39 protein-coding genes and 2 other annotated features (1 of these 41 running past the window's edge) are annotated in these 43,450 nt (G+C 28.3%); of the genes, 5 read left to right on the top strand and 34 right to left on the bottom strand.

Annotation, left to right across the window (positions count from 1 at the left end):
* Positions 1–16: 16 nt before the first annotated feature.
* The 21 genes from NG918_RS01750 to NG918_RS01650 form a co-directional block, all read right to left on the bottom strand.
* Entirely contained in the window at positions 17–205 is a 189-nt protein-coding gene (locus NG918_RS01750; RefSeq protein ID WP_252215669.1) for a ferredoxin, read from the bottom strand.
* Between the two features lie 66 nt (positions 206–271).
* The gene (locus NG918_RS01745; RefSeq protein WP_252215673.1) at positions 272–1,114 is read right to left on the bottom strand and encodes an Mrp/NBP35 family ATP-binding protein; all 843 of its coding nucleotides are present in this window, start codon (positions 1,112–1,114) and stop codon (positions 272–274) included.
* A 15-nt stretch (positions 1,115–1,129) separates the two neighbouring features.
* Complete coding sequence (locus NG918_RS01740) at positions 1,130–1,963, bottom strand: YhfM domain-containing protein (protein WP_252215674.1); 834 nt, start codon at positions 1,961–1,963, stop codon at positions 1,130–1,132.
* Between the two features lies 1 nt (position 1,964).
* A complete protein-coding gene (locus tag NG918_RS01735; RefSeq protein ID WP_252215677.1) occupies positions 1,965–2,723 on the bottom strand; it encodes a prolipoprotein diacylglyceryl transferase in 759 nt (252 codons plus the stop codon).
* Between the two features lie 97 nt (positions 2,724–2,820).
* Positions 2,821–3,390 carry a hypothetical protein gene (locus tag NG918_RS01730; RefSeq protein ID WP_252215679.1) on the bottom strand — a complete coding sequence of 190 codons (570 nt, stop codon included), beginning with the start codon at positions 3,388–3,390 and terminating at the stop codon, positions 2,821–2,823.
* A gap of 10 nt (positions 3,391–3,400) precedes the next feature.
* Entirely contained in the window at positions 3,401–4,912 is a 1,512-nt protein-coding gene (locus tag NG918_RS01725) for a DUF7922 domain-containing protein (protein WP_252215681.1), read from the bottom strand.
* Positions 4,913–5,070: 158 nt separating this feature from the next.
* Complete coding sequence (rsmA, locus tag NG918_RS01720; protein WP_252215683.1) at positions 5,071–5,922, bottom strand: 16S rRNA (adenine(1518)-N(6)/adenine(1519)-N(6))-dimethyltransferase RsmA; 852 nt, start codon at positions 5,920–5,922, stop codon at positions 5,071–5,073.
* Positions 5,923–6,480: a ribonuclease M5 gene (gene rnmV, locus NG918_RS01715; protein ID WP_252215878.1), complete on the bottom strand. Its 558-nt coding sequence runs from the start codon at positions 6,478–6,480 to the stop codon at positions 5,923–5,925.
* A 117-nt stretch (positions 6,481–6,597) separates the two neighbouring features.
* Positions 6,598–7,644 carry a resuscitation-promoting factor gene (locus tag NG918_RS01710; RefSeq protein WP_252215685.1) on the bottom strand — a complete coding sequence of 349 codons (1,047 nt, stop codon included), beginning with the start codon at positions 7,642–7,644 and terminating at the stop codon, positions 6,598–6,600.
* A 278-nt stretch (positions 7,645–7,922) separates the two neighbouring features.
* On the bottom strand, positions 7,923–8,708 hold the full coding sequence (locus tag NG918_RS01705) for a TatD family hydrolase (protein WP_252215687.1): 786 nt from the start codon (positions 8,706–8,708) through the stop codon (positions 7,923–7,925).
* Positions 8,709–8,936: 228 nt separating this feature from the next.
* Positions 8,937–10,874: a methionine--tRNA ligase gene (metG, locus tag NG918_RS01700; protein ID WP_252215690.1), complete on the bottom strand. Its 1,938-nt coding sequence runs from the start codon at positions 10,872–10,874 to the stop codon at positions 8,937–8,939.
* A 178-nt stretch (positions 10,875–11,052) separates the two neighbouring features.
* Positions 11,053–11,290, bottom strand: a binding site (T-box leader).
* Positions 11,291–11,385: 95 nt separating this feature from the next.
* Entirely contained in the window at positions 11,386–11,775 is a 390-nt protein-coding gene (gene dhaM, locus NG918_RS01695) for a dihydroxyacetone kinase phosphoryl donor subunit DhaM (protein ID WP_252215692.1), read from the bottom strand.
* A 2-nt stretch (positions 11,776–11,777) separates the two neighbouring features.
* Entirely contained in the window at positions 11,778–12,416 is a 639-nt protein-coding gene (gene dhaL, locus NG918_RS01690) for a dihydroxyacetone kinase subunit DhaL (RefSeq protein WP_252215694.1), read from the bottom strand.
* A 27-nt stretch (positions 12,417–12,443) separates the two neighbouring features.
* Positions 12,444–13,439 carry a dihydroxyacetone kinase subunit DhaK gene (dhaK, locus tag NG918_RS01685; protein ID WP_252215696.1) on the bottom strand — a complete coding sequence of 332 codons (996 nt, stop codon included), beginning with the start codon at positions 13,437–13,439 and terminating at the stop codon, positions 12,444–12,446.
* 97 nt (positions 13,440–13,536) lie between these two features.
* Entirely contained in the window at positions 13,537–14,241 is a 705-nt protein-coding gene (locus NG918_RS01680) for an MIP/aquaporin family protein (RefSeq protein ID WP_252215697.1), read from the bottom strand.
* A 400-nt stretch (positions 14,242–14,641) separates the two neighbouring features.
* A complete protein-coding gene (locus NG918_RS01675) occupies positions 14,642–16,048 on the bottom strand; it encodes a sigma-54 interaction domain-containing protein (RefSeq protein WP_252215699.1) in 1,407 nt (468 codons plus the stop codon).
* Positions 16,049–16,206: 158 nt separating this feature from the next.
* Positions 16,207–17,982 carry an aminopeptidase P family protein gene (locus tag NG918_RS01670; protein ID WP_252215879.1) on the bottom strand — a complete coding sequence of 592 codons (1,776 nt, stop codon included), beginning with the start codon at positions 17,980–17,982 and terminating at the stop codon, positions 16,207–16,209.
* Between the two features lie 121 nt (positions 17,983–18,103).
* A complete protein-coding gene (locus NG918_RS01665) occupies positions 18,104–19,714 on the bottom strand; it encodes an ABC1 kinase family protein (protein WP_252215700.1) in 1,611 nt (536 codons plus the stop codon).
* A gap of 48 nt (positions 19,715–19,762) precedes the next feature.
* Complete coding sequence (locus NG918_RS01660; RefSeq protein WP_252224217.1) at positions 19,763–20,104, bottom strand: phasin family protein; 342 nt, start codon at positions 20,102–20,104, stop codon at positions 19,763–19,765.
* 94 nt (positions 20,105–20,198) lie between these two features.
* Positions 20,199–20,726 (bottom strand): nucleoside recognition domain-containing protein, encoded by a 528-nt coding sequence (locus NG918_RS01655; protein ID WP_252215703.1) that lies wholly within the window; start codon positions 20,724–20,726, stop codon positions 20,199–20,201.
* 15 nt (positions 20,727–20,741) lie between these two features.
* Positions 20,742–21,317, bottom strand: coding sequence for a nucleoside recognition domain-containing protein (locus NG918_RS01650; protein ID WP_252215705.1), 576 nt, complete (start codon positions 21,315–21,317; stop codon positions 20,742–20,744).
* Positions 21,318–21,426: 109 nt separating this feature from the next.
* On the opposite strand from NG918_RS01650, the gene NG918_RS01645 reads away from it, so the two are divergent.
* Positions 21,427–21,612, top strand: coding sequence for a hypothetical protein (locus NG918_RS01645; protein WP_252215706.1), 186 nt, complete (start codon positions 21,427–21,429; stop codon positions 21,610–21,612).
* Positions 21,613–21,666: 54 nt separating this feature from the next.
* On the opposite strand, the gene NG918_RS01640 is transcribed toward NG918_RS01645, so the two are convergent.
* From NG918_RS01640 to NG918_RS01615, 6 genes are all read right to left on the bottom strand, one after another.
* Positions 21,667–23,046, bottom strand: a complete 1,380-nt coding sequence (locus NG918_RS01640) for an MATE family efflux transporter (RefSeq protein ID WP_252215708.1) — start codon at positions 23,044–23,046, stop codon at positions 21,667–21,669.
* A gap of 124 nt (positions 23,047–23,170) precedes the next feature.
* Complete coding sequence (locus tag NG918_RS01635) at positions 23,171–23,596, bottom strand: viral A-type inclusion protein (RefSeq protein WP_252224214.1); 426 nt, start codon at positions 23,594–23,596, stop codon at positions 23,171–23,173.
* Between the two features lie 120 nt (positions 23,597–23,716).
* A complete protein-coding gene (locus tag NG918_RS01630) occupies positions 23,717–24,715 on the bottom strand; it encodes a LacI family DNA-binding transcriptional regulator (RefSeq protein ID WP_252215713.1) in 999 nt (332 codons plus the stop codon).
* Positions 24,716–24,821: 106 nt separating this feature from the next.
* Positions 24,822–27,932, bottom strand: a complete 3,111-nt coding sequence (gene ileS, locus NG918_RS01625; protein ID WP_252215715.1) for an isoleucine--tRNA ligase — start codon at positions 27,930–27,932, stop codon at positions 24,822–24,824.
* A 73-nt stretch (positions 27,933–28,005) separates the two neighbouring features.
* Positions 28,006–28,243, bottom strand: a binding site (T-box leader).
* Between the two features lie 278 nt (positions 28,244–28,521).
* On the bottom strand, positions 28,522–29,697 hold the full coding sequence (locus NG918_RS01620; protein ID WP_252215719.1) for a YibE/F family protein: 1,176 nt from the start codon (positions 29,695–29,697) through the stop codon (positions 28,522–28,524).
* 158 nt (positions 29,698–29,855) lie between these two features.
* A complete protein-coding gene (locus NG918_RS01615; protein ID WP_252224207.1) occupies positions 29,856–31,916 on the bottom strand; it encodes a 5'-nucleotidase C-terminal domain-containing protein in 2,061 nt (686 codons plus the stop codon).
* A gap of 491 nt (positions 31,917–32,407) precedes the next feature.
* Here NG918_RS01615 and NG918_RS01610 point away from each other — a divergent pair, with 491 nt between their 5' ends.
* Together NG918_RS01610 and NG918_RS01605 are read left to right on the top strand one after the other, a co-directional pair.
* Positions 32,408–32,617, top strand: a complete 210-nt coding sequence (locus tag NG918_RS01610; protein ID WP_012451448.1) for a (2Fe-2S)-binding protein — start codon at positions 32,408–32,410, stop codon at positions 32,615–32,617.
* A 290-nt stretch (positions 32,618–32,907) separates the two neighbouring features.
* Positions 32,908–34,098: a class I SAM-dependent rRNA methyltransferase gene (locus NG918_RS01605; protein WP_252224204.1), complete on the top strand. Its 1,191-nt coding sequence runs from the start codon at positions 32,908–32,910 to the stop codon at positions 34,096–34,098.
* Positions 34,099–34,122: 24 nt separating this feature from the next.
* Here the strand turns inward: NG918_RS01605 and NG918_RS01600 are convergent, their stop codons facing one another.
* The 3 genes from NG918_RS01600 to NG918_RS01590 form a co-directional block, all read right to left on the bottom strand.
* Positions 34,123–34,839, bottom strand: coding sequence for a 2-phosphosulfolactate phosphatase family protein (locus NG918_RS01600; protein WP_252224202.1), 717 nt, complete (start codon positions 34,837–34,839; stop codon positions 34,123–34,125).
* Positions 34,840–35,778 (bottom strand): tRNA modification radical SAM protein MnmL/YtqA, encoded by a 939-nt coding sequence (mnmL, locus tag NG918_RS01595; protein WP_252215727.1) that lies wholly within the window; start codon positions 35,776–35,778, stop codon positions 34,840–34,842. It abuts the gene before it with no gap.
* Positions 35,779–35,898: 120 nt separating this feature from the next.
* A complete protein-coding gene (locus NG918_RS01590; RefSeq protein ID WP_252215728.1) occupies positions 35,899–36,969 on the bottom strand; it encodes a hypothetical protein in 1,071 nt (356 codons plus the stop codon).
* A gap of 134 nt (positions 36,970–37,103) precedes the next feature.
* Between NG918_RS01590 and NG918_RS01585 the strand changes: the two genes are divergently transcribed.
* Together NG918_RS01585 and NG918_RS01580 are read left to right on the top strand one after the other, a co-directional pair.
* On the top strand, positions 37,104–38,162 hold the full coding sequence (locus tag NG918_RS01585) for a YkvI family membrane protein (protein ID WP_252215730.1): 1,059 nt from the start codon (positions 37,104–37,106) through the stop codon (positions 38,160–38,162).
* A 178-nt stretch (positions 38,163–38,340) separates the two neighbouring features.
* Positions 38,341–39,246, top strand: coding sequence for a radical SAM protein (locus NG918_RS01580; protein ID WP_252215732.1), 906 nt, complete (start codon positions 38,341–38,343; stop codon positions 39,244–39,246).
* Between the two features lie 40 nt (positions 39,247–39,286).
* On the opposite strand, the gene NG918_RS01575 is transcribed toward NG918_RS01580, so the two are convergent.
* The 4 genes from NG918_RS01575 to NG918_RS01560 all read right to left on the bottom strand — a co-directional run.
* On the bottom strand, positions 39,287–40,618 hold the full coding sequence (locus NG918_RS01575) for a peptidoglycan-binding domain-containing protein (RefSeq protein WP_252215734.1): 1,332 nt from the start codon (positions 40,616–40,618) through the stop codon (positions 39,287–39,289).
* Between the two features lie 92 nt (positions 40,619–40,710).
* Positions 40,711–42,531: a S8 family peptidase gene (locus tag NG918_RS01570; protein ID WP_434062228.1), complete on the bottom strand. Its 1,821-nt coding sequence runs from the start codon at positions 42,529–42,531 to the stop codon at positions 40,711–40,713.
* A gap of 98 nt (positions 42,532–42,629) precedes the next feature.
* The gene (locus NG918_RS01565) at positions 42,630–43,298 is read right to left on the bottom strand and encodes a helix-turn-helix domain-containing protein (protein ID WP_252215737.1); all 669 of its coding nucleotides are present in this window, start codon (positions 43,296–43,298) and stop codon (positions 42,630–42,632) included.
* Between the two features lies 1 nt (position 43,299).
* A protein-coding gene (locus tag NG918_RS01560) for a DUF3783 domain-containing protein (protein ID WP_252224199.1) crosses the window boundary here: on the bottom strand, positions 43,300–43,450 show its 3' end. The gene runs 218 nt beyond the window's last position; only the last 151 of its 369 coding nucleotides appear in the window; its start codon lies off the right edge, out of view — the gene reads right to left on this strand; the stop codon is at positions 43,300–43,302.

Here is a 43,450-nt window from a genome sequence, read left to right as displayed (position 1 = left end):
TTAACACCACATTTTTTTATTCTACTGAGATTGCATTAACCGGACAACTTGTTTCTGCTTCTTTTGCAGAATCTTGGTATGCACTTGGTACCTCTTCAACTATAGAACCAGCTTTTCCATCGTCTTGCATATCAAAACATTCTGGACATATTGATGGGCATAAGCCACATCCTATACAAGTATCTTTATCTACTTTTGCTTTCAAAAAACTCACCCTTTCATTATAAAATTACATTTATAGTATTTCCATAAGAAAGATGAGTTATGTATATTAATATAAAGCTTCAAATATTAATGAATATAAATCATTATCTATAACGTAAGCTTCTGCTTTACCTTTTTCTAGAGCCTCTGTTAACTCTACATTTATAGGTAATTCACCTATTAAAGGTAATCCTAAATATTCTGCATGTTCATCAGAAGATTTTGTACTAAATACTCTTATCTTCTTATCGCAGTCTGGGCAAGTAATATATGCCATATTTTCAACTACGCCTCTAATTTTTATTCCTATCTTTTGAGCCATTATAACTAGCTTTTTAACAATCATTGATACCATGTCTTGTGGAGTTGATACTATTATTACCTCAGTAATAGGGAATTCTTGCATTACTGTAAGAGCTATATCACCAGTTCCTGGTGGCATATCTATAAGTAAATAATCTAATTCTTCCCAATTAGTTTCCATAAACATTTGCTTTAATACTCCTGTAATTACAGGTCCTCTCCATATAACTGGATCTTCTTCAACTGCTGTTAAAAGATTCATAGATATAACTTTTATTCCTGAATCAGTAATTACAGGTTCAAACTTTACCATATCATTTTCTAATGGAATTATCTTTCCTCTTTTTTCATTAATGCCAAAAAATCTAGGCATAGATGGTCCTGTTATATCTGCATCTAAAACTCCTACTTTATATCCTTTTTTAGCTAAAGTAGTTGCCATTATTCCTGTAACGGTAGACTTTCCTACTCCACCTTTTCCACTAATAACGCCTATTACATTTTTAATTTTTCCATATGTAGGTATGATTTTAGGTATAGAATTTTCACATCCTTGACCTTTTGATCCACATGAATCTTTACTTGGACAATTGTCACAGCTTCCCATTATTTGTTCCTCCTCTTACCACTCATTTGGCATTTTATTCACTTCTCCAATATCGATATCCCAATTTCTAAAATTATATTCTGCTGATATATAATAAGTATTGAAAACTTTATCCTTTTTATTATCAACGGTAATCATAGTTTTAAAAATGGTACTATTATATCCTCTGTTTTTAACTTTAATTATTGTATCAAATTCATTAGAATTGTTTTTAACAAGTTTAGCATTTGGAATGACTTTATCAATATTTTTTTCAAATTGTTTCAAATCTGTTGAAAGTATGTATTTTAAACAATCAATATCACCACTTATATCTATTCCTACTTTATTAGAAGCATCTATTTTAGATTTTTCAGATTCCAATACTGCTAAAATAGTTTGATAATATACATATTCAAAATTTCTTGGTTTTCTTACAAAAGATAAGTTTTGTATTATTGTATCATCTAAACGGTTTGAAATTGAAAAACATTCTTCATCATTAAAGAAATTTCCTTTTCCTCTTTCATCAGCACCAACTATATAGTCATACTTTTTAACCTCATCTCCCATGCAAATTTCAAAATAATAATCTGCATCTAATGAGCTTCGTTCAGATACTTTTTTACCATTTGACAATAATTTGTACATATCATTTATTGCATTAGGCTCAGTAATTATAAATCTAAATCCAGTATCTCTAGCACTTTGAATTACAATTTTATCCACTTTGCTTTGATTTACATATTCGAAATTATTGTTTTTAATCCCTAGTGTGATGGCTAATTTATCGTAAGTACTGCATCCAACCAAAATAGAAGTAATAGTAATTAGAGTTAGAAGCAATATAAAAATTTTTTTCTTAAACAACTTATTTCTTCGCTCCCTTAAAAAATTTATGAAAATTAAAAATAGCTAATCCAAGAATTAATGTAAATACAGCTATAAATTGAGATGTTGATAATAACCCAACATTCCCCCTTGGATCATTTCTAAAAAATTCTACCATAAATCTTCCTATACTATATATTATCAAGTACATAGAAACTACTTTACCTGATTTCTTTTCTTTTTTAGAATAATATAACAAGAAAAATCCTAGTAAAAAATCAAAAATTGATGAGTAAATTTGAGTTGGATGTACATGAATACCTGCTGGTGCAAGTGAATTTATTGGAAACTCTACCCCTATTGGAAGATTAGTTTCTTTTCCATAACAGCATCCAGCTAAAAAACATCCTATACGTCCAAATCCTTGTGCAATAGCTAACCCTGGTGCAACTAAATCTAAAATCTTAAGTACTTTCCAGTTCTTACTTTTACAATATAAATATATTGTTAATGCACCCAGTATTAATGCTCCATACACAACAAATCCATAACCAAAATTCAACAATATACTTGGATCTTCTAATATACTTTTAAATTCAGTTACAATAAAAAGTAGTTTACCCCCTACTACTCCTCCGATTACAGTTAAAATAATTAGATTTAATAAGGAATCTTCATCATATCCTTTTTCTCTTCCTTTTTTTAAAAGCAAAGATGCTGCCACAAGTATTCCTATAGCAATCATTAAACCGTAACTTTTTATTTCTAGACCAAACGCCTTAAATAAAATTATTTTCATGCGTATCTCCTTAAAATATTTAAGTATCATAGATGAATTCTTAATCCCTCCATGATACTTAAATTATAATACTTATACATATTAATATCAAATTTTATTAACTTTGTATGTTTATCCTAGATATTATAGTATTAAAAACAGTTTTTACATTTTCCTTATAATCGTCTTCTTTTACATTAAATAAAACTTTTATAATTTTACCATCATTACTATTTAAATAATAACAACTATTTTCAAATGTATAACCCTTTTTTACTTTAGTTTTATATTGAGATAAAACTCCTGATGTTTCTTCTAATTTAAAAGGCATTATTTGCTCATTTTTATATGATAAAGGTAAATTTTTCAAGTCACTTTCTGCAAAATTCCCAAGATCAATTTGAGTATTTATAACCTCTAAGTATCCAGTGATTTTATCATTTTTATCTTTAAAATTTGCCTTATAACTAATATACTGTCCTTGGCTTTCCTTTTCCGATACGCTCCATTCACTTGGTAATGAAAATATATATCTTCCCTCATCAAAATTATAATCCTTAAATTCGTTTATCCCATTTTCTACAAGAGCAACTTCTGTAAATGTTTCTTTAAAAAACGATTGTGTTACACCTAACACTATCATTAATGAAAGTAAAATGGACAATATTAGTATTTGCTTTTTATTCATATTGCCTCTTCTACTTCATAGGAACTACAACTGTTGAGTTTTGGAAATCATAGAACATAAGCCAATAGCCAGAGCTTCTAGTATCGTTATGTGCCCATGTAACATATCCTGTTTTGCCCTCATATGGTTGTTCTGAAAGATCTTTACTTCCTGGTATTGCATAAACAATATGAGTCAATTCTCCTACAGAATTACACTTATATCCTAATAGAAAATACTTAGTTTTACTTATATAAGGATAATAATTTAACATCGGATAATATACTAATGTATATTTGTTGTAATCTGATATATTAAATAAATCATCAATTCTATTTATAGGTACCTTATACCATTTACAATTTTTAATACCATCTAATCCTTCATGATATTCTTCAAATCCTTGTGCAATTTTTTCAAAGTATTCACCAATTTTGCCTTTTATATTAAAGCTATTTGATGACTCCATCTTTAACTTTTCAATATCTTTTTCATATTGTTCAAAATCAGCACCATCAATTCTAGTATTTTCTTCTATTCTTCTGTGATTTACTGTCTTTGTACAATAAGATTCGTCATTTAACTCATCAATAATTTTTTTGCATTTTTCAGTTTCGCTAAAATTATATTTATCTTTCTTTGTTTTCTCTTCTTCATTCTTCTTTTCTTTTTTATATTCTTTTTTATGTTCTTCTTTTACTACTTCACACTTATCCTTGCATTTTTCTTCACACTTTTCTTCACATTTCTTTTCACATTTTTCTTCACAGACATCTTCACATTTCTTTTCGCATTTTTCTTCACAGACATCTTCGCATTTCTTTTCGCATTTTTCTTTGTATTTCTTTTCGCACTTATCTTCACAGGCATCTTCACATTTTTCTTTGTACTTCTTATTTTTATTGCGATTATCATCTTCGTTGCATTCAAAATCCATATCTATATTTATCTTATCAGAATTGTTTATAGACTCTTTCTTTTCACTACCTTTATCTTTCATATTTGAGGTAGTATCTGATTTTATAGATACTTTACTTCCAGTATCTTCTGGTTTTATAATTGTTTTACTTCTAGTATCATTGGTAGTTATTTTCTCTGAAGCATCATCTTCTTTTGCAACTTTAAGCTTTTTCCAATTTTCTTTTGGTTCTTCTCCATTTATGAAGCCATACATCATAAATGCAACTTCTCCTGAATTTGCTTTACAAATAGCAGCGCCATTTATTTTTTCATAAGATATGCCTAAACCAGCTATGTTATTTATATAGTATTCTTTACTTGTATCTCCTTTTCCAACATCATTTATTTTTAGAGACCCCAAATCAATTAATTGTTTCATGTCCTTTTTACAACAGATAAGTACTACGGAATAATCTTCTTCTTGTTTCAGATTTTGAGCATAAAAAGATATTTTACACTTATCTCCCTTTGCTTCCACTTTAGCATATCCAGACAAAGCTTTTTCGGTAGACTCTGAGTTGATTTTTTCATCTTGCTGTAAAATTATAAAATTTCTATATAATTTATTATGTGCCACTACCATAATCCCTCCACATATATTTATTCAATAAAGTATATGCTTTTATTGATAGATTATGATTAAATACTATAATGCTAGATCGTCTTTTAATTAAATATTTATATTTATCTATGAGCTTTTATACTCAAAAATCAACACTAATTTTAAATTAAATATATAATTTAATTATTTTTTCTAAGATCATATATGCTATCTGCTAAAGCTGCAAATTCTTCAATAGTTAATGTTTCCGCTCTTCTTTTCGGATCTATATTGCAAGAATCAAAAGCTTTTTGTAAATTTTCTTTCGAAAGACCTATTAACTTAGTAGCATTCCACAAAGTTTTTCTTCTCATATTAAAACCTGATCTAACTATATCAAATAAAAGTTTTTTATCTTGTACGTTAACTCTTGGTTCATTTAATCTGTCTAATCTTATAACTATAGAATCAACCTTAGGTCTTGGCATAAAACTTTCTGGTGATACTTTTCTTATAATTTTAGTATTACAATAATACTGAACCAAAACAGATAATGCTCCGTATTCTTTACAATTAGGTTCCGCATTTATTCTTTCAGCCACTTCTTTTTGTATCATTATAGTTAAAGATTCAAACTTATGATTTTCCTTAAGTAACTTTACTATTATAGGTGTTGTAACATAATAAGGAAGGTTTGCAACTAGTTTAACATGTTCTTCATCTTTCATTATTTCATTAAAGTCTACTTTTAAAGCATCATTATGTATTAATTCAAATTTATCATATTCACCTAATTCTTGTTGTAAAATAGGAATCAAGTCATTATCTAATTCTATACAAGTTACTCTCTTAGCTTTTTGCAATAACTTAGCTGTTAAAGTACCTACTCCCGGACCTATTTCTATAACAAAATCATTTTCATTAACGTCTGCTCCATCTACTATATCTCTAAGAACAGAATCATCTAATAAAAAGTTTTGACCTAAACTTTTTGAAAACCTAAAATTATATTTTTTAACTAATTCTTTAGTTTTTATATCCATTAAATCCATCTATTTTATCCCTACTTCCAATTGTTTTTCTATTTTTTCTATAGCGTCTGCAAATTCCTCTTTTGTTATTCCATAATTATTTAATCTAGAAATCATTTGAGCTGTATTACAATATCCTATACCTAAAATTTTACCAAGCATACTTCTTCTTACTTTAGATGTTGAGTCATTTGTTAATTTAAAGTAAAACATATCTTGCATAGTAAAAAAGTTTCTTTTTTCCTCAACAGTTATTTTAGCTGTTTCGAGTGCTTTTAATATTACTTCAGGACAAGCATTTTCCACCCCTATATCTCCATCTTTAAGACCATCTTCTTTAGAAATATACGCATGCTTTATTCCTTCTACTCTTTTAGAAATAATTCTTCTTATCTTTTCACCAGCAAAATCTGGATCAGTAAGAACTATTACACCTTTTCTCTTTTGAGCTTCTTTTATTCTCTCTATAACCTTAGCATTTATTCCAAATCCACCTACTGCTATTATTTCAGCATCTAATGCTTTTTTAACAGCATCAACATCGTCTCTTCCTTCAACCACAATTACTTCTTTAATCAATCTTATACTTCCTTTCATTACTGCATGATTAATATACCTACTAATAATAGTATATCAAACTTCAAATTATTTAAATAAAAAAAAGAGATAACTAACATGTTATCTCCTAAAAATCAACTACCATTCTCCTGGATAAGCTACTATGAATAAATTGACGGGTCTTCTTCCCCATTTTATACATTCATTTGATGAATCTAAGTATAAATCAATTATATTTCCTTTTATTGCACCACCAGTATCAGCTGCAATGGCGTATCCATATCCTTCAACATAAACTTTACTTCCTAAAGGAATAACTGATGGGTCAACAGCGATTGTACTTAATCCATTAGAATTTCTAACAGGTCTTCTGCCTGTAGCTGTAGTACTATGTCCACTATATGCAGTTGCAACAACAGATAATTTTTTCTTATATGCTATATTACCTGCTCCCCTACTTGCATATACATTGCCTGTCCCTTTTACAACAATCTTATTTACAGGTTCAGCAATAACTTTAGTACTTTTTACTTCTTTAGAAATCTCTTGACCATCTTTAATAATAACTTTATATGTTATTTGTTTTTCTCCATTAGTTCCTTCACTCTTAACTTGTTGAACGCTACTATCAAGACTTGAATCTTTTTGTACCACTGTATCGAAGTTTATTTTTTCCTTTTCTACAATGTCTTTAGTCTCTACCTTAACAATCTTAACGTCTAAGTTTTGTTCTATTCCTGTATCTAAAGAAGGTAATACTTCATCTGTTCCTTCTTCAAATTCTACACCTTGCTCTTTTAGTACGTCTGATTCTGTTTGTAGCATATCTCCAATAGTATCTTCTGCTGTTTCTAATGTTACAACTTTATCACTAAAAGTAATATTTACTGGAATAGCTTTCTTAATTGTAATTAATTCTTTTTCAGATACTCTAGAATCCAATGATGGTTCTACCTTATCTTTTTCTGCCAATTCTATTCCATTATCTTGTAACACATCTTTCACAGTCCATTTATACGTGACAAAATTTTCTTCTTTTCCGTCTATACTTATAGTAAGTGTTTTCCTTACACTCATTAATGTCGCTGTAATAACAATCGCCACAGCAATTGTTGTTATTATGATTTTTGCCTTCGGACCGTTAGAAAAACTTTTCTTAAAATAATCTTTTAATTTTTCTACCATTGATTTCCCTCCTTTGGCAAGAGCGTATACTGAATTATATCCTAAAGACTTAATCTTGTCAAATTTGATAATCTCTTGCACCTTATAAACCCCTGTAATAATGCACTTTTGCATAATTTTTTTAAAATAATTAAATATAATAATTATAATAGCGATATTTATGGGTTTTTTATATCAATGTTATTGAATCAAAAAATTATAAATTGTTTATGAATTATTTTAGAAATTAAGTGAAAAACAAAATTATTTTTCTAAAATATTACAATTAATATTTTACCTTATTTTTCCTTTTTAATCAAGCTATAAAAATTCTCATTAAATCTCATATTCAATTCATATGGATCGATTTCTCTTATATGAGCTATTTTTTTTATTATATATTCTATATAGTCTGATTTGTTTCTTTTTCCTCTATTAGGCTCCGGCGCCATATACGGACAATCAGTTTCTACCAACATTTTATTTAACGGTATTTCCTTTGCAACCTCAACAACTTTTTTTGCATTTTTAAATGTTACAACACCTGTAAATCCTATATAATACCCTAACTTAATACATTCCTTTGCAAATTCAACACTTCCAGAAAAGCAATGTACAACACCTGTTACATCTGGAAATTCTTTTATTATTTCTAATGTATCTTGATGCGCATCTCTGTCATGAATTATTACTGGCAAATTAAGTTCTTTAGCTAAATTCATTTGCTTTCTAAATACTTCCTTTTGAATTTCTTTTGATGGGTTTTCATCCCAATAATAATCTAATCCAATTTCTCCTATAGCTACTATTTTGTCATTAGATTTTATATATTCTTTAATTTCATCTAACGTATTATCTTTAAATTCATTGGCATTTTCAGGATGTATTCCTAATGCTCCATATATAAAATCATACTCCTTAGTCAATTCATAAGTAGTTTTTAAGCTATTATAAGATGCTGCACAATTTAAGACTCTAACCACACCATTTTTTTGAATTTCCTCTAATACTTCTTTACGATCATTTTCAAAAGATTCATCATCATAGTGAGCATGACTATCTATTATTTTAAATATTTTTTCCATAACAGCATATCCTTTCAAATATTGAATATATCTCTTCCTTAATTTACTTTCAAATATTCAATGTTAAATTTTAAATTAATTTTAAATTGTCACAGATTTGACATATTCAAATAGTATATTTAAATTGTAAAGTAGTTAAAGCATTATTATTTACCCCTTTTAACCATTATATATTAATGGTTACGGAACACCTCACCCCCTAAATGAGGTGTTCCTTTTATTTTATATTTATCTAACTATACTTCCGCTTAAAATTTCACCTGGATCTACAATCTTTAATTCACTATCATCATCAGGTGCTGCACATAAAATCATACCTTGCGACAATTCTCCTCTAAGTTTTACAGGTTTTAAATTTGCAACTAAAACTACATTTTTACCTATTAATTCTTCTGGTTTGTAGTATTTAGCAATTCCTGACACCACTTGTCTTTCTTCGCCACCTAAATCAACCTTTAATTTTAAAAGTTTTTTAGCACCCTTTATTGGTTCACATGCTAATACCTTAACAACTCTTAAATCCACTTTTTCAAAATCATCAATTGTGATTTCTTCTTTTATAGGAGTTATTTCTCTTTTAGCTGGTGCTTGTGCTGCCTTTAATGCTTCTAACTCTTCAAGTTTCTTTTCTACATCTATTCTTGGGAATAAGTTTTCGCCTTTAACTACCTTAGTTCCAGCTTTTATTCCATCAAATGACTTTAAAGATTCCCATGATATTTCAGAAGTATTAATTTGTTCATTAATCTTCTTAGCTGTATCTGGTAAGAATGATGAAATCATTACTGAAGCAAATCTTAAACTTTCAATTAAGTTGTAAAGTACTGTTCCTAATCTAGACTTCTTACTTTCATCTTTAGCTAAAATCCAAGGAGTTGTTTCATCTATATACTTATTAGCTCTGCCTATTAATTCAAATATATGCTCTAGTGCTAAAGGAATGTTTAATTCATCAATAGCTTCTTGAACTTTGTTTGGAGCAGCTAATGCTAAGTTTATTAATTCTTCATCAAATTCTCCACTTTCAGCTTGTGGTTGAATTTCTCCTCCGAAGTATTTTTCAATCATTGCGACACTTCTTGATAAAAGGTTACCTAAATCGTTACAAAGATCTGAATTTATCTTTTTTATGAATATTTCATTGTTAAATAGACCATCTGCGCCAAATGGAATTTCTCTTAATAAGTAATATCTTACTGGATCTACTCCAAATTCGTTAACTAATACAACTGGATCTACAACATTACCTTTAGATTTTGACATCTTTCCACCATCAACAAGTAACCATCCATGACCAAATACTTGTTTTGGAAGTGGTAAATCTAATGCCATTAACATTATTGGCCAATATATTGTATGGAATCTTAATATATCTTTTCCTATTAAATGTACATCTGCTGGCCAGAATTTATCATATAATTCTTTATTATCTTGACCATATCCAAGTGCAGTAATATAGTTTGATAATGCATCTATCCATACATAAACAACATGGTTTTCATCAAATGTTACTGGAACACCCCAATCAAAGCTAGTTCTTGAAACACATAAGTCTTGAAGACCTGGTCTTAAGAAATTGTTTAACATTTCATTTTTTCTTGATTCTGGTTGAATGAAGTTTGGATTTTCTTCTATATACTTAATTAATCTATCAGCATATTTGCTCATCTTAAAGAAGTAAGCTTCTTCTTTTGATTTTTCAACTGGTCTGCCACAATCAGGACAATTTCCATTTACTAATTGAGTATCTGTCCAGAATGATTCACATGGAGTACAATACCAACCTTCATAAGAACTCTTATAAATATCCCCTTGATCATGTAATTTTTTAAATATATCTTGAACTGCTTTTACATGATAATCATCTGTAGTTCTAATAAATTTATCATAGCTTACATTCATCATGCTCCAAAGATCTTTAATACCTGCTACAATCTCATCTACATGTTCTATTGGAGTAATTCCTTTTTCTTCTGCTATTCTTTGGATTTTTTGACCATGCTCATCAGTACCTGTTAAGAACATTACATCATATCCTGTTAATCTTTTAAATCTTGCTAACGCATCAGCAGCTACTGTAGTATAAGTATTTCCTATATGTAGCTTCGTTGATGGGTAATAAATTGGTGTAGTTATATAATATGGTTTTTTACAATCTTTGCACATTTTAAATAATCCTCCTTATTTTAAACAATACTCTAGGTATTGTTTTTAGCATTTTTAATATAGTGTTGATATTTTAATAAAGTAGCTGAACCATGCTTTAATGTACAATACAATTAGCAGCTTATAATAGACAATTGTTATAAATCAAAAAAGTCTCTATATAGGTATATTAAACCTATATAGAGACGTATATACGTGTTACCACTCTACTTTTTATTTATTTCACAATAAATAACTCAATAGGTGACTATCATCACCTTGCATTATAACGGATGCTGCCGTAAATTCCTTAACAAATATTGCTCGGGAAATATGCTCCGAGGCCATCTTCATGAAAATTTCTTCTGCTAACTTTCACCATACATTAGCTCTCTTTAAAAATTCCTTTTCATTACTCTTCTCTTCATAGCATTTATATACTTATTATAATAGAATAAATATATTTTCCTGTCAAATAAAAAGCTGCATTATATTAAGTTTTTAACTTAATACAATACAGCTACTTTATATATTAAGAAATCTTATTCAAAGACATAGGTTTAAGTACTTCTTTAATTTCTGATAAAGATTTATCCATACTAGCTTCAACAGCTGCAGTAATTGCACCTTCTACTAAAGGAGCATCTATAATTTCTACATTTTCTCTAATGTTATCATCTAAAAATTCTATAGCCATTTCCGTGTTCATAAATGCACTACCTAAGTCAAATAATACAAGTACACCATTATCACTATAAACAGACTCTATTGCACTAGTTATCTTAGAAATATCTGTGCCTATTCTTCCATCACTAGTTCCACCTGCATCTACAATTGAAACTTCTGGCGCCATTTGAAGTGCAACTTCTCTAACACCTTTTGCTATAAAATTACTATGTGAAACAATTACTATACCAACCATAATTAATTCTCCTCTTTAGTTAATTCTTCTACTATAGTATTTAAGATTAAATACATTGAAGTAGCTCCTGCATCGATATGTCCTATACTTCTTTCTCCTACATAACTCGCTCTACCTTTAGTTGCAACTATATCTTTAGTATGTTCCATACCATTTTTAGCTGCCTCTTTAATTTCAAGTAATACTTCTTTAACAGATTTATTTTCTCCAATAGACTTTTTAGCTGCTTCAATTGATGGTGATAAAGTATCAATCATTGTTTTTTCCCCTTCTTGACCTTTACCTCTCATCTTTATTCCACCTAAAGCCTCTTCTAAAACTTTGATAAAATCATTTATGTCCATTTCACTTTTTTTATTGACTACCATAGCAGCTTTCATAAAAGCAGTTCCATATAACGGACCCGAAGCTCCTCCTACATTAGACACTAAAGCCATACCAGAGTTTTTAAATATATTTCCCAAATCATCTTCAGGTAAATCTTTTATTTTTTCAATAACAGCTTTAAAACCTTTGTTCATATTTAGACCATGATCACCATCGCCTATTGCTGCATCTAATTCACTTAAATATAATTTATTTTCTTCTATAACTTTTTCTACTTTTATTAGAATGTCTTTTACTTCCTTTACTGTTACCATAATTAACCCTCCTCTAATATGATGATACTAAATAACCTTAAATCCTGGAGTATCAGCTTTTGCATCAAGTAATTCTTTAAGTTCACTATCAAGTTTTAGTACTGAAACAGAACATCCTGCCATTTCTAGTGAAGTCATAAATTCTCCAACAAAAGTTTTATGAATACTTATTCCTTTATCTTTCAATAATTGATTTATTTTTTTATTTACAATATATAATTCCATATAAGGTGTTGATCCTAATCCATTTATCATAACAGCTACTTCATCACCACTTGAAATTTCTATATCTTCTAGAATTTTACCTAATAAATGTTCTGCAACCTGATCTGCAGTTGATATTTTTTCTCTATGAGTTCCTGGTTCTCCATGAATACCCATACCAATTTCTATTTCATCTTCTCCTAAAGTGAAGTTAGCTTTACCTGCTGCTGGTACTATACAAGATGATAAAGACATTCCCATACTTCTAACGTTTTCAATTACCTTTTCAGCAACACTTTTTACTTCTTCTAAATTTCCACCAGCTTCAGCCTTAGCTCCAGATAATTTATGAACAAATACTGTTCCTGCAATACCTCTTCTTCCAGCTGTATATAAACTGTTTTCAACTGCTACATCATCATTAACTATAACTTGTTCTACCTTTATACCTTCCATTTCAGCCATTTCCTTTGCCATTTCAAAGTTCATAACATCTCCAGTATAATTTTTTATAACAAGAAGAACTCCATTTCCATTGTCAGTTGCTTTAATTGCTTCATACACTTGATCAGGAGTAGGTGATGTAAATACTTCTCCACAAACTGCGCCATCTAACATTCCGAAGCCAACATATCCTCCATGTGCTGGCTCATGTCCACTACCGCCACCACTAACTATTGCGACTTTATTTTCTGTTTTTTCACTTCTTACTAATACATTAGCATTATCCAATTTTTTTAAATACTCTGGATGTGCTGCCACAATACCTTCTAACATATCTGATAAAACATTATCTGGATTATTTATTAACTTCTTCATTATTAAACGCCTCCTAAATATATAATTTTAGGCCTTGCTAGAATTTATCCAGCAAGACCTTTGATTTTATTTTAACTTTATAATAATAGCTATTTAATTAAACAATTGCTTGCCATAAGAAAGCACCGATTAAACCACCAACTATTGGAGCTACTACTGGAATCCAAGAATATCCCCAGTCTGAATCTCTTTTGTCTGGTATAGGTAAAATAGCATGTGCTATTCTTGGTGATAAATCTCTACAAGGGTTAATTGCATATCCTGTAGGACCACCTAAACTTAAACCTATTACAAAGATTAATCCACCAACACATAATGTGTTAAGTCCTGGTGCCATTTGAACAGCGCCTAATCCTAATATACCAAATACTAACATGAATGTTCCAATAAGCTCACCCATGAAGTTTATTCCAGTATTTCTTATTACTGGAGCTGTACAAAATACTGCTAATTTGCCATCTTTGTCATCAGTTGCTTTAAATTGATCATAGTACATAATAAATACTAATATAGCTCCTAGGAAAGCTCCTAAGAATTCACCTGCAAAATATTCTGGAACCACTGACCATGGAATAGTTCCGATTGCAGCAAGTGCTACTGTTAATGCTGGATTAAAGTGAGCTCCACTGTATCCTCCAAACATTAATGCTGGAATAGCAACAGCTAGTGCCCAACCAGTTGTAATAACTATCCAACCTGCTCCTGTACCCTTTGAATCCTTTAAAACAACGTTTGCAACAACGCCATCTCCTAGAAGGATAAGTAACATTGACCCGATTAATTCAGCCATAAAAATTGACATAAATAATACCTCCCATTTTATAAATTATTTATTTACACTTATATTAGTAGCAATAATCATGCCAAAATATTCTAATTGTTACATTTAGGACAAACAGTACCTTTACACAATATTTCATCATTATATACATTGGTGTTTTTTCATAATATTGGTCAAAATTCCCAAGTGAAAACGTTTATATTGCGCTTTTTTACCAATAAATTATATTTTTTGCACTTATATTTATTCCAATAATCTGTATTTAAAATCTATTAATCGCACTTATTTCATATCATTAAAACTTTTTCTAACTAATACACTGCTAATATTATAACCTATCAATACTTTTATAGAAGATTTATTCTGAAATTGTTACAATATCTTTACAATTTTAATACATTTATGGTTCACAGATATAAATTTATTTTCTTCTCCAATTAACTGTTTTTTCTATTCCAAATTCCTTAGCCTTTGCTGCTATTGTCTTATGATTTAACCCTAATATTTTACCTGCTGCATTAAAACTACCATACTTTCTCAATGCTTTTTCTATTATCATCTTTTCATATGTTTTCATTGGCAATACTTCATCTAATTCTTGAATCGTATTTAAAATTTCATTTTTAGAAGATCCTCTAAAATCGTTCTCAGTAAATATTTTAATATTATTTTTACTTTCTTTTTGTGTTGCTTCATTTATATACAAAGGTATATCTTTTATAGTAATAATTTCACTTTCATTTAAAGCTAATATTCTTTCTATTACATTTTCTAACTCTCTGACATTACCATTCCATGAATAATTCATAAATATATTAATTACATCTTTTGAAAATTGCTTATGTTCTCCTGTTTTTTGAAATTTATTAATAAAATGATTAACTAACATAGGAATATCCTCTGATCTATCCTTTAAGCAAGGAATTAATACTGGAATAACATTTAATCTATAATATAAATCTTCTCTAAATTCACCTGACTTAACCATTTCTTCTAAATTTCTGTGTGTTGCTGCTATAACTCTAACATCCACCTTTATAGTTTCTTCCCCACCAACTCTTTGAAATTCTTTATATTGCAATACTCTTAAAATTTTAGCTTGAGTATTTTTATCCATTTCACCTATTTCATCAAGAAATATAGTTCCATTGTTCGCTAATTCAAATTTCCCTAATTTTCTTTTTATAGCACCAGTAAATGAACCTTTTTCATGTCCAAATAATTCACTTTCTATTAAATTTTCTGGTATAGCTGCACAATTAACGCGTACAAATGGGCCTTTTTTGCGATTACTTGCATTATGAATTCCTTCTGCAATCAATTCTTTACCAGTACCACTTTCCCCTCTGATAAGTACTGTTGCAGAACTTTTAGCTGATTTAGTCGCTAAATTTAATATATCTAAAATTTTATTACTTTTTCCTATAAATTTATTAAATGCCTTATCAGGTTTATTGGAAATACTAACCTCATTATCATTTAATTTATTGTTAATTACTAAACCATAAGTATTGTATATATTAATATCCTCTAAAAGATTATCTTCATTAATATAACTTTCTAATAACACTTCTATATTTTTAAATACTAATTCTAAGTCATTACTTCCATCTATTATTAAAGTTAATTCCTTCGCTTCTGATATGTTTAAAAGTATATAACCTAATATTATTGTAGCTGGAATTTCTCCTCTCTCTTTAATATCGAGAATTATTTTAACATTATATGTTTCTTCTAAATCAAAAATTTTTTTTATAATAAATACTACTACTTCAAAATCTAAATACTTTTTGTTATTGTCAATTTTTATTTTCCTAACAATTCTCATGCATACACCTCTAATCTATAAGTAATCTTTAAATATATTCTTTTGAAAATAAAAATACTATAACTCCTATTGTTACTGGAATTGAAATAATATCTAATTATATAAAGAAACTATTAAGTTAAAATTCACTTAATAGTTTCTTTTTTAACTATTTAAATTTATATTTCTCTAGTTGCATTCTTAAGAAAGTTCTTTTCTTCATCATTTAAATAATGACTTAACTTAGCATAAGTTTCTGCATGGTAATTATTTAACCATTTTTTTTCTGCTTCTGTTAATAATGATTCATCTATACCTTCTAAATCTATTGGACAATATGACATTACTTCGAATTTGTAAAATTCTCCACCATCATTGGTCTCTATGTCATTAGCTACTAACATTACATTTTCAGTACGTATTCCATGCTTTCCTTCTTTATATACTCCTGGTTCATTTGTTAATATCATTCCGGGTTCTAAAACTACAGTGTTAGGGACTGGTCTTATTGATTGTGGTCCTTCATGAACACTTAGGAAAAATCCTACTCCATGTCCTGTTCCACATTTATAATCCATACCTTCATCCCATAAAATAGTTCTTGCTAATACATCCAAGTTTGAACCTGTTGTTCCTTTTAAGAATTTTGCTTTCATAAGATTTATATGAGATTTTAAAACTAAAGTAAAATCTTTTTTTTCTTCATCTGTTAGTTTTCCTAAAATAAAGCTTCTAGTTATATCTGTAGTTCCATCTAAATATTGTCCACCAGAATCAACCAAAAGTATTCCTTCTGGTTTTAATTCATAAGCACTTTCCTTTGTAGCTGAATAATGCATCATAGCTGCATGTTCTTTATATCCTGCAATAGTTCCAAAACTTTCTTCTACAAAAAGATCACCTTTGCTTCTTAATTCTAATAACTTCTCCGATACAGTAAGTTCTGTTATGTTTTCTTTTCCTACATTTTCTTTAAGCCATTTTAAAAATCTAACCATAGCTACACCATCTTTTATTTGGCATTTTCTAAGATTTTCTATTTCAACACTATTTTTTATAGCCTTTAATTTTGTTGTTATATTTTCTTCTTCTATTACTTTTACATCATCATTTATTAATGTATATATATAAGCACTTACTTTATTAGAATCTACTATAACGCTATCTTTTATTTCTTTAGCATTTTCAAATATTTTATTATATTCTTCTACCTTAATACCTTCATTGTTTAACTTTATTTCATCTTCATTTGATAGTTTATTTTTATCTATATATAATGTAGCTTTTTCTTCACTCACTATTGCATAAGCTAATGCAACTGGAGTATCTTTTACATCATTTCCTCTTATATTGTAAAGCCAAGCAATGTCATCTAATGAAGATATAATATATGAATCTCCACCAATTCTTTTCATTTCAGCTCTAACTTCTTGAATCTTTTCTTTTGCTGATTTACCACAATATTTTACATCATGTAAAAAAGCTTTTTCTTTAGGTAGTTGTGGTTTATCAGTCCATATTTCTTGAATCAAGTCTTTGTCCATCACTATATTTATATCTTTTTTATCTTTTATTTTCTTAAATTCTTTATATTCATTTATAGAAAATAGTCTTCCATCAAAACTCAAGGTTTCTCCTGATTTCATATTCTCCATTAACCATTCATTTAATGTTGGCCATCCTGGTATTCTCATTTTATATAATTCAATTCCTGAATCTTTTAATTGTTGCTCAGCTTGAATAAAATATCTACCATCCGTCCAAAGAATTCCTTTTTCTCTTCCTATTAAAGCTGTTCCTGCTGAGCCAGTAAATCCTGTTATGTATGCTCTTGATTTAAAATGTTCAGCTACGTATTCGCTTTGGTGAAAATCACCACTAGGAACTACATAGTAATCTATATTTTCATTTTTCATTATTTCTCTTAATTTTTGTATTTTTTCAAAAGTTCTCATATAATTCATTACCTTTCTCTAAATAATTTAACCCATATTTATAAAATAAAAATAAGATACCAACTATTCTTGATATCTTATTAATTATATCACAATTTAAATATATTCTTTATTATAAATATTATTGTTTCATATTAAAACGCCAATATTTTATCATATTTATTAAAAGTATTAATGCAAAAATAGTTGAAATGCTATAGCCAACAACACCAATTAATGATACTCCATTATACTTAGGTCCTACATTTTTAGTTATTACTAGAGATGAACCTATAATTAATGACGCTATCAATAATCCTGTTATCATCCTATTTACCATTTTATTTAGCTCCTGAAATATATAATTTTTATCTTGTACTATGAGTTGTAATTTAGCTTCTCCTAAAGACATTTTAGTTAATAACTCTGATACTTTAGAGGGTATCCTAATACCATCCCTTCCAAATGAATATAGTGATACTATTAGTTCTTCACTTGTAAGAATGTCAAATATTATATCCTTGTTTTTTGCTTTTATAAAAGATATTATAACATCTATAATTTCTAGCTCAGGATCTATTTCAGCTATAACCCCTTCTAATATTACTACTCCTCTTATTAGTGATACTAATTCTCTTGGCAACTGTAAATTGCTTTCCTTTGTTAAATAAAATATCTCCTGTAATAATACAGATATTTTTATATTCTTTATTGATGTAGTTAGATATGTATCAAACATATATGATACTCCATCATATAAATGCATTTTATTTACTTTTCCCTTTTTTATTGAAACCGCTAATATATATTCTATAAGTTTTTCCTTATCTCTAGTTGCTATAGCTAACATCATTGAATTTAAAGTTTTCTTCGTACTATCATTCAATTGCCCTACAATGCCAAAGTCAATAAAACAAATTTTACCGCAATTTATTAATAAATTTCCCGGATGAGGGTCTCCATGAAAAAAGCCATCTTTAAATACTTGCTTACAATAAGATAATGCTAATTTTTTTGCAATATCTTTATTATCATATCCTTCATCTTTAATTCTTTGTAAATCATTTATTTTAAATCCCTCTATTTTTTCTAATACTAGTACTTTGCTGCTTAATAATTCCTTTACTATATAAGGTGCATAAATAGGTACAATATTTTTATTGTTAAGCCTAAATTTTTCAATATTTTTTCCTTCTAAAATAAAATTTAATTCTTCTTCTGCAGTCATTTTCAATTCTCTCAAAGCCTCTATAGGATCAATGGGTAAAGTAATTTTTGTTTTAGTAAATTTAAATATTCTCATTAAGATAGCTATATCCAAATGTATTTTTTCATAGATGTCTGGTCTTTGTATTTTTATAACTACCTTTCTTCCATCTTTTAATACACCATCATAAACTTGAGCTATAGATGCAGATGCTATTGGAATCACATTAATATTTTCAAAATATTCTTCTAAGGAGATATTTAATGAGCTTTCTAGAACAGATTTCATTACCTCAAAATCTTCTTGTGGAGCAGAATCTTGTAATTTTACTAATTCATCTATATACTCCTTAGGAAGTATATCTGGTCTTGTACTCATTATTTGACCTAGTTTAATGAATGTTGGTCCAAGTTCCTCAAATGCATTTCTTAAATTCGTAGGAGATTTCTTATATTCAACTTGTTTGCTGTCAAATATATATCCAAAACCATAACTTGCAAAAACCTTTATTATTTTTTTAAATCTCTCTGAAGATTGATTAGCCACAGATTCTCTCCTCCTTAGAAGAATAATTTCTTATTTAAAATAGAACCTTTATTTATCTTTTAATTTTTCTTCTATATTGCTGATTCTATCTTTTAGTTCATTAAATTCTTCTTTCGTAATAAAATCAAATTCTTGAAGTATGTCATAAATATCATCTTTAGTTAATGGTTTAATTTCATTAATTTTTTCATTAGCCTTAGATTTTACATTATCTTTTTTTTCTTTTATCTCCCTTTTTAATTCTTCTGAAAGTTCTTTGCCTTCTTCTATTGTTACTTTGCCTTTTTCAACTAATGTATTTATAACTTCATTAGCTTTTTCATAAGTCATAGTTGTTGCTCCAACCATAGCGACAAACAAATTTCTTGCTTCTTTAATCAACAAAATCATCTCCTAAAATATATGTTTAATATATACTATTAAATTAAGTTATGAATGGGAATTAATATTAATTAAATCTTATTATATGTTTAATTTATAAATTTTATTTAATTAGGAATAAATTAACCATTAAAACTGCCATTATTATAGCTGTTAAATCAGCAAAAATAGCTGCCCATAATGTATGTCTTATTTTCTTTACTTTTACAGCGCCAAAGTAAACTGTAATGGTATAAAAAATAGTTTCTGTTGTGCCCATTACAACTGAAGAAATTAATCCTATTTTAGTGTCAGCTCCAAAACTTTTTATGATATCTGTAAACACTCCTATAGCTCCACTGCCTGAAAGTGGCTTTATAATTATTAATGGTATTATTTCTTTAGGTAATCCTATTAAATTTCCTATTGGTGCAATTAAATTATTTAAAACATCTAATAAATTAGATTCTTTAAAAATTTGCACTGCTATAATCATAGCTAATAAAGCTGGAAATATTCTTAGGCATACATTTAAGCCTTCTTTAGCACCCTCTATAAACCATTCATAAACCTTACGCCCCTCTATCATCCCATAACTTATAATTAATAAAAAAATTATAGGAATTATACTTTTACTCAAATAATTAAGCATATATCATCAGCTCCCTTAAAAATATTTCTGTAATATCTTTGCACATATTATTCCTACTGTCGCTGCTGTAGCTGTAGATATTAAAGCAGGAATTATAATAACTCCCGGATTAACAGAATTGCAAGCTGCTCTTATAGATATAATTGTTGAAGGTATTATTTGAATACATGCTGCATTTAAAACTAAAAAAAGCACCATGTCATTAGATGCCCTCTCCTTCTTACCATTTAACCTATCCATTTCTTCCATAGCTTTAATTCCAAAAGGTGTTGCTGCATTAGAAAGTCCCATCATATTTGCTGTAAGATTCATAACTATAGCACCTAAAGCTTTTTCATCCTTGGCTGCATCTTTAAAAATAAGTTTTAAAAAGGGCTTCAATACTCTGGATATTTTTTCTGTCAAACCACTTTTTTCTGCCACCTTCATAACGCCACACCAAAAACACATTATTCCAGTAAGCTCAATTATAAAAGTGACTGTTGACCCTGATGCATTAACTATTGATTTAGAAATTATATCTCCATTACCACTTATTAAGCCAACTAAAATTCCAAAAAAAATCATAGCAAACCAAATATAATTAATCATATTCTCCTCCAAAATGTAATTATTCTTTACATATATATGCCTTGCACTTATTTTTTAGTAGTGATAGGATATATGTATTCAATATAAATTGACTTAAAGGAGAAACTTTATGAAGGAAGAAAACTTAAAAATAGCACAACAAGATATAGAAAATGCACTAAAGACTGTACAAGATATGGAAAAATCTCTTAGTGAAAATGCTGATTCAAAAGAACAAATAAAAGAAAAGTTTATATTGTTGTCTGAAACAGTTCAAAATTTAGAAAACCTTTTAAAAAACGAAGGAATATTATAAAAATAAAATCCCACATCTTAATTTTTTAAGATGTGGGATTATTTTATATAAAACTTAAGCTTCTAATACTTGAGTACTGCTCTTCTTAATTGAATCTTTTTTTAAATTATTATTATATCTTAAGAATACTATTAATGTTATTAATGATGAAATCAAATCAGAAGCTGCTCCAGCAACCCATACTCCTGTTAATCCAATGAATTTTGGAATTATTATTAAAAATGGTATTAAGATTATAACTTGTCTTAATAAACTTAAAAACATTGAAACTTTGACTTTACCTATTGATTGGAAATAATTTGTTGTTACTATTTGAGCTCCTATTAATGGTAGCATAACCAAGAAGATTCTCATTCCTGATGTACCAATTCTTAAAAGCTCTGGATCTCTATTAAATATTGAAATTAATAATTCAGGTATTGTTTCTACAACTATAAATCCTATTGTTACTATTACAGTAGCTACTATTGCTGTATATTTTAATGTCTTTTTAGTTCTATCATATTTTTTAGCTCCAAAATTATAACCTACAATTGGTTGCATACCTTGATTCAATCCAAAAATAGGCATTAAAAATATCATAACTAAACTATTTATTATTGTCATAGCTCCAATTGCAGCATCTCCTCCATACATTTGAAGAGAATTATTTGAAATTACTTGTACTGCACATTGAGCAACTTGCATACTAAATGGACTCATACCAATTAAAAATATGCTAACAACAACTTTTTTATTTAATTTTAGATATTTTCTTCTTATTTTAAGTATACCCTTACCTTTAGTAAAGTAGTATAAAATCCATATAGCTGATACTATTTGAGAAATTACAGTGGCAATTGCTCCGCCTGCTACTCCAAGATCTAGTACAAATATAAATATTGGATCTAATATTATATTTATAATTGCTCCTATTAGCATTGAAAGCATGGCAACTTTAGGACTTCCATCACTTCTTATAGAGTGATTTAAACCAAAACCAATCATATTAAATATAGTTCCAATAAATATTATTCTAATATAATCAACTGCATAACCTATAGTGTTTACACTTGCTCCAAACATAATTAAAAGTGGACGCATAAAAATTAATCCTACTACAGTTAATAATATACTTATTATTATTATTAATGTAAATGCATTTCCTAAATGATGTTCTGCACTTTCTTTATCATGTTCACCTAATTTAATTGATATTCTTGTAGCTGTCCCTATTCCAACTAACATACCAAATGCCATAACAATTGTCATAATAGGCAATGTTATCCCAACTCCAGTTATCGCTAAATTCCCTATTTCAGGAATATTGCCTATATAAATTCTATCAATTATATTATATAAAGTAATTACTAACATTCCAACAATAGCTGGTATTGAAAATTCTAATAATAATTTTCCTATTCCGATTTCTCCTAATCTCTTTTGATCGTTCAATAAAATTCCTCCTCTTTTTGTATAATTCTTATAATTACAATACTAATCATTCTAACATTTAGTAAAAAATTTTACAATTCAATATTTCACGCTAATTACATTGATTTAAACTAAATGTAAACTTTTAAATTAAACCTTTAACTAATTCTTTAAGTTTTTCGTATGTAATATGATTATAAGTTGCTATGTCAATTTGATGCTTATCTTGTACGACTATAGTAGGAACTTCAGTAATATTATATTTATCTATAAGATTTTGTTGTTCTTCGTTAGTTACATAATCTAAGCTTATATGGACTAAGTTAAAATTAATCTCATCTTTCAAATCCTTTAACATTATCTCAGACTCTAAGCTTTCTTCTTTATTTATTAATCCTTTAAAAAATATAACTGTTGGTAATGACTTGTCTATATCATTAAGTGATTTAACATATTCTAATTTATAACTAAATTCTTCTTCTGTGACTTTTGAATTTTTCTTATTAACAAGAAATCCTGCTAACAAAATAACTATTATTATTAAAAAGCACACAAGTACCCTTTTTTTCATTAATTCACGTCCTCCTTAAATATATTTTATCTATAAAAACCGTATTTATTATATAAAAATAAGGTGCAATAAAATAACTTAATACTTTTATTGCATCTTACTTATAATAATACCTTTTATTTAAATTGTACTATCTCTTTCTACTAATTCATGTTCTAAAACATAATGAGCTGTTTCTAGCTCTTTATCATTTAAGATTTTTATTAACATTCTCATTGCAACTGATCCCATATCATATGTTGGTTGAGAAATAGTTGTTATCTTTGGATAGAAAATTGAAGCTGCATAGTTATCATTAAATCCTATAACACTAACATCTTTAGGAATTTCATATCCTTTTTCTCTTAATCTATTTATTGCTCCCATAGCAATTTCATCTGATGCACATACAATTCCATCAAATTTTTTATTTTTACTTATGAATTCATCAATAGCATCATATCCTGTTTTTACTTTTACTGTATCTAAGTATACTAATTCTTGATCTAATTCAATGCCGTCTTCTTTAAGAGCTTTTTCGTATCCTATGTATCTATCTCCCCAAGCATTCATATGATTCTTTTCAGTTCCTATAAAAGCAATATTTCTAAGACCTTTTCCTATTAAATACTTTGTGCTATCATAACTTCCTTTTATATTGTCTATTGTAACACTTGGTAATCTGCTTTCTTTATCTTTAGTTTCAACAAGAACAGTTTTTAAATTTAATTCATTAATCAATTCTAAAATTTCTTCTTGAAGTGAACTACTCATATAAAGCACTCCATCTACCATTTTTTCTTTAAGAACTCTTAAATATTCTTTTTCTTTTTCTATATCTAAATCTGAATTACATAAGATTACATTGTAATCATATATATTAGAAACATCTTCGGCTCCTCTTACTATTTCTGGGTAAAGTTGATTTGATACATCAGGTAATAGTATACCTATAGTTTTTGTTTTTTGTGTTTTTAAACTTCTAGCTATTATATTAGGTCTATATCCTAATAATTTTATTGCATCCAATACTTTCTTTTTAGTATCTTCATTAACCACATCAATATCGTTTAACACTCTAGAAACTGTTGCTATCGAAACTCCCGCTTCTCTTGCAACGTCCTTAATAGAAGCTGCCATAACCATTCCTCCTTTATATTTTAAAGTAATTATATAAACTACTATTTATTGATAAAAGGCTAGAGTCAAAAGTAGTAACTTAGATTCTAGCCTATTAAATGTATTATTACTTAACAACCTCAACTGTCATATCTAAGTTTTCACCATTTATAATAGTTTGTGTATAATCACAAGTTTCATTATAAATAATATCGGAAGTTAAAGTTTCTTTCTTTATTGTTTCTGAGAATTTTTTAATTATATCTAATAATAACTCGTTGTTAGCTACATAAAGTTTTATCTTATCAGCTACTTCAAAGCCTTTATCTTTTCTCATGTTTTGTATTTTAGAAATAACTTCTCTTACATGGCCTTCTTCTCTTAACTCATCAGTAATATGAGTATCAAGAACAACACCAATTTCACCTTCACCAGCAAAAGCATATCCTTCTAAACCTTGCATAGTTACAAGAATACTTTCTGAATTTAACTCAATTTCAGTTCCATCAACGTTTATAACTTCAACGTCTCCGCCCTTAATCTTTTGAGCTAATTCCATTTGGTTTCTAGCAGCTATTTCTTTTCTGATTCCAGGTATTAACTTACCATAAGTTCTACCAAGTACAGGTAAATTTGGCTTAAGTTCAAAGTTAACATGTTCTGAAAGATCTGCACCAAATTGAATTTCTTTAATATTTAACTCATTAGTTATAATATCACCATAATATTCAGGAAGTGATGCTATAGAAACTAAAATTTCTGAAAGTGGCTGTCTGTTCTTAATATTAGCACCATTTCTAGCACTTCTACCAAGCTTAACTATTGTGTAAGCTAAATCCATTTCTTTTTCTAATTCCTTGTTTATAGCACTTTCATCAACTTGTGGCCATCTAGTTAAGTGAATACTTTCTTCTGCTGCATTATCTAAATTAACTACTAAGTTTTGATAAATTTCTTCTGTTACAAATGGTACAAATGGTGCTGCAACCTTTGATAAAGTAACAAGAACTCTATATAAAGTTACATATGCTCCTATTTTGTCATCATTAACAGTTTCTGTCCAGTATCTAGATCTATTTCTCCTTACATACCAGTTAGATAATTCATCAGTAAATTCTTCAATACTTAATGCTGCTGCAGTTATATCATAAGAATTTAACTTCTCATCAACAGTTTTAATTAATGTATTTAACTTAGACATTATCCACTTATCCATTACATTTTCAGACTTAAAGTCAGCATATTCTAATGGATTGAATGAATCTATATCTGCATATAACACATAGAATGAATATACATTCCATAAAGTACTTAAAAACTTTCTTTGAGATTCTCCTACATCATCAGTTGAGAATCTAGTTGGAAGCCATGGAGCACTTGCAGTATAGAAATGCCATCTTGTAGCATCTGCACCTTGAGAAGATAAAACTTCAAAAGGATCTACAACATTACCCTTAGATTTTGACATCTTTAAGCCCTTCTTATCAAGAACATGACCTAAAACAATACAATTTTCAAATGGATTTCTATCAAATACAGCAGTTGAAATTGCTAGTAATGTATAGAACCAACCTCTTGTTTGGTCAACAGCTTCTGATATAAATTGAGCTGGATAGTTTTGTTCAAATAATTCTTTATTTTCAAACGGATAGTGCAATTGAGCAAATGGCATTGATCCTGAATCAAACCAACAGTCAATAACTTCCTTAGTTCTCTTCATTTCCTTACCACAATGAGCACATTTTAAATGTACATTGTCTATATAAGGTTTATGAAGTTCTATATCTTCTGGTACATTAATTCCTTTTTCCTTAAGTTCTGCAATACTTCCTATACATTCTTTGTGTCCGCATTCACATTCCCAAATCGGAAGTGGAGTTCCCCAATATCTATCTCTTGAAATACCCCAGTCAATAACATTTTCTAAGAACTTACCAAATCTACCTGTTCTAATGTTATCAGGGCACCAATTAATCTTGTTATTATTCTCTAAAAGTTTATCTCTTAGAGATGTCATTCTTACAAACCAACTTTCTTTTGGATAGTAAAGAAGTGGTGTGTCACATCTCCAACAATGTGGATATGAGTGAAGATGTCTTGCAGTTTTAAATAACTTATTATTTTCTTCAAGCCATTTGCAAATACTATCATCACACTTCTTAACAAATTTACCTGCCCATGGAGTAACTTCTTCTACGAATTTACCTTCTTTATCAACTAAATTGATAAAAGCTATTCCATTTGCTTTAGCAACTAAACTATCGTCTTCACCATAAGCTGGTGCTATATGAACTATACCAGTACCATCTGTTAATGTTACATAATCGCCATGAATTACTTCAAAAGCTTTTCCTTCAACTTTACCAAAAGGCATTAATTGTTCATATTTAGTTCCAAGAAGTTCTGTTCCTTTGAATTCTCTTATTATTTCGTAATCTTCTCCAAGAACTTTATCAGCTAAATCTTTAGCTAATACATAAACTTCTTCTTCCACTTTTGCTTCTATATATGTGTAAGCTTTATTTATACAAAGAGCTAAATTTGATGGTAATGTCCATGGAGTTGTTGTCCAAGCTAATATAAACTTGTTTTCTTCTCCTACTACTTTGAACTTAGCAATAGCAGTTAAGTCCTTAACATCTTTATATCCTTGAGCAACTTCATGAGATGAAAGAGCTGTTCCACATCTTGGGCAGTAAGGCATTACCTTATGTCCTTCATATAAAAGTTCCTTATCCCACATTTGTTTTAAAGCCCACCATACTGATTCAATATATGGATTGTGGTAAGTTACGTATGGATGCTCCATATCAACCCAATAACCAATTTGTTCAGTCATCTTTTCCCACATGCTAACATATGTAAATACGCTTTCTTTACATTCCTTAACGAATTTCTCTACACCATATTCTTCGATTTGTCCTTTTCCTGAAATACCAAGTTTCTTTTCTATTTCAAGTTCAACTGGAAGACCATGAGTATCCCAACCTGCTTTTCTTATTACTTTATAACCCTTCATAACTTTATATCTTGGGATTATATCTTTCATAACTCTTGTTAATATATGACCAACATGTGGCTTTCCGTTTGCTGTTGGAGGGCCATCATAAAAAGTAAAATATTCACCATCTTGATTTGAGTCAAAACTCTTTTTTATAATGTTTTTTTCATTCCATAGTTTTGCTACATCTTGTTCCATATTTACAAAACTTTTTGAAGAATCAACTTTTTTATACATTTTATTTTCCCCTTTCATAATTAGTACTTTTTCATTATTACTTTTTAAAATTTAATATAAAAAAAACTCCATCCCACAGGACGAAGTTAAAATCGCAAACCACCTAAGGCTAACACTTTATTAATAGTGTTTAGTTCAAGTACTTACATACTCTATCCTTTAACGCAGGCCACGTGACAACTTAATAAACATAAATGCCTTTCAGTTTCCAACTCCTAGGTGATCTTCTCTTAGCTTCCCTATAGCTTTGCACCAACCAGCTATTCTCTAAAAGTTAAGTCTAAGTTACTTTTCCTAATCAAAGTCTTTTCTTTTTATTGTAACATTATATATTAACAATTTTTAAATGTCAATTCATGGTCTTAAAACTATTGTAAATATTTAAATTAATTATTGATATTTTTACAATTTTATACTCTATTTCTTTTAAATTTATTTACAAGAACTAAAAATATTCTATTTAACTTCACTAATCCACATATTAATAGCTAATCACCTTTATTATGTAAATCATTAATTACATATTGAGAATTCTGTTTATGCATATTATTATTATTTACATTATTACTCTCACTATTCACATTTTTTTCTATTTCATAGGTTTAATTTTATTTTGTTTATTATTTCTAAAAACTAAAGTAGCCATTGCAAATACCGTAATTGGCACAGTCCAAACAAGACCAAGACTTCCTGCAAAAGCTGTTATTATTTCTGTAGATATTATTTCCATATTAATAATATTAGTATATGTCATTTTTTGAGCAGCAAGTAAAAATATTAAGCTGAAGGCTCCGCCTGCATAAGCTAGAATTAAAGTATTAGACATAGCCCCTATAATATCTTTACCAATATTCATACCACTTTTTATAAAATCTTTTTTACTTATATTGTTTTTTATTTGTAATACTTCATCCATGGCAGAAGTAATTGAAACACTAACATCCATAACAGCGCCTAAAGAACCAATTATAATTGCTGAAAACATTATATGTTTAAAATTAAGACCTAAACTAGAATTAGAATATGCAATCATTTGTGATTCAGTTTCTGCAAGGCCTGTTATTTTACACATATTTCCTATAATAATCGCCATAATAGTTGCAATTACAATTCCACCAATTGTTCCAATTATTGAGATTATTGTTTTTTTATTTATTCCATTTATAAAAAATAAAGAGGATGCCACCGTTAAAATACAAACTACTAGGGTTGCTATTAGTGGATTAAATCCACTTATTAATATTGGAAGTAAAACTTTTATTATCATGAAACTTGTAAAAATCAAAGTTAATATAGATTTAGCACCCTTCTTACCACAAATTAAAATTACAGAAAACATAAATATTCCTATTAGAAGATATAAGTAATTTTCTCTAACCATCTCATATAAATGTATTGAATTTATTTGACCTTCATTTGAAACAGTATAGTTTATTACTATTTCATCATCTTCACTAACAATTATTCGATGCATATCTATAGATTCTATTGTATTTCTTATTTTATATTTTTCTCCTACATGTTCACCATCAAGTATTGTAATTTCAAATTCTTGCTTAGTTTCTAATACATTTTTGCTTTCATCATCTAATTCATATATATTATCATAAGTTATTTTATCCACTCTTGCTTTTGCAAAGGAATAATTTTTATTAATATTAAGTTCTTGTTTATTAGCTTGTATAGTTGAAAATGTGAATAATCCTAATACCATTATTGCTAATATAATTATGCATGCATATTTGTTTCTATCTATTTTTTTCATAATTACTCCTACTGTAAAAAATATTATGTTTAAAATCAAGTAAAGTCATAGGGAGTAACTTACAGTATCTCTATGACTTTACAATGTTTTTATTTTAGCTCTATCTTAAGTATGTGTTTAAAAATTCTACTGAAATTTTACTTAAAATAAATTCTATTTTATTTGCCTTTTACGTCATCCCAAGTTACAGATTTTGCATTAGAAGATGTTTGTTCTTCTGCAACGCCAGATAAAGTTACGCTTCCATTATTAATACATTTAACTGCTGCTTTTCTTTGTTCTTTATCCCAATTGTTACCTATAATACTCCAGTTATTATCACATCTAGGAGTTATAGTTCCACCTTTAACATCTTTAATATATTCTCCAATTAACTCTCTTATTCTTCCTTCACCTAAACCTGCTGTTTCTTCTGATTTTCCTACAAGTGTTGGAAGTTGTTCACCTTCTTTAAAGATAACACCAGGAGTTAATAATTGAGTTGCTCCTCTATAGTTATTAACTGTTAAATAAAGTTCATCTGAATCATTTATTTTGCTTCCATCCATTCTAGTTAAATTAACTATTCTATTTCCAGCATCTTTTGATATATCTACATTATATTTTACGCCAGCAAACATATCAAAATTATATCCTGGTGTATTTGGATTAAATGAAACTGTTAAATCTCCAGGATTGTACTTATTGTAATAAGAAAAAGACCATTCCATATATTTCTTAAGTTGACTTCCTGTTATCTTAAGGGCATATAATGTATTGTCAAATTTATATATATTAGCAGTATCACACTTCTTTATTGGTCCTTCTAATATATTTTGTCCATCTTTAAATACTGCAGCAGATGAAACATCTATTTTATGATTTGCTACCTTTTCTCCATAATACATTTGAACTTCATTTATTAAACTAAGCATTGGAGTAGGTTGAATTTTAGCTTGATCTATTCCCTTAACTTCATTTGCAGGTGTTAAATTACCACCTTTTAAAGTACCAATAGGTGTATTAGCATCATCAATTGCTCTTTTATTATAACTTTCTAATGACTTTGCGATTTCATTATCAACTTGTACAGCTGTTCCATTCTTAGGTGCCATGTCATAAAGAGCTGTAGTGATATCTTTTGATTTATCTGCAACTACATATTCACCTTTAGAATTTTTAGTTAAGTTAATATTAATTTGACCAAGAGTTTTAGCCCATTTATAAGCTTCAACTATTACTGTTCCATTAGTTTTTGCTTTATTATAATCAGCTATAGTTGCTTCAGTGATAGTTCCGTCTTTTGTTATTGCTTTAACCTTATTATCACTAGGATTTAAAGAGTATATTTTATGATCATAATAATAATCACCAGCTATTTTTACATGGAAATGTGCTGCTACAAAAGCTGTTATTTCTGGACATTGTTCTAATATTTCAATAGCACTTGATCCGTCTGTGCCATATTCTTGAGTTTCTCCAATATGATCAACAGCAATTATTGTATTTACATTTTTCTTTTTAAGTTCTGCAATTGCAGCCTTAGTTTCGTCTACTGGATTAGTAACTTTATAACCCTTTAAATTAGCAGAATCCCATTTAGTAATATTAGGTGTTACCATACCTATTATTCCAACCTTAACTCCACTTCTTTCAACTATTGCATATGGTGCTGCAATTCTTGTTTTACCATCTGTATCATATACATTTCCACCTAGTACAGTACCATTAAATTGTTTCATTATATTTTTTAATGCTGGTATTCCATAATTAAATTCATGATTTCCTAAAGTAAAAGTATCATAGCCTATTTTATTCATTACAGCTATCATTGGATTACTTGACTCATTTATAAATAATGATTCTGAGTTATCTTGGATAATGTCTCCTGCATCAACAACAATTGTGTTATTAGGATTTTTAGCTTTTAATTCATTAACTGCTGTTGATATTTGTGCAAGGCTTCCTGAGTTGTCCGCAACATTTACAGCATAATCATACGGTAAGAATCTACCATGAGTATCTGTAGTTGTTAAAATTTGCAAGTTAACGTTACCATCTTTGGCTAAAAGAGCTTCTTTACTAGAACTAGTTGTCTTGTTTTCAGTTAAGTCAACTACTTCATTATTAGTATCAGTTTTAGTATCTGCTTTTACTGTCATTGGTGTAAATAAAGTAAATACCATCATTGACGCTACTATTGACGATAAGAATTTTTTGTTTTTAAAACGTCTAAACATTAAATTTTTGCCTCCTAAATTTTTAATTTTTTTGATATGTTTGATTAATTTTATATATATAGAAAATTATAACATATAGGTTTTTATAAAAAAAGACATGCTACTGTAATCATTATCATTAATTATGATAAATTTTATAGTTTTATATAAACTATTCATATCTTTTAATATTTTATAGCTTATTTACTTAATAAACATATAATTTAAATTGCAAAAAATTAAATAAAAAGAGATGCATTAACATCCCTTTAACTAATTAGATCCATATTTATAATAGTTTTACAACTAAAATTTATATACTATTTTATTTTAATTATACAGTAGTTTTCTTAATACTTACTTAACTAGATATTTTTATAAATCATAGTAAAATATCTACTTAGTATTTATTAATGTAATGGATAATTATTATTATTTAACATTGACTCATTTTAATTAAGATGTTTTAATTTAATAAATAAGAATTTAAAGCATATAAGGAGAAAATATATATGGATAACAATTTAAATAAAGATATTTTAGATAAAATAACAAAGACTTGCACTTGTAAAAGTATAACTAGAGCAAAAATTAAAGAAGCTATAGTAAATGGTGCATCAACTTACGAAGAAGTTCAAAAAGCAACCGGTGCAGGATCAGGATGTTGCAAAGGAAGAAAGTGTTCAGAAAAAATAAATGATTTAATAAAGGAACTAAACTAATTTACTATGTTTAAATATCTGTTGATATATGCAATAGGTAAAATGGCATTGTAATTGGATTTTGAGAATTCTTAATGAGTATTGTCATATTTATTGCTTGTCACAATTTTACATTGGGAACAAGCTGAAATAGGACTATACTCATTTTAGTATTCCTAAGTTCAATTACTTAGTCCACTTTACTTATGCATATATCAACACTATACTAAAGCATCTTAAAATAATTAAATACTAATTAGACTATTATGTTATAATCATATAATAATTATTTTGGAAGGGGTCTTTTTAATATGGCAAGTAAATTTTATTTACATAAGGGACGTAGCGGTAAAGCTGAACAAGGTCGTCCTTGGGTTTATACTGATGAAATAAATGAATATGATGGCGAATATGAAAATGGTGATATCGTAGAGGTATACAATCATAAAGGTTACTTTATCGGTAAAGGTTACATAAATGATAAAAGTAAAATAACTATCAGAATAATGTCAAGAGATATAAATGAAAATATAGATGAGGAATTCTTCAAAAGCAGATTTAAAACAGCTTTTGAATATAGAAGAAGTATAATTGATGATTCATCTTGTAGAATGATATTTGGAGAAGCTGATTTTCTTCCTGGATTAACTGTTGATAAATTTGAAGATTATTATGTAATTCAAATTTCTACACTTGGAATGGATCAATATAAAGATTTAATTGTTAAAGTATTAGTTAATGAATATAATGCTAAAGGTGTCTATGAAAGAAGTGACATAGCAACTAGAGAAATAGAAGGTTTAGAACAAACTAGGGGATTTTTAACTGAACCTTTTGACACTAATGTTGAAATTGTTGAAAATGGAGTTAAGTACATAGTTGATCTAGCAAATGGTCAAAAAACTGGATTCTTCTTAGATCAAAAAGAAAATAGAGCTGCTATTCATAGAATATGTAAAGATAAAGACGTATTAGATTGCTTTACTCATACTGGTTCTTTTGCTTTAAATGCTGGTATTGCTGGTGCAAAATCAGTTCTTGGAATAGATGTTTCTCAGCATGCCATAGACTGTGCTAATAAAAATGCTGAATTAAACAATCTTCAAGATACAGTTAAATTTGAATGTCATAATGCTTTCGATGTTCTTCCTGCATGGTCAAGAGAAGAGAAGAAATTTGACGTTGTAATACTTGATCCTCCTGCATTTACAAAGTCTAGAAATACTATTAATTCAGCAAAAAGAGGATATAAGGAAATTAACTTAAGAGGTTTAAAATTAGTTAAACATGGTGGTTATTTCATAACTTGCTCTTGTTCTCATTACATGAATGAAGAACTTTTAAAGAAAACTATTGTAGAAGCTTGCCAAGATGCTAATAAACTTATAAGACAAGTAGAATTTAGAACTCAATCTTGTGATCATCCAATACTTTGGAATTCAGATGAAAGTTACTATTTAAAATTCTTCATATTCCAAGTATTTGATAAAACAAAATTATAAAAAAAGTGGCTTATGCCACTTTTTTTATAGTTTAATTATCTTATCTCCATCATAAATCGGAACCACATCTATTATGCTTTTCTTTATACAATATTCTATATCATTATCTAATTTTAAAGATCTCATAACTGAATAATGTCTAGCTTCTTTAACGTAATTTATAATGTCTTTGTTGCTTTCATAAATCATATTTGAAGTCTTAGCTATGTCTGTAAGTTCTATATTGCTTTTTTCTTTTAACATAGTATTAATTATATATCCTCCACAAATATAATCATCCATAGAAAATTCTCCATTAGTTCCTGCATTAACTATGACAATATCATCATTAAGTTCTAATAATTTTTTAGCTACAGCTTCTGCATTTATCATTGCTGCTATAATAATCTTTTTGCCTAGTAAACATTTAGTTAATGCTCTAGTTCCATTGGTAGTGGTCATTAAAACTGTTTTATTTTTAACTACTTCTTCTGTATATTCTAATGGTGAATTACTTAAATCAAAGCCTTCTATTTTAACGGCTCTTCTTTCTCCACCTAATATAACTTCACTCTTATCATATTTCTTGGCTTCTTCAAGTGTTTCTTCTACAGTTAAATATGGTATGACTTTTTGGCATCCATTATTAATTGCAGTTGTTATAACTGAAGTTGCTCTAAACATATCTATTACAACAACAACCTTATCTTTTACAATATCATCAGTTATGTAATCTGCTGAAATTACAACATCTACTTTCATTTAAATATCCCCCATATGAAAATTCTTGCCCTGATATATATCATTATCTTCTAATGTTTTATCTATTGCATTTAATACTTCCCACTTTTTTAAACTCCACATAGGACCTATAAGTAAATCCCTAGGCGCATCACCAGTTAATCTGTGTACCACCATTTCTTTAGGTAACATAGAAACTGCCCTGCAAATTAATTTTATATAATCTTCTTGTGATAAGAATTGCAACTCACCATTTTCATATAACTCAACCATTTTAGTATCTTTCATTAAATGCAATAAATGAAGCTTAATTCCCTGAGCTCCAGAATGAGCAATATAATCTATAGTTTTTAACATATCATCTTGACTTTCACCAGGCAATCCTAATATAGAATGTACAACAACATCTATATTTCTTTCCTTAAGTCTAGCCATTGCATCATCAAATACTTTTAAATCATATCCTCTATTTATTTTCTTAGCTACATCATCATTTATAGTTTGTAGACCAAGTTCAACCCATACATATAATTTCTTACTTAGTTCTTCTATTAGATCTAATACTTCATCGTCTAAGCAATCTGGTCTAGTTGCTATTGATAATGCTACAACACCTTCTTGATTTATAGCTTCTTCATACTTTTTCCTTAGCTCATCTACTGGAGCATATGTATTTGTGTATGCTTGAAAGTATGCTATATACTTACCACTTTTCCATTTGTTAGCCATCATAGTTTTTACATTATTAAATTGATTAGTAATAGAAAAATTCCTACTTCCTGCATAATCTCCAGAGCCTCTGGCACTACAGAATACGCATCCACCTTTGCTTACTTTTCCGTCTCTATTAGGACATGAAAAGCCACCATCTAAAGATATTTTAAATACCTTTTCTCCAAATTTTTCTCTCAAAAAATAATTTAAACTATGATATCTCTTTCCATTCCAAGAATTATTCATTTTGCCTCCTAAATTTCATCTATACACATTTATAAGATATTTTTTAATGTATTTGTATTATAGTATAATGACGTGGTGGCATTATACTATAATATCAAATTATTCCTTAAAAAATATACTCTATTTTTTATCTATTGTAGACTTATTTATATTTATTACATACATTCCTGTTAAGTCTTCTTTTTTTTCAGAAACTCCTTCTAATAATGTGACTCTAACAGTAATCTCTTCTTCATTAACAAACATAACCCTTACATTATATTTGTCTGTTGGAAATTTACTTTTTATATCTAATGATGATTCTTTTCCACTTTCTACATTAAATATTTTTAGTCCTGTTCCCTCATTAGAATTCTTATAAGACACTACCAAATTATCTTCGGCTGCACTAAATACTATTCTTTCTATTTGACAATCATTTAATATCCCAAAGTTCATAACTTTATCAGTTTGAACTTTTTCTATTGCATTACTTTTATTATCAGATTTATTTTTAGTATCGTCTTGATTACTTCCTATTGTAGTAACTGACTTATCATCTTTTATGTATAATATTCCAATAAAACTATCTTTTCCATTAGTTGTTGAGTATGCTACCTTATTGCTAGAATAACTTAAACCACAACTAGAAAACTTATCACTTGGAATATCTACTCTTTCTAATGGATTATCTCCTTTATTATATACCTGTTTAGGAATATCTGAAAGTTTTAAAATAAGCTTACTTTCTCCTGCTCCTGAAGTTTGCAATCTTAGTTCACTTTCTCTTTCATACACTTCTGATTCTTCACTAGCGCTTAAATTATTTATTTTGTATTCATCATTTTCTTTTATAACGTCTATGTTGTATTTATCTAAATTATTATTAGGAGAATAGTCTTCGCCTCTAAGCACATCAAATATTATAGACATCTTATCTCCACCATCTACGCTCTTATTTGTTTTAAATACTTGTATTTTAGAATTTCCTAAATCATTTATCTTTGAAGCTGAAGCAAAATCTTTAGTACAAAATTTTTTTGCTTCCTCAAAATTTTCATTTTGTATCTCCATTAAGTATTTTTGAGCAGTTTCAATAGCTTTCTTGCTATCATATAAATCTATCTTTTCATTATTTGAAGTTTGATTGCTGCATCCTATGGATATAAAAATCATCATCATAGACATTATTATTAAAATTATCTTTTTCAAAATTAAATACCTCCTTTATTTAGCTCTTTATTTATTTTTCCTAAGAAATGTAGTGTTATACGAGTAATTTAAGAATAAAAGATAAGTTTACATTATATACTTATTAGTGAAAATATTGTTAAGGAGAATTTGAATTGAAGAAGAGTTTTGTTAATATATTTCAAGTTGCAGTAGTTTTCATAGGTACTATTGTTGGAGCTGGATTAGCTTCAGGAAAAGAAATCACTGAATTTTTTACATCTTTTGGACTAAAAAGTTTTTTTGGCATTATAGTCTGTGGAATATTTTATATTGTAATTGGATGTATAATTGCCAAAATAAGCATTCATTATGAGTTAAATTCTTATAGTGATTTGATTAATGTAATAAGCCCTAATTATTTGGGCAAATTTACAGGTTTTATAACTACTTTATATCTTATTTCAAGTGCCTCTATAATTTTAGCTGGTAGTGGTGCTCTTATAAATCAATTTTTTGGAATTCCTAAATTAGTTGGATCAATAATAATGATTTGTATAGCTGTATTTTTCTTATTAAGAGATACTGATGGATTAATTGCAGTAAATTCATTTATTGTTCCATCTTTAATTTGCACAATAACATTGATTACTATTTTATACTTTGTATTTTCTAGAGATGTCGTCTCTTTAGAGAGCATGAGACAATTTAGACCTGTTAAGAGCGGACTTGCTGTATCAACTATATTATATGCTGGTTATAATACACTTTGTTGTACTGGTGTACTAGTTCCTCTCAGCAATCAAATGAAAAAACCTAAAACTATGTTTATAGGAATTACTCTTGGAGCTATTGGATTAACTTTGCTTTGTTTAGCAATAAATCTTATGTTAACAGTAAATCAACCTTATATATACAAATTTGAAATTCCATTACTTCTTGTTGCAAATAGATTTGGTTGCATAATACAGGCTATATTATTAGTAATTATTTGGCTTGAAATGTTCTCTACTGAAGTTTCAGATGTTTATTCAATAAGTAAAACATTAGAACAAACATTCAGTATAGACTTTAAAAAAGGCATTTTTATAATTTTAGCAATAGCCCTACCAATATCTCAAATTGGATTTAGTAATTTAATAACAAAGTTATATCCGGCTTTTGGAGTATTGAGTTTAGTATTCATACTACAAAGTGTTATATTTTATTTTAAACATAGAAAAGAATTAAAGTAATGTTAATATGTATATAAGTAAAATGGACAGAGTAATTAAACTTAAGGATGCTAATTGCAATGCCACTTTACCCTATTGCATATATCAACATTCATTTAAACATAATTATTAAATAAAATCTCATGATATAATAAACAGTATTAGAATTGTGTTTATATTAAATATCGAGGAGATAATTATGAAATATTCAAGTATGTTAAAAGAATGTACTCTTTGCTATAGAGAGTGTAAAGTTAATAGATTAAATAATGAAATTGGATTTTGTAGAGCTTCTGAAAAGGTTAAAGTTGCAAGAGCTGCCTTACATCTTTGGGAAGAGCCACCTATTTCATCTGGAAAAGGTTCTGGTACTGTATTTTTTTCACATTGTAATTTAAACTGTGTTTTTTGCCAAAACCATGATATAAGTCAAGAATTTAAAGGAATGGATATATCAATAGAAAGACTTGCTGACATATTTTTAGAACTTCAAGAAAAAGGTGCTAATAACATAAATTTAGTTACTCCAACTCATTATGTACCACAGATCATTGAAGCTCTAGAACTTTCTAAATCTAAAGGATTAAAGATACCTATACTATATAATACAAACACTTATGATTCACTTGATACAATTAAAGCTTTAGATGGATATATTGATGTATATCTTCCTGATTTTAAATATTTCAATAATAAATATTCTACTAAATATTCTAAAGCTAGTGATTATAGTATAAATGCCATAAAAATTATAGATGAAATGGTAAGACAAACTGGTGAAGTTAAATTCGATTCAACATCTCATATTACTAAAGGTGTTATTGTTAGACACTTACTTCTTCCAGGCTTACTTTTTGATTCAAAGAAAATTGTAGATTTACTATTTAACAGATACAAAGATAATATCTATATTAGCCTAATGAATCAATATACACCTATGTTTAAAGCTTGTGATTATCCTGAAATAAATAAACCTCTAAATCCAAAGCATTATGATAGTTTAATTGATTATGCCGTAAATATTGGTTTGAAAAATGGCTTTATACAAGATCAAGGAACTAACACAACAGATTTTGTTCCATCTTTTAATGGTGAGGGAATATAAAAAAGTAATGCTTCAAATAATTTGAGGCATTACCTTTTTTCTATACAAAGTAATTAAAATTTGGAATTTCTCTATTTGCTTGCTCAATAGTCATTGGTGGAACAAATATCCTTTGATTAGAGCTATCACATCTAAGTTCAGCTATTCTTGTAACTCCTACATATACATCTGATATCTTATACCAAGTAGCATAATCAACTACCCCTGTTTGTGGTAAATTAAAGATTCCTTGAAATACTTTAACTGCTTCTTCAGTTTTAGGTCCAAATGCACCATCTTCTGCAACTTTAGGAATAAGAGGATAATTTCTAGATATTCTATTTAATTGATTTTGTATTGTTTTAACAGGTTCTCCAACTGATCCAATAGTCAAATCATAATCTGGATATGATTTTGGACTTCCTTCAACTTTTTCTGCTGTTACAAGCTCAATATCACTTCCATAGTAATACTTCAATATTTCATATGGTGGTTTTCCTTGAGAACCTAAACTTTGGCTTCCCCATTGACTTAGCCATTCTGGACAAGTCACACTTTTACCATCACAATATTGTGTTAAAAGTGGTTGTTTTTTCCCCATTCTTCTAATATAAGTAGAAAATATCTCATCAACTATTACACTTATGGTATCATAAATATTTCTTCCATAATTAAAAGCATGATCATAAGCAGTAGAGCTTGTAATATCGAAATTTTTTCCCTTTCCTCTATACCATTCTGTATATATTCTATTTAAAGTAAATGAAATTATACAAAATATATTTGCTCTTATTGCATTACCAGACCATGTAGAATATATTTCACAAGATGCAACATTTTTTATATACTCTTTAAATGGTACTTTATAATTAGGTGCAGAGGTATCATTAGGACCTCCTTGATGTACTATTATATATTCTGGCACTACCGGTTGTGCCAATACAACTCCTGAACTTGGAGGTGGTAATTTTTTTTCCTCTTCTTCAGGAATTTTAGGTGGAAAATTTCCATTAAGAGTATTGGGTTGAATATTAATAACCTCATTTTGTCTTGATGCACTTTTACGTTCAACTAAATTACATCTTTGATAAGCAACCTCTTCAGAAAATATTTGACATCCATTTATTATCAATGTCTCGAAACCATCTCTTTCAACTAAAATATCATAAACACTATAAGGAATTTTATTACTATTTTCATCTAAAGAATATTCGATAGGAGGAGCATCTAAATCTATTTGATCAGTTAATCCAATTGAATTTGTAACTAAATCTATAGTCGATGGATTATTTTCATTCAAAGAACCTTCTTTTACACTGATTTTAGCATTATCTACAGGGATATAATTATCCCCACTAAAACACTGAATTCTTAAACTACCTTTATCTGCCATAACTATAACTCCTTAATATTTTTTCCTACGAATACTATATGAAATAAAGCACCAATTAGTTCCTATATCTTATTATTTAAATAATTACATAATTAATTATTAGGAAGTCTAACAAATAAATTTCCTACATAAAATTCACCACTTATATCTCTGACTCTATAATTTCTAGATAATATTTGATTTATTGTATTTTCAATATCATAAAGGGTATCATAAGCACAAATTGTTCCATATCCCCAAAGTGGATTTGGATATTCTATATCAGTTCTTGCTCTATTAGAACCTCTTACCAAATAGTACTTTAATCTTTGTCCAAATAAGTACGGATCATTTCCCTTTACTATTCCCCATTCCATAATTAATGCACAAATTCCCGATACCTGAGGTGCTGCCATTGAGGTCCCTGTCTTAGAATCATAACTTCCATTTGGTACAGGACCTAATATTCCTACACCTGGGGCAACAAGATCAGGTCTTATCAAATTACTTTGAACTTGTGCTCCTCTTCCACTAAATGAGGATAATGTATTCGTAAGTGAATTATAACTTCCTACAGCTATAATATTTTCTACAGTTGCTGGTATTCCTAATGTATTATAATTTATAGGCTCTAAAAATTTAGTTTGAGGATTTAACCCTTCAGATATTGGAAGCCACATTGAAAATGATCCCTTATAGTTATTACTAGTAGTAATTTGTATTTTCCACACACCAGGAATTAAATAACCTGATGCTATAGAAGATATTATTATTTGAATTTCACTATTCAATTCAAATGGTTTTGGTCCAGATACGTATATATCATACCTATCACGTCCTATACCTCCATGAAAGTATCCTTCTTGCATATTTATATTTCCACTGCTTTGGCCAGTTGGTGATATTACATTTAAAGATATATCTGGAAGTATTGATTTATATAAATTTATGACTACAGTGCTTTCATCACTGGCAATATTGAAAGCTTTAGTTTGAATTTCTTCTAATTCACCACCTGTATGGTGTGCTGCATCACCTTCATTTCCTGCTGCTATAACTATAGTTACTCTTTCTAAATTAGATACTGTACTAATATATTGTTCTAATAAACTACTTCCATTATGTGCTCCATTATTAGTGCTCAAGCTAAGATTAATAACTAAAGGCATATTAGTTTCTTTACTTTTGTCTATTAAAAATTTTATTCCTTGCATTATTTGAGAACTTAATATCCAAGTGCCTCTTGCTGCTTTTACCATAGCTATAGATGATTCTGGTGCTGCACCTTTATATATATCGCTAATATTGCCACCACCACAAGCTATTCCTGCAACATGAGTTCCGTGACCTGTATTATCTAAAACCGGAACAATTGAATATGGATCAGTTGATTCTATAGCTTTGTTTATTAATTCTTTATCATAAATTTTTTTTTCAAAACTTAAATCATATATATATTCTATTCTAGTCTTACCATTAGAATCCATAAATGCTGGATGCATATAATCTATTCCTGAATCAACAAATCCTACTAATGTACCTTTTCCATATACTTCATAAGTTGATACAGCTTGAGGCACACAGGTTGCTCTATTTCCTTCACTGTCTGCTGCATATAAGTTCTTTGGTAACTCTATATACTGAATGCTATTACTTGTTGCCAATTTAACTAAATTTTTTAGTGGCAAATTAATTAGTCCAAAGTTAAATCCTAAATCTTGAAATTCACCCTCTAATTCTTTAGCTAATACTGCTACATTTTCAGCTGTATCTCTATATAAAATAACAAGCTCAATTACTTCACCCAATTCTCCCGAAAAAAACTTTGTATTTATTCTATTTAATATATCTTGTGGTACATTAGTTAACAATCCAATAGCAGCATCAAGTTTAGATGATATTCTGTTAGATTCTGTAATTTCTATTTTAATCAACCCCAACTATTTTTATATAATAAGTTTATGCCTATAAATTGATTAATTGACTAAAAAAAGTAGTTATATACTTTTACGTATATAACTACTTAATAAAACTACAGTTTTATTTCTATTCTTTCTAATTTTGCAATTATATTTATCTCTTTTATTTCAGTTGTTTCTGTAAGTAAACTACCACCATTGCTAATTAATAGAACTTTGGAATTTCCAAGACTTCTTATTTGTCTTATCTTTCTCTCACCTTTATAATCAATTAAGAAAATACCATTATTGCTAAATTCTTTAACCATATGTGCAAAAGCTAAATCTCCCTTTAAAATTCTAAATCCAGACATATCATCGTTTTCTATTTGAAGATAAAGTACCTTATCTTGTGGATATCCTTCAACTTTATTAGAATGAACAGTTAATTCTCTTGTACCTTTAGTATTAGATAATGAATAATTGTATATAGGTACATTTTTTATGACTGAAGCAAATGCATCAGTCCATACTTCTGATTTTTCTACCTTAGTATTAACTGATTTTTTTAAAGTTTCTTTTTCTTTCATCAATTCTTCATCAGTAACAACCATATTTATATCATTCAAATCAGTTTTTAAGAATTTAGATACTCTTTCTATAAATGCTTCATTAGCTACTTTTCTTCCTAATTCAATGTCATTTATATACTTTTCTGCTACACCGAGCTTTTTACCTAATACCTTCGCTGATAATCCATTCTTTTCTCTTGCTTGTTTTATTTTTTCTCCTACACGGCTCACGTTATTCTCTCCCCTTTTGTTCCGCTTTATGCCATTCTCTTTCTTCAATTAAGTGTTCCAATAAATATTTAAGTGACCAATTACAAGAAACTGGTGTAGTTACAGCTAGTACTCCATCACTTGTAAATCCTCTTATATATTTTATCGCGCCC

The organism is Clostridium sp. ZBS2 (assembly GCF_023845855.1).
Lineage (GTDB): Bacteria > Bacillota > Clostridia > Clostridiales > Clostridiaceae > Clostridium > Clostridium aquiflavi.
This window is presented reverse-complemented; position numbering and strand designations above follow the sequence as displayed.

What these genes read in the sequence shown, in the direction of transcription:
- NG918_RS01615 (WP_252224207.1), bottom strand. Translation starts at nt 31,916, where the DNA reads ATGTTTAGACGTTTTAAAAACAAAAAATTCTTATCGTCAATAGTAGCG.
- rsmA (WP_252215683.1), bottom strand. Translation starts at nt 5,922, where the DNA reads ATGGATTTAATGGATATAAAAACTAAAGAATTAGTTAAAAAATATAAT.
- NG918_RS01645 (WP_252215706.1), top strand. Translation starts at nt 21,427, where the DNA reads ATGAAGGAAGAAAACTTAAAAATAGCACAACAAGATATAGAAAATGCA.
- NG918_RS01745 (WP_252215673.1), bottom strand. Translation starts at nt 1,114, where the DNA reads ATGGGAAGCTGTGACAATTGTCCAAGTAAAGATTCATGTGGATCAAAA.
- NG918_RS01655 (WP_252215703.1), bottom strand. Translation starts at nt 20,726, where the DNA reads ATGCTTAATTATTTGAGTAAAAGTATAATTCCTATAATTTTTTTATTA.
- NG918_RS01580 (WP_252215732.1), top strand. Translation starts at nt 38,341, where the DNA reads ATGAAATATTCAAGTATGTTAAAAGAATGTACTCTTTGCTATAGAGAG.
- NG918_RS01575 (WP_252215734.1), bottom strand. Translation starts at nt 40,618, where the DNA reads ATGGCAGATAAAGGTAGTTTAAGAATTCAGTGTTTTAGTGGGGATAAT.
- NG918_RS01705 (WP_252215687.1), bottom strand. Translation starts at nt 8,708, where the DNA reads ATGGAAAAAATATTTAAAATAATAGATAGTCATGCTCACTATGATGAT.
- NG918_RS01660 (WP_252224217.1), bottom strand. Translation starts at nt 20,104, where the DNA reads ATGATTTTGTTGATTAAAGAAGCAAGAAATTTGTTTGTCGCTATGGTT.
- NG918_RS01605 (WP_252224204.1), top strand. Translation starts at nt 32,908, where the DNA reads ATGGCAAGTAAATTTTATTTACATAAGGGACGTAGCGGTAAAGCTGAA.
- NG918_RS01610 (WP_012451448.1), top strand. Translation starts at nt 32,408, where the DNA reads ATGGATAACAATTTAAATAAAGATATTTTAGATAAAATAACAAAGACT.
- NG918_RS01675 (WP_252215699.1), bottom strand. Translation starts at nt 16,048, where the DNA reads ATGAGAATTGTTAGGAAAATAAAAATTGACAATAACAAAAAGTATTTA.
- NG918_RS01725 (WP_252215681.1), bottom strand. Translation starts at nt 4,912, where the DNA reads ATGGTAGTGGCACATAATAAATTATATAGAAATTTTATAATTTTACAG.
- NG918_RS01620 (WP_252215719.1), bottom strand. Translation starts at nt 29,697, where the DNA reads ATGAAAAAAATAGATAGAAACAAATATGCATGCATAATTATATTAGCA.
- NG918_RS01650 (WP_252215705.1), bottom strand. Translation starts at nt 21,317, where the DNA reads ATGATTAATTATATTTGGTTTGCTATGATTTTTTTTGGAATTTTAGTT.
- NG918_RS01635 (WP_252224214.1), bottom strand. Translation starts at nt 23,596, where the DNA reads ATGAAAAAAAGGGTACTTGTGTGCTTTTTAATAATAATAGTTATTTTG.
- NG918_RS01630 (WP_252215713.1), bottom strand. Translation starts at nt 24,715, where the DNA reads ATGGCAGCTTCTATTAAGGACGTTGCAAGAGAAGCGGGAGTTTCGATA.
- NG918_RS01730 (WP_252215679.1), bottom strand. Translation starts at nt 3,390, where the DNA reads ATGAATAAAAAGCAAATACTAATATTGTCCATTTTACTTTCATTAATG.
- NG918_RS01680 (WP_252215697.1), bottom strand. Translation starts at nt 14,241, where the DNA reads ATGTCAATTTTTATGGCTGAATTAATCGGGTCAATGTTACTTATCCTT.
- NG918_RS01710 (WP_252215685.1), bottom strand. Translation starts at nt 7,644, where the DNA reads ATGGTAGAAAAATTAAAAGATTATTTTAAGAAAAGTTTTTCTAACGGT.
- NG918_RS01670 (WP_252215879.1), bottom strand. Translation starts at nt 17,982, where the DNA reads ATGAGAACTTTTGAAAAAATACAAAAATTAAGAGAAATAATGAAAAAT.
- NG918_RS01600 (WP_252224202.1), bottom strand. Translation starts at nt 34,839, where the DNA reads ATGAAAGTAGATGTTGTAATTTCAGCAGATTACATAACTGATGATATT.
- mnmL (WP_252215727.1), bottom strand. Translation starts at nt 35,778, where the DNA reads ATGAATAATTCTTGGAATGGAAAGAGATATCATAGTTTAAATTATTTT.
- metG (WP_252215690.1), bottom strand. Translation starts at nt 10,874, where the DNA reads ATGTGCAAAGATTGTAAAAAACCATATTATATAACTACACCAATTTAT.
- dhaK (WP_252215696.1), bottom strand. Translation starts at nt 13,439, where the DNA reads ATGAAGAAGTTAATAAATAATCCAGATAATGTTTTATCAGATATGTTA.
- dhaL (WP_252215694.1), bottom strand. Translation starts at nt 12,416, where the DNA reads ATGGTAACAGTAAAGGAAGTAAAAGACATTCTAATAAAAGTAGAAAAA.
- NG918_RS01735 (WP_252215677.1), bottom strand. Translation starts at nt 2,723, where the DNA reads ATGAAAATAATTTTATTTAAGGCGTTTGGTCTAGAAATAAAAAGTTAC.
- dhaM (WP_252215692.1), bottom strand. Translation starts at nt 11,775, where the DNA reads ATGGTTGGTATAGTAATTGTTTCACATAGTAATTTTATAGCAAAAGGT.
- ileS (WP_252215715.1), bottom strand. Translation starts at nt 27,932, where the DNA reads ATGTATAAAAAAGTTGATTCTTCAAAAAGTTTTGTAAATATGGAACAA.